Here is a 55181-nt window from a genome sequence, read left to right as displayed (position 1 = left end):
CGCCATCGATTTCGCAGCCTCGGAAGTGCGCATCATCGCGCGGTGGGATGCGAATTTCGTCAAGCTGATCATCGAGGACGACGGCCCGGGGTTTTCTCCGGACGTCGCGAGCCGCATCGGCGCGCCCTATGTGACGACGAAAACAGACCGGCGCGCCAAATCCGAGGAAGGCTCGGGCCTGGGACTTGGCTTGTTCATCGCCAAGACATTGCTGGAGCGGTCCGGCGCGACTGTTTCCTGCGCGAACCTGCCCCCTCCAAAGAGCGGCGCCCGCATATCGATTCTCTGGCAAAGGGCGCAGTTCGAGCGAGGGGCCAAGCTGCCGGCCGCTCCGCCGGAGCGCGCAATCGGCTGACGACGCTGTTGATTTTCGCAGGCTGTCCGGCCGCGCAGCGCTCCTCCATCCGCTTTCTTCGATTTTCTTTCAAAAGTGGAAATTAACTTTAAATGAGGCTAGTGTGACGCCGTTTTGTCGCAGCCTGTATGAGAAGCGTTTTCCTGATCGGCGGCGTCAGCCATTGGACAAGAGACTGGTTGAGATAGGTTGATATGAAAACTGAACCTCCCGTAGCGATCCAGGGCGTAAGCTTGAATGAGGAAGCTCCCGAGCTTGCCGCCATCGGGCAGGATCGCTCCCTTCTTATCGTTGACGACGACAAGCCCTTCCTGGCGCGTCTAACGCGCAGCATGGAGAGCCGCGGCTTTGTTGTGAGGATGGCGGGGTCCGTCGCCGAAGGACTGGAGGCGATTGCCCAAAGCCCGCCTGCCTTCGCGGTGATCGACATGCGGCTTGGCGACGGCAATGGCCTTGACGTCATCGTCGATCTGAAAACGAAGCGTCCGGACGCCCGCGGCATCATCCTGACGGGTTATGGCAATATCGTCACAGCCGTCACGGCGGTGAAATTCGGCGCCTTCGATTATCTGGCCAAGCCAGCAGACGCCGATGAAATCTACCATGCGCTGCTCGCGACCCAGAACGACAAGGTGGAACTGCCTGAAAATCCGATGTCGGCCGATCGCGTTCGTTGGGAGCACATCCAGCGGATCTATGAGCTTTGCGGCCGCAACGTCTCGGAGACGGCGCGCCGCCTCAATATGCATCGCCGGACGCTGCAGCGGATTCTCGCCAAACGCGCCCCGCGCTGAGGCGCCGACGCGGCGGTCACAGTGGCAATGGCGTGCTGCGCCCACTCATGGACGCCTGCGGCTTCGGCTCATCCCCCGGCTGGCTCCGCCAGCGCCTTGGCGGCCGGCCGCAGCATGCGTCGAAGCGATTTATCCTTTCCGGCGCCTCGCAGGAGGGCGCCAACCCGTACAGTGCGGAGCGGTTCGTTTGCCCCGCGGCTGCGCCCGACATCACTGCGTAAGGTCGAAAACTCTCTTTTTGACATGCTTCAGCGGCGCGGGCCATTGCTTCGCGGCGCAAAAAAGGTGTAATGCCGCATCCCCGGCCGACCTGTCGTCACATTGAGACGGATCTTCCAAGCCGCCGGGCCGGTAGCTCAATGGTTAGAGCCGGCCGCTCATAACGGTCTGGTTGCAGGTTCGAGTCCTGCCCGGCCCACCACATGCCTTTCGTTCACCCTTACACCTCTGAATTGGCTTTTTTTTTGATTTGGGCGCGGGAATGGGACGAGGGTGGACCGCCGGGAAAAGGCGTCGCTTTGAGCATGATGCCGAAAAGCGGAAACCGGCTTTCAGGGCGACCCTATGCTCTGACTTCTTGAACAGAAACGGATGTGAGACTTTAGACCTAATCGCGGCGCGATTCCGTCCAAAGTCATCCGGCCTAATGCAGCCGAGATTCGCGCGCTTTTCGCGCCGGAGCTTTGCGGACAGCGCCCTTTGGCTCGGCGGTGTCGCTGAATAATTCCGCGAGCTTTTCCGTCATGGCGCCGCCTAACTCCTCCGCGTCCACAATGGTGACGGCGCGCCGGTAATAGCGCGTCACGTCATGGCCGATGCCGATGGCGATGAGTTCGACCGGCGAGCGCGTCTCGATCGTCTCGATCACATGGCGCAGATGCTTTTCGAGATAGTTGCCAGGGTTGACCGACAGCGTCGAATCATCAACCGGCGCGCCATCTGAAATCATCATCAAAATGCGCCGCTGTTCAGGGCGCTGCATGAGGCGCCGATAGGCCCAGTCGAGCGCCTCGCCGTCGATGTTCTCCTTGAGCAGACCCTCGCGCATCATCAGCCCGAGATGCTTGCGCGCGCGCCGCCACGGCGCGTCGGCCGATTTATAGATGATGTGCCGAAGATCGTTGAGCCGTCCGGGGTTCGCAGGCTTGTTCGCCTGCAGCCAAGCCTCGCGGGATTGGCCGCCTTTCCATGCCCTTGTGGTGAACCCGAGGATTTCGACTTTGACGCCACAGCGCTCGAGAGTGCGCGCAAGGATATCGGCGCAGGTGGCCGCGACCGTGATCGGGCGCCCGCGCATGGACCCCGAATTGTCGATGAGCAGCGTCACCACCGTGTCGCGAAAATCGGTGTCCTTCTCATGCTTGAACGATAGCGGCTGCTGCGGATCGATGACGACGCGAGAGAGGCGCGCGGGGTCGAGCATGCCTTCCTCGAGATCAAATTCCCAGGAGCGGCTCTGCTGAGCCATCAGGCGTCTTTGCAGGCGATTGGCGAGCCGCGACACCACTGAGGAGAGATTTTGCAGCTGCTTGTCGAGGTAGGAGCGAAGCCGTTCCAGCTCTTCGGGGTCGCAAAGGTCCTCGGCGGCGATGATTTCATCGAATTTCCTAGTGAAGGCCTTGTACTCCACGCCGCGCTGGTCGGCGCGTCCTGGCGTCGGCGGGCGGCGTGGATCGGCCGCCTGCTCCGAGTCGGAAAAATCCGCCTCATCTTCGAACTCTCCGGTCGGGGCGTCGGCGGCCTCCGCTTCGCTCTCGTCTATCGCGTCGGCGGAGTCCTCGGATTTCTCCATCTCCCGCGTGTCGCCGCTCTGATCCTCATCGCCTTTTTCGCCTTCGACATCGGCGTCGCCTTCATCGGCCTCGTCCGTGGAGTTTTCATCATCCTCGGGCCGATCATTGAGGCTGCCTTCGTCGAGCATTTCGAGCGAAGTCAAGAGCTTGTGCACCGACTGGCCGAAGGCGCGCTGATCTTCGATCGAGCCGCTCAGCCTATCAAGGTCCGCTCCCGCGCGTTCCTCGATGAAGGGCCGCCAGAGATCGACGATGCGCTGGGCGTTCTTCGGCGGCTTGAGGCCGGTCAGGCGCTCACGCACGATCATGGCGAGGGCATCCTCGATCGGCGCGTCGGCGCGCGTCGCGACGTCGGCGTAGCGCGCGCGCAGAAACCTGTCATCGAGCATGGCGTCGAGATTGGCGGCGACACCCTGCATCCTTCGCGATCCGATCGCTTCGACGCGCGCCTGCTCAACGGCGTCGAACGCGGCCCGCGCCGTTGCGACCTGTGGCGTCAGGCGGCGATGCATGTCGCTGTTGTGGCACGCGAGGCGCAGCGCCATAGAATCAGCGTGGCCGCGAACGATCGCGGCTTCGCGTGCATCCAGTCTCCTTGGCGGATCGGGCAAACGGGCCTTGGCGGCGGAGCCGGTCTGGATCAGGCTCGGGCGTTCGGGCGCATAGACAACCTCGAGAGCCGGATTTTTCGCCATCGCGCGCATGCAGGCGGCGACCGCCCGCTTGAACGGCTCTTGCGGGCTCTCCATTTTGGAAGGCGGTTTCTGGTTCGAGGCGGTCAAGACGGCTCCGGGCGATTCTTCTCGGCTCTCAGGTCATTACGACATTGGTCGCGCTTTCGGGCAGCTCCTTACCAAAGCAGCGCTGGTAGAATTCGGCGACCAGCGCGCGCTCCAGTTCATCGCATTTGTTGAGAAAGGTCAGGCGGAAGGCGAAGCCGACGTCGCTGAAGATTTCGGTGTTTTCCGCCCAGGTGATGACCGTGCGCGGACTCATGACTGTCGAAAGGTCGCCGGCGATGAACGCGTTGCGGGTGAGATCGGCGACGCGGACCATCTTGCCGATCTGATCGCGGCCCTCCTTGGTCTCCTTGAAGCGCTTGACCTTGGCGAGAACGATATCGACTTCCTTGTCGTGCGGCAGATAGTTGAGGGTAGCGACGATCGACCAGCGGTCCATCTGTCCCTGGTTGATCTGCTGCGTGCCGTGATAGAGGCCGGAGGTGTCGCCAAGACCGATCGTATTGGTCGTTGAAAAAAGGCGAAAAGCGGGATGGGGCCGGATCACCCGGCTCTGGTCGAGCAGGGTCAGACGGCCAGATACTTCGAGAACGCGCTGGATGACGAACATAACGTCGGGACGCCCCGCGTCATATTCGTCGAAACAGAGCGCGATGTTGTTTTGCAGCGCCCAGGGCAGAATGCCGTCCCGGAACTCCGTGACCTGCTTGCCGTCCCTGATGACGATGGCGTCCTTGCCGACGAGATCGACGCGCGAGACATGGCTGTCGAGGTTGATGCGCACGCATGGCCAGTTGAGGCGCGCCGCGACCTGCTCGATATGGGTCGATTTGCCGGTGCCGTGATAGCCCGTCACCATCACGCGCCGGTTTTTGGAAAAGCCGGCGAGGATGGCGAGAGTCGTATCACGATCGAACAGATAGTCAGGATCAAGATCCGGCACATGCGGATCGCCGCTGGAATAGGCGGGACACTCCATGTCGGTGTCGATCCCGAAAACCTGGCGGACCGAGATCTTCATGTCGGGAAGGCCGGCGACCGGGGCGCTCTCGTCGATAGTTGCGCTTTGCATTCTCCCTCCGTTCCGATGGGCTCGGTCAAGTTTGGTCAATCGCGGGAATCGCCAGGCGCTTGGCGATCCGGCGCGGCCGGCGTTAAGCGGACCGGACCGTTTTCAGATAATTGTACGCGCGAATGATCTCGCGCAGCTTGTCTTCGTTGGAGCGATCGCCGCTGTTTGCGTCCGGGTGCAGGCGCTTCACCAGATCCTTGTAGCGGGCTTTGATCGCGGCCGCATCCGCCGTGTCGTCGAGGCCCAGCTGGTCGAGGGCTTTCAGGGCCGCCACTCCGTAGCGCGGCTTCGCGGCTTCGACGCGAGCGGCGCGGCGCCCATGCGGCCGGGCCATGCCGAGCGGGTCGGGCGTCCCAGGAATGTCACCGTCTTCGCGAAAGCCTTTTTCGCCTCGATTGGCGCCCATTGTCCATGTCGGCCGATGCCCGACAAGGGCGTCGCGCTGGTACAAGGCGACATCTTCCGCGCTCATCCCATTGAAATAATTGTAAGTCGCATTGTACTCCCGCACATGGTCAATGCAGAAGGAAAAATATTCGCCCTCGCGCAGGCGCCCCATCGGCGCGCGATGTCCGCCGGGCGCGGAGCACCCGGGAAAGTCGCAGCGCGGCTGGTCCGCACGGATGGCCTGTTTGGGTTCACGCTTGACCCTGATGCGATCGAAGATACGAGAATTTAGATCCATGACCTCGGCATTATGAATGTCTTTGGGGTGGCCGCAAGCGCGTCAGCGCGGTAAAAAGATAATCGAGTTCCATTTGTACGAGAAGCCGCTGGATTTTACACGCGGCGCAGGAGATGCGGATGAGCAATCATACAGAAACCGTGGCCCGTCCGACAGGACCATCGGTCGCCGATGCGATGAAGGCGAAACTGGAAGCGGCGTTCGCGCCACTCTCGCTCGAAGTCATTGATGAATCACATAAGCACGCCGGTCATGCCCATGCCGTAACCGCGAAGCCCGGCCGCGCCGACGCCGCGGGCGAGACGCACTTTAAGGTCAAAGTGGTCTCTCAATCGTTCCAGGGCAAGAGCCGCGTCGACCGGCATCGCGCGATTAACGCGGCCTTGGCGCATGAGCTCGACGCCGGCGTCCACGCCCTCGCCATCGACGCCAAAGCGCCCGGCGAATGAGGCCGTCGCCGCGCTTATGCGGCTAAAGGCCACGCCCAGCTGAAATTCTTTTATCCTGACCCGCCGGCGACAACTTATCGCCATCGGCCATGATCGACGCGCTATTTCCGGCGCGCCGTCACCATTGTCGACGCGGAGGAGCTCGGAGGCGCGCCATGACGGAAAACCTCGCGGAATTATTCAGCGGCGGCGCCAAGCCGAAGGGCGCTGTCCGCAAAGCTCCGGCGCGAACCTCATCTGCATTGACGTTGGATCGGAAGCCCCCGCCGGCTGCCCAACCAGGCGGGAAGGCGGGACATCTTCGTCGCAGAACCTGTCTCGCTTCGCTCGATCCGCTCAGGCGATCGTCGGCGCCTCGGCATTGGCGGCGACCTGGCTCAGGCGTTGGCGATAGAGAGCCGCGAAATCGATCGGATCAATGTAAAGGGGCGGAAAACCGCCGCCGCGCACGGCCTCGGCGATGATATGGCGCGCAAATGGAAACAGCAGGCGCGGGCATTCGATCATGACGACCGGATGCATGTCGCTCTGGGGAATATTGACGAGGCGAAACAGACCCGCGTAATCGAGCTCGAATTTGAACAGGACGTCTGACTCGGCCTTGGCGGAGCCTTCGAGCAGAATATTGACCTCGAACTCGGTCTCGGCGACCTGGCGGGCGTTGACGTTGACCTGAATCTGAATATTCGGGGGCTTGTCCTGAGGTCCGAGCGAACGCGGCGCATTCGGATTTTCAAACGAAAAATCCTTTATATACTGCACCAAAGCATTGATCGCCGGGGCCGTGTTCTCGTCGAACGTCGCCCCGCTGCCGTTACCGTTTCCATTAGCCATTGCATTTTTCTCCCGCGGCTGCGGGTAGCACGGAAGCCAAACGGGAACAAGCGCTTCGAAGCGCCGGCGCGTTGCGGCGGCGCCCCTCGCCAATTGACGCGCCCTGCGTCAAAGCCGTCCGAAAACAGGCTCATATGTCCGGCGTCGAGTTTGGTCGCAATTTCTTTACGCGATCTGGTATCCACTTTCGATCAAAATGCTCTAATGAGGGGACAGATAAGCAATTGCGAGCGAGTTCCTTTCCGCTATGTCGTCCGATTCGCCCCGTCTTTTCCTGATTACGCCGAAGATCTCCGACGCGGCCGCTTTCGCCGCGACGTTGGACGCGGCGCTCAAAGCCTGCGACGTCGCTTGCGTGCTGCTGCGCACGGAAGGGCGCGACCTTGGCGAAAACAAGAAAATCGTGCGGGCCCTCGCTCCGCTGGCGCAGGATCGAGACGCAGCCCTGCTCGTCGAAAACGATGCGCAACTCGCGATCCGCTCCGGCGCCGACGGCTGTCACGTCGAGAGCGTTGGCGAGCCGCTGGCGGCGGCCCTCGCGGCGCTGCAGCCGGACCGCATCGTCGGCGCGGGGCGCCTGATGAGCCGCGACGACGCGATGTCGGCGGGAGAGGCCGGCGTCGATTATCTGATGTTCGGCGGTCCAGATGACGCAGAGCCGCACGAAGCCATCCTCGAGCGGGTCCGCTGGTGGGCGGAAATTTTCAACATTCCCTGTGTCGCTTACGCGCATGCTCTGACCGACGTTGGCGAACTCGCCGAGGCCGGCGCCGACTTCATCGCTCTTGGCGAGGCGGTGTTCGAAGATCCGCGCGGCCCCGCCGCCGCGCTGGCGGATGTCGCTGCTACCTTGGCGAAGACGCGTGAAAAAGCGCAATAATCCGGCTCTCAGCCGGTTGATCCTCGTGCTTTGCGCCGGCCTCGCGCAAGCAGCCTATTGTTCGGATGCGAGTCGCGCCGGGGGACGGACGCAGCAGGCCCAAGACGAGACGACAGAGCAGAACAAAGAAGCGGCACCGCAGCCCTCTTCCCCTCCGAAAGCCGACGAGAACACGCCGGATCTTGCCTTCGGCGCCTATCAGCGCGGCTATTACGTGACCGCTTTGGCCGAAGCGATGAAGCGGATCGCGGCCAACCCTGACGACGCGGCCGCAATGACGCTGGTCGGCGAACTTTATGCCCAGGGTCTTGGCGTGCGCCGGGACGCGAAGGAGGCGGTGCGCTGGTACAAGCTCGCCAGTGATCGCGGCGACCGGCAGGCGACCTTTCGCCTCGCGCTCGCGAACCTCGTCGGCGACGGGACGGCAAAGGATCGCGACGAAGCCCAGAAGCTGTTTGAAAAGGCCGCCGCGCAAGATCATCCGGGCGCGCTCTACAATCTCGGCGTCATGGCGATAGAGAACAAGGGCGGCGTCGCGCCGGATTTTACAAAGGCCGCGAAGCTTTTTGAACAGGCGGCCGATCTTGGCGATTCCGACGCCGCCTATGCTTTGGGCCTGCTCTACCGCAATGGAACAGGCGTCGAAAAAAGCGACGAGCGCGCCGCCGAATGGATCGCCCGCTCGGCCAAGGATAATAATGTTCCCGCCGAGATCGAATACGCCATCATGCTGTTCAACGGCGTCGGCGTGCCGAAGGACGAGACCGCGGCCGCGAAGCTGTTTCTGAAGGCGGCGGCGCGCGACAATCCCGTCGCCCAAAATCGCGCCGCCCGCGTCCTTGCGGCGGGCCGAGGCCTGCCCAAAGACATGGTCGAGGCGATGAAGTGGCATATTTTAGCGCGCGCGGCGGGCGTCAAGGACAAATGGCTCGACGGCGAACTCGCCAAGCTCACTCCGAAAGAAAAAGAGGCCGTGCAGGCCGCCGTCCGTCAATATATCGGGCGGTGAGGTCTTAATCCTCGAAGCTGAGGCCGCCGGCTTCCAGCGCGGCCCGCATGTGACCGGGGATCCGCGCCTCGACCCGGACCGGCTCCTTGTTCTTGTAGAGCGGGATTTCAATGGTTCGCGCGTGCAGTTGCAGTTGCGTCGGACCGCGGTTGCCGTAGATAGGGTCGCCGAGGATGGGCCAGCCCTTGGCTGCGCAATGCACGCGCAATTGATGCGTGCGGCCGGTCAAAGGCGTCAGCGCCAGCAGCGTAAGGCCGCTTCCCTCCGAGAGTATGTGCCATTCTGTCTGTGCTGTTTGACCCTTGGGATCGACTTTCATCCACCAGCCGCGGCTTTCGTCCAGGCGGCCGAGCGGCAGGTCGATCAAGCCTTGATCCTCTTCGGGGCGCCCCTCGACGATTGCCCAATAGGTTTTGTCGATCTTGCCTTGCTTGAACAAAAGACCAAGCTTTTCCAGCGCCTTGTGATGCCGCCCGAGGACCAGGCAGCCGGAGGTGTCGCGATCGAGCCGGTGCGCGAGGGCCGGATTGCGCGGCAGGCCAAAGCGCAGATGATGGAATGAGGCTTCGAGATTTTCGCCGCCCTTCGGGCCCTTGTGAACGGCGATGCCGGCCGGCTTGTCGAGCACCAGCATCAGAGCGTCGCGATAGAGCAGCCGCGCGCTCAGTTCGGCTTCCGAAAGAGTGGCTTCTTGCGTCCCGGCGAGACTCACCACCAGCCGCGCCATTTGAACCAGAGGAATGGAACGAGGGCGCTCAAGAAGATGAGGGCGAGGCCCCATGCGTAGCCATAGGTCCATTCCAGCTCCGGCATGTTCTTGAAGTTCATTCCATACATGCTGGCGACGAGGGTCGGTGGAATGCCGACGACGGAAACCACGGTCAAAAGCCGGAAGATGTTGTTCTGCTCGATGTTGGTCAGTCCAAGCGTCGCATCCAACAGAAAATGAATCTTTTCGGTTTGCCGCGTCTCATATTCATTGAGGGAGCTGATGTCGCGGCCAAGACTCTTGATTTTGGCGCGCTGATCGTCGGTCAGATAGGAAGCGGCTTCACTGGTGACAAAGGGCAGCATGCGCGACATGCCGAGCAGCACGTCGCTGATTTTCGAGGTCAGATCGCCATTGCGTCCGATCTGGGTCAAAACCTTGCGCAAATCCTTATTGTCCTGACTTGGGCCGCGTTGCAGACCATTCGCGCCGAATATCATCTGGGACAAGGAGTCGAGATCCGCATTGATCATTTCCAATTCGTCGGCGCTCCGGTCGATGACCGCTTCAAACAGAGTGATGAAGCCGCCAGGGCCGTCCGCGGCGCGCCCGTTCTCGACCGTATCGGCGTAATGCAGATCCTCGCAGGCCTTGATCTGCTTGTAGCGGATGGTCAGCACATAGTCTTTCGCCAGCACGAAACCGAGCGGCGAGGTCTGCGCGGCGCCGTTCGCCAATCGCACGATCGCGGGCATGCTCATGAACAAATGGTCTTTATCGCGATAGAGACGGCTCGACGTCTCGATTTCCTGCAGCTGCTCGATCGTCGGCACTTTGATGTTCAAAATACGCTCGAGGAATGCGACTTCCTTCTCGTCCGGCCGGAAGGCGTCGATCCAGTTCACCTCGATTGGAAGCGCCGCCGCGTCAAGACCGACCTTGATCTCTCCCTTGGCGGTCGTCGAGTGGAAACTCAGCATGGGATCTCGCAGTGAAAGGGGAGCGTCGCATTCTGTTCAACATGCGCATCTTGAGGCAAAGCAGAATGCGCCGCACGCCCGCTTATGCAAGCAGGATGACGGCGATGCGACGGTCACCAACCGCAAGACGCCGGACCCCTTCCACCACCGCGTGCATCAGAACGGATGATATTGGAACATCCAGGTTTCGCTCAAGATTTTTTCCCCCGACCGGAGGAAAAGGCGCATCTCCACCGGCTCAGTTCCGGAGCCGCCCGTGAAATCGAATTGGGCGCGCCAATGACCCGGCGTGTCGTCCGGCACGGCCTCGGTGAAAACATAGGAAAAGGTTCCGCGCGAAGCCCAGAGCACGGGCTCCGGCTTCACGCCGAAAGGAAGATCGGCAAGCGGCGGCCCTGAAAATTCGACCATGAATTTGCGCACGCCTTTGGGGCGCGGCTGGCCGGGCTGGCCGCCGTTGCCGAGACGCGTCGCCACGCAGCGCGCGAGATTGGTCGGAAACGGCTCGTCCGCCTCCCAGTAAAGGCGATAGGACAGCGCCAGCTCCTCGCCCGCGGTCGCCGGCTTTTCCGGCGTCCACATGGCGACGATATTGTCGTGGATTTCATCGTCGGTTGGAATTTCGACGAGCTCGACGGCGCCTTTGCCCCACTGCCCCAGGGGCTCGACCCAAAGGCTCGGCCGGCGGTCATAGTAAACGCCATCCTGATAATGGTCGAAATTGCGGTCGCGCTGAAGCAGGCCGAAGCCGCGCGGATTCTGGTCGCTGAAGGAGGATACGATGATGCGCGGCGGATTGTTGAGAGGGCGCCATATTCTTTCGCCCGTTCCCGTCCAGATGGCGAGGCCGTCGGAATCGTGAACTTCCGGGCGCCAATCCACCCCGGTTTCCTTTTTGGTCTCCGAGAACCAATACATGGAGGTCACTGGCGCTATGCCGAACCTTGCGACGTCGGCGCGCAAAAACAGCGCCTGTTCGATGTCCATGATGACGCCTTTGCCGCGCGTCATCACGAAGCGGCAGGCGCCGGTGATCGACGGCCCATCGAGCAAGGCGTAGACCGTCAGCGAATCCGTCGCATGGGCGCCGTCGATGTAGAATTTCGTAAAGTCGGGAAACTCTTCCGGCTTGCCCGCGACCGCGACGTCGAGCGCGACGGCCCGCGCGGAAAGCCCATATTGCCGCATCGCCCCGATCGCACGGAAATAGGCGGCGCCGAGAAAGGCCACCCAGTCATTCTTGCGCCAGTCGAGCGCGCCGCCCTTCGGCTCCTGAATGCGCAAGCCGGCGAAGCCCGCCCCTTGTGGCAGCTTTTTCGCAATCGAATCGGCTGGCATGGTGAAATAGCTTTGGTCGTAGATGATCTCGCGGGCGCTCGCGCCCTCGACGACATTCATCTCGACCGCTTTTTGAAAGAACATTCCAAGGTGAAAGAAGCTGACCGGAAAGCGCCCTCCGCCCTCGGCATAGAGGGCGTGATCCATGTCGAAGGAGATCTTGCCCCAGGCTTCGTAATTGATCTTGCCGACAATGTCCGGCGCCGGGTGCGGCGGCCCGACATAGGCCTCGCCCGCCATGCGCTTGGCCGTCGCCTTCAGATGATCGAAAGAAAACGGCCGCGCGGGTCCAAGTTTCAGGCCCTCCAGCGCCACAGCCTCGCTGATTCCGGCGGCGCCAAAGCCCATGGCCGCGGCGGCCTTCAACACCGCTCTCCGGTCAAAGGCTTTGGTCATGTCGTCTCCTTAACTTGGCTGCTTTGCGGGTGGGAGCCTTCCGCGCTCGGAAAGCATCTCTTTCGGCGCATGGTCGTGACGCGTATCCATCACGCTGAAGTCCCGGGGATTTCACGGCTCGGGGGTTTTTGTGGAACAGCGGCGTCGGGCCCGGCGGCTCAGCCGCGGTAGGGCTCGTGCTTAATTGCGATACGCATGAAATAATACAGCAAAACGAAACCGCAGAGCGTAAAGCCGACCTCAATGACGCGGCTGACCGTGGGATCGAGCTGCAACAGGCCGCCGATCGCCCATCCGGCGGCCCATGATGCGCCGACCATTTCGGTTCCGACGAGAACGGCGACTGCGATGAGCGTCGAAAGATGAAGCCAGTTGATCGGCTTCTGCGCTGCGGCGCCTTTGGCCAAATCTTTGGGTTGAGCCGGGTTTTGAGCCAAGTCGCATCTTCTCCAGTGCCGCGCCGCGCCCTCGCGTCGAACGCTCGGAAACGCCAAGCATACGCGAAAAGATAGGCAAATTCGTCTCGCCACTATATCATAGTCGCGCCAGGAGCAAGCGGTCGAGCCGGTGCGCCGTCGTCGCGAAAGCGTCATCGAGGCAGACTGCCGGCACGAAAACGGGCCGACGACGTTCTAAAAAGGGGTGGAGCCTGATGAGGCGAGAGGAGCTCGATGCGCCGCCGGCGAGCGCCGCTGACCTGCCCTGGCTTAAGGTTTACCCCGCCGGCGTTCCGGCCGGGATCGAGCAGCCGCGCTATCGGTTGCTTGGCGAAGCCGCGCCGGATCTTTCGGCGCGCTGGGGCGGGCGCAGCGCTTTTACCACCATCATGCCAAACGGCATGTCCGGCTCCTTGAGCTTTGCGGAGGTCGATCGCCTGTCCGGCGCCTTCGCCGCATATCTGCGCGACTGCCTCGGCCTTGCGGCGGGATCGCGCGTCGCCATTCAGACGCCGAACGGACTTGCCTACCCGATTGTCGCCTTCGGCGTGTTCAAGGCCGGCTGCGTTCTCGTCAACATCAATCCGCTCTATACCGCCGCCGAGATGATCCATGTCTTCAAGGACGCCAAACCTTCTGTGATCGTCGTGATCGACATGTTCGCGGAAAAGCTGGCGACGGCGTTGGAGCAAGCGCCTGTTCCTCATGTCATTCTCAGCGAGGCGGCGAGCCTTTTTCCACCGCATGCGCGGCTGATCATCGGTTTTGTCCAGAAACATTTGCGCAGGGAAGTTCCAGAGCCGCGCTTCGCCTCCGTCCCCATCGCGAAGGCCCTTGCGATGGGCGCTCACAAGGTCGCATCGGGGGCCGACCTCGCGGCCTATGCCGCCGGCCTTGAGCCCTCCTCCCCCGCCTGTCTGCAATATACCGGCGGCACGACGGGCGTCAGCAAGGCGGCGATGCTGACGCACCGCAATCTCATCGTCAATGTGGCGCAGTTCCTGGTGTTCGTCGGCGGTGCGATCGCGGAATCCGATCATGTCCTGACGGCCCTTCCGCTCTATCATTCCTTCGCCTTCACCGTGAACATGCTCGGCTTTTTCTTCCGCGGCGCGCATAATGTGCTGATCCCCAATCCGCGCCCGCTGATCAACATGCGGCGCGCCTTCGCCAAACAGCCGATCTCCTTCATCACAGGCGTCAACACGCTCTTTAACGGGCTTCTCAATGAATCCTGGTTTACCGACAATCCGCCGCCTGCCCTGAAGCTGTCGGCCGCTGGCGGCATGGCGCTGCACGAAAGCGTCGCGCGCCGATGGGAGGCGATTACGAAATCGCCCCTGATCGAAGGCTACGGCCTCAGCGAAGCCTCGCCCGTGCTGACGTTCAATCCGCCTTATCGCGTCAAGCCGGGCTCCATCGGCGTGCCTCTGCCGTGGACGGAGATCCAATGCGTCGATGACGCCGGCCGAGAGGCGCATCCGGGCGAACATGGCGAATTGATCGCGCGCGGACCGCAGGTCATGGCCGGCTACTGGAACCAGCCCGAGGAGACGAAGATCGCCCTGCGCGATGGCTGGCTCTACACCGGCGACATCGCCACCATGGACAGCGAGGGCTATTTCACCATCGTCGACCGGCGCAAAGACATGATTCTCGTGTCGGGCTTCAATGTCTACCCGAACGAGGTCGAGGCGGTGTTGTCGCAGCTTCCGGGCGTCAGGGAATGCGCGGTGATCGGCGTCGCCGACGAATGCTCCGGCGAAGCCGTCAAGGCGTTTATCGTCCGCAGCGACGAATCGCTTGACGCGGAAACCGTCCGCGCCTTCTGCAAGACGCAGCTCGCCGCCTATAAGACTCCGAAAATTGTCGCCTTCCGCGATGATCTGCCGAAATCGAATGTCGGCAAGATCCTGCGCAGAAATCTGCGGATGGAGGCGCTCCTAGAGGCCGATCCCCCGAAAGCATAGCCCGCTACCAGCGCAGCAGGCGCGCGCCCAGCGCGGCGCCGAGGCCTGTCAGCAGCGCGATCGCCAATGGATACCAGACCGCTACGAAAAGAGGCGAATCGTCCGGGCAATGCGTCGCGTAGAGGGCGGCGCCGATCGCGCCGGCGAAAAGCCCCGCTCCGGCGCCGGCGAGAGCCGGACGCTCCGGCGCCCCATTGCGCAGCGCGAACAATGTCGCAATGAGCGGCGCAAAGCCAAGAAAGGGAATGCTTTTCAGGCAAACCATCGAATTGGAGCCGACCAGCCTTTGACCCCATTGCGCGGCCGGAACGACGGCCAGTTCGACGCCGACGCCGATCGCAAGCAACGCCGGCGCGACAACGGCCAGCATCAAAGCGCCGTGGACGGCGGCGCCCGGCCGGAACAGGCGCAAGACCAGCAGGCCGGAGAAGGCGACCAGCAAGTCGCAGACGATCAGCTTGAACAAAAATCGCGGCTCGGCGAGCAGCGCCAGAAAATGAGGCCTTGGCCCCAGAACCGCGAGAAACAGGCACACGGCGATCACGACGGCGGGGATCAAAGCAAGCGTCAACGCGCGGCGAGGCGCCGGCGGCGTGACCTGATCTTCGGAAAGCGCGTTGATGAGTTCGCTCGTCTTCATGACTCAACTCTTCGAAACTTCGCAGCCAGCGCCGCCAGTCCGCGATGCAGGGCGACGCGAACGGCGCCGTTGCTCATCGACAGACGGGTGGCGGCTTCATCGATCGAGGCGCCTTCGACCGCGATGCAGCGCACGACATTGCGTTGTCCGGGCGGCAGGCCGTCGAGGTGGCGGCTGACGTCCGAGACGATAGACTCAGAATCATCACGGACGCCCGGCAGGACCTCCGCGAAATCGTCGATCGAAAGCTCGATCCGGCGGCCGCGCCGGCGTAGGGCGTCGATCAGCTTGTGGCGCGCGATGGCGAAAAGCCAGGGGCTGAGCGGCGCGTCCTGATCCCAGGTTTGCCGTTTGAGGTGCACCGCGAGCAGCGTCTCCTGCACGACATCCTCGGCCTCCGCTATCGCCGCCCCCGCGCGCACTACGCCCTTTCGCGCGAAGGCTCGCAACGCCGGAGTCAATTCAAGCAACAGCCGCCGGTACGCCGCCGCGTCGCCCGCGTTGCTCGCGCGCATCAGTCGGGCCCATTCCTTTTCGCGGTCCTCAACGCGCACGCGCGCTCCATCGTTCATACATTCGGCTTCCAGGGCCCCTGCGTTACGCTGTAGCGCGGCTTCACGGTCACTTTTTTGTCAACCGGGAAAGCGCAAAAGCAGCCGTAACGCTGGCCGTCCAGCCTCCGTAATAGACAATGCCGGGCTGAAGCAGCCTGCGCCTATCCTACTTTTCGATAAAGGAAACATTCATGACCGCCAAGGACAAGATGGCCTCCGCCTCCCTCGCCGGCGCTTTTGCGACGGCTCTGACCCTGCTCGCTTCGCAAGCCTCCGCCGGCCCCGCCCCCGCGCAGCCAGGCAAGGACAAATGCTACGGCGTTGCCCTCAAGGGTCAAAACGATTGCGCCGCAGGCGCGGGCACGACCTGCGCCGGCACCTCGAAGGTCGATTACGACGGCGCCCATTGGAAATATGTCGCCAAGGGCACATGCGACACCATCACGACCCCGCATGGCATGGGATCCATGACCCCCTCCAAGTCCTGAAGATCCGCATCGAGGCGCGCGGGATCATCCTCGCGCCTCCCTTTTCATCGACGCCGCAAGGGTTTGCCATGTCCTTTTTTTCGACCTCACGCCTTCCCGCCGCCACCGGCGTTGGTTTCAAGCCTGAGCATTTCGCGGCAATCACGGCGGAACGTCAGCCCATCGGCTTCTTTGAAGTCCATGCGGAAAATTATATGGGCGACGGCGGCGTTCCACACGCGCAACTGCGTTTCCTGCGCGACCACTACGCCCTTTCGCTGCACGGCGTCGGCCTCTCGATCGGATCGACGGAACCGCTCGACCGCGAACATCTTCGCCGCCTCAGACTGCTTTGCGATCGCTACCAGCCAGAGAGCTTCTCCGAGCATCTTGCATGGTCCTCGCACGGCGGCGCCTTCTTCAACGATCTTCTGCCGCTGCCCTATACGGAGGCCACGCTCGCCGCCGTCATCACCCACGTGGATGAAACGCAGTGCGCGCTCGGACGGCAGATTCTTATCGAAAATCCGGCGACCTATGTGCGTTTCGCGGAAAGCACGATCCTAGAGACGACATTTCTCGCCGAACTCGCTCGCGCGACCGGCTGTGGGCTGTTGCTCGACCTCAACAACGTCTTCGTCAGCGCACGCAATCACGGCTCCGGCGCTAACGCCTATCTCAACGATTTCCCTTTGCATCTCGTCCGCGAAATCCACCTCGCTGGATTCTTTGAGACTGTTGACGACGCATCCGCACCGCTTCTCATCGACTCGCATGGATCGCCTGTAGCGAATGAGGTGCGCATGTTGTTTGATATGACGATCGAACGCGCCGGCCCGCTGCCAACTTTGATTGAGTGGGACAATGACGTGCCGCCTTTCGAGGTTCTGCTCGGAGAGGCGCTCGCGGCGCAGGCTCGGCTTGATCTGTTCTCGCGCGACATCGCAACGCGGCCGGCCGCCTGATCAGAGGATGAGCAACATCATGCAACAGTTGCAAAATGCTTTCGCCGCCGCGTTGCGCGATCCCTCGCTGGCGCCTCCGGCCGGGATCGTCTCAGACGTCGCGCCAGCGCCGGCCAAGCGCTTCGCGGTCTACCGCAACAATGTCATGGTCGGCCTCATCAGCGCGCTCGAGACGCGCTTTCCGGCGACGCGGCGCATCGTCGGCGAAGAGTTCTTCAAGGCGAGCGCCCGCGTCTTCGCAGGGGCGCATCCACCACATTCGCCCCTGATGATGACCTATGGCGATGAATTTCCCGATTTCCTCGCGGCGTTCGAACCAGCCGCCAAGGTCCCGTATCTCGCCGACGTCACGCGCATCGAGGCGGCGCGCACGCGCGCCTATCACGCAGCCGACGTCCGCCCGCTTGCGGCGTCAGACCTCGCGGGCGTCTCCGCTGGGGCCATAGGCGAACTGCGTTTCGCGCTGCACCCTTCCCTGGAGATCGTCCGCTCCGCTTTTCCTGTGGTGACGATCTGGGCGATGAACGCGGGCGAAATGGTCTTGGCGCCAGTCGCGCATTGGCGCGGCGAAGATGCGCTCATCCTGCGTCCCGCCTTCGAAGTCGAGGTGCGGCGCTTGCCGCCCGGGGCGGCGGCGTTTCTTCAAAGCCTCAAATCCGGCGAGCCCCTGGGCGAGGCCGCGGCGGTCGCGCGGCAAGATAGTCGCAGTTTCGATCTGGCGATTAACCTCGCCTCGCTCGTCAGCGCCGGCCTCGCCATTCGGACAATCATTTCATAACGAAGGAACGAGCTGATGGACATTTCGCAAAGCTATGGCGCGCCGAACACGGTTCGTCCGATCCGCGCCGCGATCGACCGTTTCGATCGCATTCCGCAATCTTTTGTGTCCCTTTGCGCGCGCATCTTTCCCGCCGCCGTCTTTTGGATGTCGGGCCAGACGAAAGTCGACGGATGGCGTCTGAGCGACAGCGCGATTGATCTCTTTCGCGACGAATACCGGCTTCCGCTGATCGATCCTTCGATAGCGGCGCATATTGCCGCCTTCGCCGAACATTTCTTTCCGGTTCTGCTGGTCCTTGGCCTCGCCAGCCGGTTTGCCGCATTGGCTCTACTCGGCATGACCGCGGTCATTGAAATCTTCGTCTATCCCGACGCCTGGCCGACGCATGGCGTCTGGGCGACCTGCTTTCTCGTGGTCATCGCGCGGGGTCCCGGCGCCCTTTCGCTCGACCATCTGATCGCGCGGCGCTTCGGCTTTTCTGGAAACAAGCGATAAAGCCGGGCTTTTCGTCCCTCCGTCCAAGCCACGCGGAACTTTTTGCCAGCTTGCGCATTCTGGCTTGTAGCGACGCTTCAGGCAGGAGGAAAAAGAATGACGCGCAGTCTCTTGACACTCACCCTCTTTTCGGGGCTTGCCCTCGGCGCCACCACGCTTTACGCGCAAACGCCTTTCCCGATGAGCGCGTCGCCGTCGGAGTATTCAGCGCCCGCGATCGGCGTCGAGCCGACAGCGCCGCTGCGAGAAGGCCGCAGCGCGTTCGTCGCGCAGCGTCCAGGCGAAATCTCCGGCGCATTCGACGATTTTGCGCGCCCGATTGATTACAAGGGCTATTCGTCCGATCAATAAGCGCGGCGGCTCAGGGCTCGAAATCGAGCCCGATATCGAGGATAGGCGCGCTGTGCGTCAGCCAGCCGATTGAAATCAGGTCGACGCCCGAGGCGGCGACAGTTGGCGCTGTCGACGGGGTGATGCGGCCTGACGCTTCCGTCAGCGCGCGGCCATCGACCAGCGCGACGGCCTTTGTCAGCGTTTCGGGGCTCATGTTGTCGAGCAACACCGCGTCGACGCCTTCTTCAAGCGCCTCGACGAGCTGCTCCAACGTATCGACCTCAAGCTCTATCTTCACGAGATGGCCGGCGCCTGCGCGCGCGCGCCGCAACGCTTCCCTGACGCCGCCGGCGATCGCGACATGATTGTCTTTGATCAGGACGGCGTCATCGAGGCCAAAGCGATGATTGCCGCCGCCGCCGGCGCGCACCGCATATTTTTCGAGCGCCCGCAAGCCCGGTGTGGTTTTTCGGGTGCAGACAATCTTGGCGCCGTAACCGCGCACCGCCGCGACCACCGCCGCCGTAGCGGTGGCGACGCCGCTTAGATGACAAAGATAATTCAAAGCGGTGCGCTCGGCTGTGAGAATGCCCCGCGCTGGTCCGGTGACGACCGCGATGCGATCCCCCGCGCCCACCGCCGCGCCATCCTGACGCTCAACGCGGACAAAAATCCGCGCGTCGATCAGTTCGAAAGCAAGCCGCGCAAGGTCGAGCCCGGCGATGACGCCGGGCTGGCGCGCGACCAACACGGTCCGGGCATTCAGCCCCGCGGGGACGATGGCGTCGGAGGTGATGTCCCCGGCCCGGCCGAGATCTTCAAGAAGTGCGGCGCGAACGAGTGGTTCGATGGCAATCTTTGGCAGCGGCGCAAGAGTTGACGCAAGGCTCATCGCAAGTCTCAACCACGTTGGATCGGGCGTTTTTCAAAGAACCGGATAGGCGCTACGCCAAACGGCATTTGCCTCGCCTGGAAATGCTCAATCGACCAGTTCGGGAACAAGCGCCTGCGCCGCGCGCATCGCTTCCTCAAGCTGCAAAGTGGATCTTTGCGGCGTAGCCGCGGGACATGGAAAATCAGTGCGCGCATGAGCGCCTCTGCTTTCATTTCGGCGTAACGCCGCGACCGCGATCATCAATCCGACGATGGCGGCGTCGCTCGCCGCCCGGTGATCCCGCGCCAAAGCAAACAATGTCCCAACGGCCTCGCGTAGTCCCTCGCCGTCGCGCAAAACGCCAACCGCGCGCGTCATGATCTGGCGCACCGGAGCCGGATCGTCGGGGACAATGGGCTGAAGATCGCAGTGAACTTTCCGCCGGCGGACGGGGCTGGTCGAGGCGACGCTTTCTGCGACGAAGCCGCCGCAAACGACCGCCTCGAGCAGCGAATTGCTGGCAAGCCGGTTCGCACCATGGAGGCCCGTGCAGGCCGCCTCGCCGCACGCCCAGAGCCCTTCGACCGAAGTTCGTCCCATAAGATCCACCTTGACGCCGCCCATGTGATAATGCGCCGCCGGACGGATCGGGATCGGCTGCGTCGCTGGGTCGACGCCCGCCGCCTGGCAAAAGCTCGTGATCGCGGGAAAGCGCTGGGCGAAACCGGCGCCGACGGCCTCGCGCGCGTCGAGAAAAACACGATGCCCCGCCGCCAGTTGCGCAAAGACAGCGCGCGCCACGATGTCGCGCGGCGCAAGTTCGGCGCCGGGTTTGCCGGCCATGAAGCGGCGTCCGGTTTCGTCGATCAGGATGGCGCCTTCGCCCCGTACGGTCTCGCTGATGAGCTTCAGCGGAAAAGAGTCGCTGTCGAGCGCCGTTGGGTGGAACTGCACAAATTCGAGGTCGGCCATCACGGCCCCTGCGCGCGCGGCCAGCGCCAGCCCTTGACCGAAAGAACCTGCCGGGTTGGTGCCATATTGGTAGAGGCCGCCAACGCCGCCTGTTGCGATGACGATGTGATTGGAGGCGAACAGAACGGGTCCGGTCTCCGCCTCGGCGACGACGCCGGTGACGGCATTGTCTTCGACGATCAGACGGTGCGCCGAGATCCCCTCGATAACCGTAATCGTTGGCGTGTTGCGGACGCGCTCAACCAGCGCGCGCATGATTTCGCGGCCGCTGCTGTCGCCGCCGGCATGGACGATGCGGCGGCGCGAATGCGCGGCTTCAAGGCCAAGCACAAGACGCCCTTCCGCGTCACGATCGAACGGCGCGCCATAGCGGATCAGTTCCTCGATCGCCGCGGGGGCGGCGCTGAGAATGGAATGCGCGACAGCCGCATCGCACAGCCCGTCGCCGGCTTTGAGCGTATCGGCAAGATGCAAAGCGACGTCATCATCCGGTCCAAGACTCGCCGCGACGCCGCCCTGCGCGAGCACGCTCGACGCTTCAAGGCCCAGCGGCGCCTTGCTCAAGACGATGGCTGGCATCGGCGCCAAGGCAAGGGCCGTCGACAATCCGGCGAGACCGCCGCCGACAATGATGCAAGCGCCCGTGGCGTCCATATCGGTCACCCTAAATCTGTGTTCGGTGTGTTGGTTCGATCACGCCAGCCGGACTTAACTGACGGCCAGCATGCGCTCGACGGCGACGCGCGCGCGGGCGGCGATCGCGGGATCGATGCGCACCTCATGATGCATTGTCTCAAGGGCGCGTCTGATGTTGCCGAGCGTGATCTTCTTCATGTGCGGACAGAGATTGCACGGGCGCACGAACTCGAGCTCGGGATATTGCACGGCGACATTGTCGCTCATCGAACATTCGGTGAGCAGCACCAGCCGCGCCGGACGATGCTGCGCCACATAGGCCTGCATCGCCGCTGTCGAGCCGGAAAAATCGGCTTCCGCCACGACTTCCGGCGGACATTCGGGGTGCGCCAGAACGACGACGCCCGGATAGTCTTCACGCAGTTCGCGCACCTCGGCGGCGGTGAACAGCTCATGCACTTCGCAGTGGCCTGACCAGTTGATGATCTTGACCTTCGTCTGCGCGGCGATATTGCGCGCAAGGAATTCGTCCGGCAGCATGATGACGCGATCGACGCCGAGCGATTCGACAACAGCCTTGGCGTTGCCCGACGTGCAGCAGATATCCGATTCCGCCTTCACCGCCGCCGACGTGTTGACATAAGTCACCACCGGGACGCCGGGATAAGTCCGGCGAAGCCGCCGCACATCCTCAGGCGTGATCGACTCGGCCAACGAGCAGCCGGCTCCCAGATCGGGGATCAGCACCGTCTTGTCCGGATTGAGCAGTTTCGCCGTCTCCGCCATGAAATGGACGCCGGCCAGAACAATCACATCGGCGTCGACATTCATGGCTTCACGCGCGAGGGCGAGGCTGTCGCCGACGATGTCCGAGACGCAGTGAAAGATCTCAGGCGTCTGATAATTATGCGCGAGCACCACCGCGTTGCGGGTGCGCTTCAACGTCATGATGGCGTCAATGTCGGCTGCGTAAATAGGCCATTCGATCGCCGGGATCGCGTGGCTTACCTTGGCGTAGAGATCGCGCGCATGAGGCGCGACGGCCCGGCGCGCGCGCTGAGGCTCCTCGCCGCGATTGTCGACACGCAAAACTTCCGACGGCAGAGCCATGGACTTATACTCCCTCTGAGCATTATTGGTCCATATGCTGGGGATGAGTATAAGATTTGTCAAGCCTTCGCGATCGGCAACTTGGTGCCGACGATGGCGCGCTCCGTGAAAACGGCGCGACGGAAGCAGAAGAGTTTGGCGGGCCGTCCCCCTGTATCCTGGCTGGTTTCCCCGGTTTCTTCGACGAGTTCCTGCTGTTCGATCAGGCGGCGAAAATTTTGTTTGTGCAGCAATCGTCCAGCTAAAGCTTCAACGCAGCGCTGCAACTGCAAGAGCGTAAAAGTCTCGGGCATGAGCTCGAAGACAACGGGGTGATACTTGATCTTTGCGCGGAGCCTTGCGATCCCGGTCGCAAGGATGCGACGATGATCAAGGATCATCGAGCGCCCGCCCTCCGGCGGCGTGATCGGGCTTCCGCGGCGCGCTTCGGCGATGAGCCCGGCCTCGAAGAGAAGCTCGTACCGCTGCAGGACGAGTTCCTCGTTCCAGGCGCGGCCATCGAGGCCAAAGGTGATCGTCGCGCGCTGAAGCCGCTCCTGCCGCAGTTCGGACTCTTCCGCGGAGTCGATCCAGGAGCGCAGGCGCGGCGCCAGCGTCGTTTCGATCATGGCGGGGGCTCCGACGCGATGATCCTCCCAGGGAAAATAGGAATACCAGCTGCCCCAGCTCGCTTCATATTCGCCAGAGGCGGGCTGTTCACGGGTAAGGCCAAGGTAGCTGATCGAGATGATCTGCTGCTCGGCGCCAGCGCGATCCTTGTCCGCGAAAGTGTAAAGCTGCTCGACATAGCCAAGCGGCAGGCGAGTCTGGCGTTCGACCCAGGCGCGAAGGCCAGATTGAAGCGAGCGATGCGCGATCTGAAAAGGACCCGAAGGCAGGGCCCGCTGATCCTGGATCGTCAAAACGCGCGGGTCGCCGCAGGTGACCGCGACGAGCACGGCGATGAGATCGGCGGCGATGCCCTTCCCCTCCGCGACGGGAATCGCGGACGAACTGGCGCGCGCCTGCGCCCCGACGATATCTCGCTCCTGAAACGATGCCATGACTTATGCGCTCTGAACAGGCCCCGATGACGCGCTTATATCTAATCTTTGTCGGGGACGAGCGCCATCCATCGGCGACCCTCGGTCATCCTATGTCGAGATCGATCGCCGAGACGACATGACGCGGCCATCGCCAGGGCGCGACGAAAACAGCGTCGCCGCGCAGGGTCAAAGCGGCGGCGAAAGAGTTGGACGCCAGCCAGACTCTCGCGGCGCGCGAAATGCGGCGGCGTTTTTCGGCGGAAATCGCCGCCCGCGCTTCGTCGAGGGTCGGTCTGACCTTCACTTCGACAAAAGCGATGGTGTCGCCGCGCCTGGCAATAATGTCGATCTCTCCGCCGTGAACGCGATAGCGGCAGGCGAGGATCGCGTAGAATTTGAACCGCAAGGCCGCGATGGCGACGCGCTCGGCCGTCAGCCCCTGCCAAAGCGCGGCGCGCCGATCATCCGCGCTGCGCAAGGATTTTCCTGTCGCGTGTCAAGGATCACTCTCTCACGACGGACGAGCCCGTCAGTTCAATGGCTCTGGCGTAAATTTTCCGGCGCGGCTGGCCTGTCGCGGCCGAAACGATCGCCGCGGCGTCCTTGACCGAAAGCGTCTCCAGCGCCTTCGTCAATTTGGCGTCGATTTCTTCCTGGCTATCGGTCAGCGCCTGCTCCCCCGGCGGCCCGACCAGCACGACGATTTCGCCTTTTGGCGGCGCCTCGGCGGCGAGCGCCGCCGCGAGCTCCGGCAAGGGCGCGCGCCGGACGGTCTCATAATATTTGGTGAGTTCGCGCGCCAACGCCGCATCGCGCGGGCCAAGCACGGCCGCAAGATCGGCGAGCATCTCGGCAACCCGTCGCGGCGACTCGAAAAACACGAGCGTGCCGGGAATGTTCGCAAGCTCGGCGATCCGCTGGCGGCGGGGGCCGGATTTCGGCGGCAAAAATCCTTCGAAAAAGAAGCGATCGGTCGGCAATCCCGCCACCACCAAAGCGGCCAGAACGGCCGACGCGCCCGGCACGGAGATCACTTCGATATTTTGCGCCAAAGCGTCCGACACGAGCTTGAAGCCGGGATCGGAGACGAGCGGCGTGCCGGCGTCCGACACCAGCGCCAGCGCCGCGCCGCTCGCAAGACGGGCCAGAAGATGCGGCCGCATCACCGCGGCGTTGTGCTCATGATAGGCGACAAGAGGCGTCGCTATCCCGTAATGCGCCAGCAGCGTCTTCGTCACGCGGGTATCTTCCGCGATGACCGCATCCGCGGCGGCGAGCGTCGCCAGCGCACGGAACGAGATGTCGCCGAGATTGCCGATCGGCGTCGCAACGACATGCAGGCCTTTGCGGATCGGCTCAGCCTCCGCCCGGAGGCCAAAAGCGGTAAAGGCGGCCGACGAGCCGCCGTCGCTCTCACCGCCGGCCGTGCCTTTCGACTCGCCTCGGCTTTCGTCCAGATCGCGACCGTTCCGGCGCCGCTCACTCGTGCTCATGGTCCGCTCCGCCCTGGTTTCCCGGCCGGTCTCCGGGCCCGCGGGTTGAACGCTCCCGCAGCCCGTTCGATAAATCATCCGCTCGTTCTATTTATAGAACTCGCCGCGCGATTCTGCAAGAAAGAGCGGCGCATGTACGGTTTCTATTGCCCGGGCTTCAATTTTGTGACTGAAACTGCCGGTAAGTTTCACGGTAACACGGTCGCAGCCTTGTGGATTGGCTCAAATGCGCGTAGCGCCGCACGGCCGCGCACGGGATGTGTTGGACGCATGATCTTGGCCGAGGGCTCGACTGTTATTGAAGATCAGGCTGGAAAGCGCCGACGCGGCGTTCGGAGACCGCATCGATGAGAGCTCTTTTCCGTGCAGGCGGCCCGGCGGCGGCGCTGATGAAATCGTTCTGCGCCCTATCATTTGCTTTGTCGCTGACGGCTTGCGGGTCCTCCAATGGCCCATTCGTGCGCCCGCCCGCCGATTCGATCGCGGGTGGACAAAAGAACAACCCCTCGGCCGCAGGAGCGCCCGCCGAGCATATCGGCTCGGGTCCGGTCAAGGTCGCCCTGGTGCTGCCGCTGACGCAGGCTTCCGGCGCTCCCAGCGTCGTCGGCGCGTCTTTGCGCAACGCCGCCGAAATGGCTCTGACCGAGGCGGGGAGCAATGATCTCACCTTGATCGTCAAGGACGATCATTCGACGCCGGATGGCGCGCGCATCGCGGCGCAAGAGGCGTTGGCCGAAGGCGCCGATTTGATCATCGGCCCGCTCTTCGCCCCAAGCGTGCGCGAAGTCGGCCGCCTCGCGCACGGGGCCGACAAATCAGTGATCGCCTTTTCGACCGACGCATCGACCGGCGGCAAGGGCGTCTATCTATTGTCTTTCCTTGTCGAATCCTATGTCAACCGGATCATCGATTTCGCCGCGTCCAAGGGCAAAAAATCGATGGCTGCTCTGATCCCAGAGAATGACTACGGCCGCGTCGCCGAAGCCGCCTTCCAGCAGGCGGCCGCACGCGATAATATTCGCGTCATGACGATCGAGCATTATCAGCCACAGACGCTGGCGGCCGGCGCGCAGAAAATCGCCGCGCTCGGCGATCAGATCGACGCGCTTTTCATTCCCGAACAAGCCGACGCCATGCCGGCCGTCTCCACGGCTCTGACGACGGCTGGCCTCAGCGCCAAAAAAGTGCAGATTCTCGGAACGGGACTGTGGAATGACGCCCGGGTTCTGAAACTTCCCGCCCTGCAAGGCGCCTGGTTCTCCGCCCCTGAAAACGGCGGCTACAACGCATTTTCGGCGCGCTACCACGCCAAATATGGCTCCGATCCGACACGGATCGCAACGCTCAGCTATGACGCGGTGTCACTCGCCGCAGCGCTCGCGCATACACAAGGCTCGCAACGCTATTCGGAAAATGTGCTGACCAACCGCTCAGGCTTCAACGGCGCCGATGGCGTCTTCCGCTTTCTTCCCGACGGCGCCAATGAGCGCGGCCTGTCGGTGCTTGAGATCAACGATGGAATCGCGACGCCGATCAGCCCGGCGCCGCATTCCTTCGCGGGAGCTTCGTGAGGCGGCGATCCAATACGGTCGCCCCGCGCCTTAATGCATGAGGAACATCAGGGCGAAAGAGATGATGACGAGCGCCAGACCCGCGAACAGGACGTAATGAACTGGCGCCCTGTTGGTGCCCTGCCGCGCCTCCGTCTTGTTCCTCACAATGGGAGTCTCGGCGTCCCTCGCGTAGGTATGCTGATCCATCGCAAAGCTCCTCTGATGGTTCCGGCGATCCGGCGAATACGCTTACGCCGCCGCCTGATTGATGGATTGCCGCGCGAGTTGCGTCAGCAGTTCGTCCGTTTTCTTTTCCTCGGCTAGCGTCTCGCTCAAAAGTCGGCTCGCCTCTTTCATGCCAAGCTGGTTGGCCCAGGCGATAAGCGCGCCATAACGCGCGATTTCGTAATGTTCGACGGTCTGCGCCGACGCCACAATGCCAGCGTCGCAAACGCTCGAATCGTCGATTTCCTCCATCGTCTCTTTGGCCTCGGCAAGAATTCCGTCCATCGCTTCGCACCGAACCGACCGCGCCGCAGCGCCGCAGCTCTCGAAAATCTTTTCGATTCGTTCGATCTGTTGCTCGGTTTCCTCGCGGTGCTTTTCAAACGCTTTCTTCAGCTCCGGCGCGGCGGCTCCCTTGGCCATTTTCGGCAGCGATTTATAGATCTGCTTTTCAGCGTAGTAGATATCCTTGAGCGTATGCAGAAAGAGATCGTTCATCGACTTTACGGCCATGCTTCATTCTCCCATATCGATCGGCGCGGCGAAGGCGCTGTGAGCCAAAGGAAGTCTTGAGAGCGGATAAGGTTCATTTCAACGGCGCCGCGCCGGCACTTTTTTCCCTTCGGCGACGGCTCGCGAGCGCGCGCTCGCCGGAAGTCGTGTCGCGCCGCCCGATATCCAGCCGGGTCTTGCGGGTCCCGCCCGCGCTCGAACAAGCGCCGGAACCCGCCTTCGCGGAGCGCGTTCGCGGTCGAACATCCTTCTTCCCCCTTCGCTAAAAGGAGAGTTTTTTGACCCATCGCGTGGATCTCGAAGCCCAGCAAATTCCCAAACCTCCGGCTCCTCCGCAGCCAGCGCCGGCCCCAGACATTTCGCCCGGCAATTTTCCACCGCCCCCAGGTCCTGATATCCCGGCCCCCGACCCACCGCCCCTGCCGGTCGAAAATCCCGGCGATACGCCACTGCCGCCAGTGATTGATCCGGATGCGCCGGACCCGGCTGATCCGCGCACAGTGCCGACGCGCGCGCTCATGTGAATGGCCCGCAACGAGCGTCATCGTTCTCAGCGTCAAGTATAGCTAAGGAACCAATACAACAGCGTGTGAGTTGATTTTCAACTTGCTCAGCCGCGATCCTGCAAAAGGAGCGTCTCATGTCTCTTACGACAATCCTTCTCATAATCCTTGTTTTGATACTCCTCGGCGCCCTCCCCTCGTGGCCGTACAGCCGCAGTTGGGGTTATGGCCCTTCCGGGATTGTTGGAGTTCTTCTGGTCGTGCTCGTCATTGTGTTGCTGACACGTGGCGGCATTTAGCGCAGACTTGGGGCGTGCTGATTTGGTCCTGAGCCGCATTCTTGAAGGCGCCTTGGGTCGCTGGATAAAATGGGAAGCCGTAGTCAACCCTCGCTTGAGCAGCCCGCGTCTGTCACACATTCGGAGTTAATATGACTGACACCAAAATCCTTGAAGAAGCATCGCAAAATCTGAGCGCCGATCTCGCCGCCTTGCGCGACGACATCACAAAGCTTACGGCGTCGGTGACAAAATTGGTCAAAGCCGAGGCTTCGGCTACCTCCGATTCGGTCTATGGCGCTGTCGACGCCGCGCGACAAAAGCTGTCCGACAGCGCGTCCGACGCCAAGCATCGGCTCGCTGGCGCAAGCTCGGATCTCGAAGCCACCATCGAGCGCAATCCCCTGATCGCGGTTCTCATCGCTCTGGCAACAGGTCTGATTATCGGATTGCTGAGCCGCGCACGCAAATGAACCCCTTGATCAAGCGGCTGGCGCATGAGGCGGTCGCTCCGCTGGAGGAGATGCTTGCGCGGCTGATCCGGACGGCCGCCCTCATCGCCATGGCGACGGGCTGCGCCATCGCAGCCTCGGTGTTTTTGACGGTTGATCTCTTTCTCTATCTACAAGGATTATGGGGCTCGCTGGCGGCCGCCTCGTGCGTCGCGGCGCTCTATCTCGTCGGCGCTATCATATTTCTCGTGCTGGCGCTGCGGCGTCCTTCGCCCGCTCCATCCGCAACTGCGCCTTCCGCGACCGTCGCGAGCGCCACCCCTGTCGTGGCTGCGGCGTCCGTCGGAGCCCAAGCGGCGCCGCCATCCCCGCCCAATGCGGCATTCGCCGCTAACATCGACGCCGCCGTGGCTCCGGTGCTGGGCGTATTGCGCGAGGCCGGACTTGAAAAGGAGGTTATCGCCATCGAGGCGGGCGCCGAAGTCGTCAAGCAATTGAACCCATTTTCACTTGTCGCTTTCGCCGTCGGCGCCGGCGTGTTCCTCGGACGAACGCTCGGCACGAAACGAACGCTGTTTTGAACATCGAGGATTGAAAGAAAAAGGATCGATTCGGCTTGCGCCGAATCGATCCTGGAGCTTTCCGCAGCGCGCTTAAACGAGCGCGCTTTTTGATTCTGGTTCGTCCTTGCGATGCGATTTGCGATCGAAAAACAGCGCCTGGCTGATAACGGCTTTGAGGCTGTCGACGCCGAACGGCTTGGTGATGAGGAAGGCCGGCTCCGGCGGCGCGCCGGTCAGGAATCTCTCGGGATAAGCAGTAATGAAAATCACCGGCACTGAGAAGGACCCGAGGATTTCATTGACCGCCTCAAGGCCAGAACTGCCGTCGGCGAGTTGAATGTCCGCGAGGATCAGTCCGGGACGTTCCTTATTGACGGCCTCGACCGCTTCGCGGTGAGTCCGCGCCACGGCGATGACCCTGTGGCCCTGCTCCTCGACCAAAGTCTGCAAGTCGAGCGCGATGAAAGGCTCATCCTCGATGATCACGACGTCGGTGCGAATCTGATTGGCGATCTCCTTGCCGGCGGCGTCGATCAAAGCAGCGGCTTCGTCGATCGAACAGACGAGGGTCGCCGCGACTTCGGCGGTGTTAAATCCTTCGAGCGAACTCAGGAGGAATGCAATGCGCGGGCGTAATGTAATGGCCTCCAGATTGCGATGAGCGCCGACCTCGTCTCCGGAGAAGCCGATGTCGTCGACGTGGTCATTAACGGAGACGGAGCTCCACACCTTCAGGAAAAGCCTGTACAGCGCAGTGCGGACGTCGAGCTCTTTCTCAAATGCCGAGGGATCCGCAACAATTGCCTCGAGAGTCGCAAGCACATAAGCATCTCCGCCAGCTTGTGATCCCGTCAGAGCGCGAGAAAATCTGCGCAGATAAGGGATATGCGAGGAGATAGCCTGAGATATCGACATCAATTAAGCCCCTATGGACATCTGCGCCGCTTGAAGCGGCTTCTTCACAAAAATCCCAAGTCTCAGAAAAGGTTCCCCGATCCCGGAACTTTGTGCGGCGCGAAGCGTTCGAACACCGGGGCTTGGCAGGTTAACAGGATTTGCGGCTTCGGAATTGATTTAGCAAGACATCAGACAAAAATACGGCCATGAAGATTGCATCGTAATCGCCGAATGTCGGCAATATAAAGGCCGCGTGAGGGGAAATGATGAGCAACGGTGAAAACCGCAGCAAAGGTGACCCGGTGACGAAAATAACGAAGTCGCGCGCAGGAATCATGAAGGGGGCGGCAATTCGTGAGAATGACGACTCCGAATCGGAAGATGATATGTTCAGATTCAACCATTGTGCAGAAGGAAATGTCGTTTCCGCGCCACGGTCGAGAAAGCCTTCCGCCAAACCGGACATCGCTGATCAGATCGGGCTCGGATTGCGCAGCGTTTATAATGACGTCCTGTCGCAGCCGGTCCCTGACCGGTTTTTCGATCTTTTAAAGCAGCTCGAGCGCGCTCCCGGCGCACAGTTGAAGAAGGATGCTCCGTGACAGTTGAGGAGAAGGACCTTCTCGAAGACGACGATGCGGCGGATGCTCCCGTCGATCATGTAGCGAGCGCTCAAATGACGGCCGACATTCTCGCCGTCATTCCCAATTTGCGCGCCTTCGCAGTGTCCTTATGCGGCAATCTCGATCGCGCGGACGACCTTGTGCAGGAAACGCTCGTCAAGGCCTGGAGCAAGCTCGGCTCTTTCGTCGAGGGCACCAACCTGCGGGCCTGGCTCTTCACCATCCTGCGCAACATCTATTATTCCGAATATCGCAAGCGGCGCAGGGAAGTCGCTGATTCGGACGGCGCGATTGCCGGAAAGCTCGCGACAGCGCCGGCGCAGAACAGCCACATGGACATGCTGGACTTCCGTGAGGCCTTGCAACAGCTTCCGACGGACCAGCGCGAAGCCTTGATACTTATCGGCGGCTCCGGCCTCTCCTATGAAGAAGCCGCGGGCGTGTGCGGCTGCGCCGTTGGCACGATGAAGAGCCGCGTCAACAGAGCCCGCAGCCGGCTCGCTGATCTTCTGTCGATCAGCTCCAGTAGCGAGTTCGGAGATGACGGTGATTGGCAGGCGGTCGATCCCATTCTCGTCGGCCAGCGTTATTCGCGCGGCGGCGGCGATTGAAATGCCTCGCAGCCGGCTCGGCGAACCGGCTGCGCCGACGATCTCTCGCCTCATGGGCTGAGCCCAACCTCGGCGCGATTTGTGAAAGATTCGCTTTGATGCTGACAGCCTCGGCGCGGCGACATGCGGCGAACCCTCGCCGAGCATGATGGCTGACATCGTCGAGAGCCAATTCATGATATGTATCTGAATTTCGTGGAAGATTGCGTGAAGCCAACGCGACTATGTTTCCCTCTGCCACGCACTCGCGAGTGACAGAAAAACGCCGAAAAGACGATTGGGGGGAAACATGCCTAAGCTTGCAACGTTATGGCTGTCTGCGCGCGCATGCGCAGCGAGAGCAAGATCTTCTGCGAAAACTGGAATGGCGCTGGGGTTGGTGGTCGCCGCGGGGGCGCTGATGGCGCCGATGCAGGCTGACGCAAAGAACCCGCTACGCGTCGACACTAAGGAAGGCCCCGTTCGCGGCTTTCTCAAGAACGGCATAGCCGAATTCCTTGGCATTCCCTACGCCGAACCGCCGGTCGGCGATCTACGCTGGATGCCGCCGAAAAAGCACGCACACTGGTCCAATGTTTTGAAGGCCACCGCCTTTGGACCGCAGTGCGCCCAGATTGTCACGCTCGGCTTGTTCGCCGGGCCGCCGAACAACAATGAGGACTGCCTGTATCTCAACGTTTACTCGCCGAACGTCGATCCCGCTGCGAGAGAAAAGCTTCCGGTGATTGTCTGGATCCACGGCGGCGGCAATGTTGACGGCGCGAGCGACGGCTATGACGGCTCGAAGCTCGCGGCGGATGGCCACACGGTCGTCGTCACCATCAACTACCGGCTCAGCTTGCTTGGCTGGATCGCGCATCCGGCGTTGGACGCTGAGGGCCATCCCTTCGGCAATTACGGCCTGTTGGACCAGCAGATGGCGCTCAAATGGGTGAGGCGCAACATCGCCGAATTCGGCGGCGATAAAAACAATGTCACGCTCGGCGGCCAGTCTGCGGGCTCCCTCGACACGCAAGCCAATATGGTGTCGCCACTCGCCGCGGGGCTGTTCCATCGGGCGATCTGGGAAAGCGGCGTCCAGGAGCCGGCGCCATTGGCGTTCGCCGAAGCGCATGGAACAGCCTTCGCCGTCGCGGCCGGCTGCGGGTCGGGGGCGGACGCCGCCACCGCCAAATGTTTGCGCAGTCTAACTGCGGCGCAGATCATGAACCTGAGCGTCAGCGGACCTTACAGCACGACTAACGGCGTGATAGCGGACGGCCAGATCTTGCCAGCGAACGGGATTAGGGCCGCCTTCAAGAATGGTCAATTCAACCATGTGCCCGTCATCAGCGGCTCAACGCACGACGAAGGCAACTTCGGCTTGGCGATCACGGAATATGGCGAGAATCCTCGAGTGCCATTTACGGAGGCGGACTTCGTAAATCTGGTCAAGAGCACCTATACCGGCAACTCCGGGCCCGCTGGCTCGCCTCCGCCCTATCCGGTCGGCGTCGTCGACAAGGTTCTCGCTCACTATCCCCTTTACGCTTACCCGACGCCACAATTGGCGATGGATGCGGTCTCGACGCAAGGGAGTGTGTTCTTCCCTTGCACAACGCGGCAAATCCTTAAATCAATCGCCAATCAAGTGCCTGTCTACGCCTATGAGTTTGATGACCAAACAGCTCCGTTCTACTTCCCCAAGATGCCAGGCTTCCAGCCACTCGCGTATCACACCTCCGACATTCAATATCTATTTCCTCTGTGGCACGGCGGCGCGGACGGCATTCCTCATCCTCTGAACAAGATGCAGCAGGCCCTCTCGGATCAGCTTGTCACAGCCTGGACGAACTTTGCCTGGACCGGGAATCCGAACGGACAAGGAAACAGCCCGTGGCCGCGTTATCGGCTCCAGCCCAATAAAGCTTATTATCTTTCGGAGAACATCCCAGTCCTCTCGACCATGTCGGACGCCGAATACGCAGCCGCCAACAAGTGCGATTTCTGGGACACCATACTGAAGTAGCGCCGTGAGCCTGGGCAACCATGTCGTAAGAGAGCGTTAAAGCCTGCTGCGACCGGACTTCACAATATCGACTACAGCCTTGGACGGCGACGTCCGACCGAGGCTGTAGTCAAAACGACGTTCAAGCGACTCTCACTCCCAAATCCGTGGCTATGGGACAGGCCAGAGCTCCACCTCCTAGTATGGGCTTTCGATGGCTGTCAGGTCCACCAGGGGTCAAGTCTCGCTTCAGTTTGGCAGCCAGCCGGCAAAGACGGCGACCAAAAGGAAAATTCCGATCAGCGCGCGATAGGCGACGAAGGGCCACGCCGAAAACCGCTCGAGGATGCGCAGGAGCCCCCAGATTGCGCCGAAGGCGGAGATCGAGGCGATGACCAGTCCAAATGCCAGGATCGACCAGCCATGCGCGTCGAGATGGGCTTTGTGAAGCGCCCAAAGTTCATGGAGACCCGCGGCGGCGATCGCTGGAATGCCAAGCAGGAATGAAAAGCGCGCCGCCTCGTCCCGTTTGAAATCCCGGAACAGAGCGGCCGTCAGGGTCGAGCCGGAGCGCGAGACGCCGGGGATAAGCGCTCCGACCTGCGCGACGCCGACGACAAGGGCGTCGGTGAGCGTCGCGTGCTCGACGGTCCGCTTTGGTCTCGAGTAGAGCTCGGCAAGCGCCAGCAGCACCGCCATGACGACGCATGACAAGCCGATGACAGTAAGACTGCGCAATGGAGAGCCGCAGGCGTTTAGGATCGGCGCCAGCAAGACGCCGGCAATGACGATCGGGATCGTCGCCAGAATGATCCAGGCGGCAAAGCGAAAATTCCAGTCGGAGAAATCGCGCCGCAGAGCGGCCTCGACCGAACCGAAGACGAGACCACGAACATCGCTCCAGAAATAGCTGATCACGGCGGCGAGCGCCGCGATCTGCATCGCCGCGGAAAACGCCGAGCCCGGATCCCGCCAGCCCAAAAGCGCCGGAACGATTCGCATATGGGCCGTCGAGGAGATCGGTAAAAGCTCGGTGATGCCTTGAACGACGCCAAGAACGCCGACCTTGGCGTATCCAAGGGCGACGAAGCCAGTATCGAGCCCTTCAGTGCAGGCAGATGCCATCTTTGGTATCCCCGAGGTTTGCGTGGCGCGATCGAACGCGGATCACGTCCGCTTCCGTTTTTCCAGTTTCCGCGAAGAAGATCAATGCAGAGCTAATGGCGGCGGCGGCTTTGCGGCAAAACGGAGAATTTTAGCAAAAACGGCATCGAGGCTGGCTCAAAGGCGCAAGTTGCGGCAAAACTGGTCAGGCCGCGCTTTGCCTTGAGGATCATGGCGAAAGCGGGAAACGCTCCGGCGCATGGGTAGACAGTTTGATGCGCAAAATCTCCATTCGGCGGCGCAGAAATCCGGCGATCAACCCGTCATGGCGCCCCCATCTGGGACGTTTGGCCGCGGCCCTGCTGACGCTGAGCTTTTCGCCGGCGCATTGCGGCGTCCGGCTGCTCAGTCCAGGCGACGCGATGCTCCCGCTCAACGCTTTTCCGCAGATGATGGAAGCCTCGCCCGACGCCGGCAAAGCGCCGAAGCTTGATCGCATCCGGGTCGCTCTCTCCGCCGGCGACGCCAGCCTGCTCGCGGGGCTGAAGCCGCAGGCGGCGCCTTTCGACATTGTCGCGGCGTCGGAGGGCCCAGACCTCATTTTTGATCCGGGCTCGCGCGAGGCGATCTCGAAAGGCGAGATCATCGCCTATGACGTCGGCGCGGATGATTTGCCCGACGTGATCGATCGAATGGCTCTCGCAGACGGCCTTGCAAAGCTCGCGGCGGCGCGGCCGCAATCGATCCGGCTCTCCCCCAGCGGGACAGTCCGGCGCAAGGGCGACAAAGTCGAAGTCGAACTCGGCGATATGCTCCGCCGGGCGCTCGTTCTTTTCACCGTCAGCGGCGATGGCGTCGTGCAGGCGCTGTACCCGATTGGCGCTGATGCGCGCGTCATTACAACGCCGACATTCGCCTGGACCTTTCAGGTGCGCGAGCCGTTCGGAACCGACCTCATCGTCGCCATCACAGCCCCGCAGGCGCTGGACGCGCTCGATCGCGGGGTCGAGGAGCTCAGTCATTACCGCAGCGCGGGCGAAGTCCTGAAGATGATCGCCCTCACCGCGCCGCCCGACGCGCGCATCGGCGTCGCAGCGCTGCTCAGCGAACCCTAATCATCAAAGCGTTCAGGCTGCTTCTCCGGCTGTTTCTCGCCGGCCCGCATCAAGGCGGCGTTCAATTCGCCGCCGAAGATGAATATTGCGGCGATCATATACAGAAAGACCAGCGCGATCATCACCGAGGCGAGGCCGGCGTAGGTCGTCACATAATTGCGCGCGAATTCCGCGAGATAGGAGCCAAAGATCGCTCCGACGACGACCCAGAGGCCAAAGGTAAACACGATGCCGGGTATGATATCGAGCAGCTTGCGGCGTCCGGCCGGCAGAAATTTGTGCACGATGACAAGCGCCAGCAGCAAGACAAGCGTCGCGATGCCGAAGCGGCTCAGAGTGACAAACCTGTCGAGCGGCTCGATATGGGGCGCAAAACGCAGCGCGATGTTCCAGGTCAGAGGGGCGAAAACGACGAGCAGCGTCAGCGTCAGCAGCGCAACGGCGCCGACCAGCACGTAAGCGATGGATTCGAGGCGCAAGACATACCAGGGCCGCATCTCCTTGACGTCATAGGCGCGGTTCAATCCGATCCGCAGCGCCTCGACGCCGCTCGATGAAAAATAGATCGACAGAACGACGCCAAGCGTCAACAAGCCGCCGCGCGCCTGTGTCAACACATTGTGAACTTCGCTCGCAAGGGGCTTTGCGACCTGGTCGGGCCAGGTTTGAAAAAGAATCTGCACCGCTTCGCTGGCGAGGCTTTCGGAGCCGAGGAAGCCGGCGAGCGCGGTGACGAAAATCAGAAACGGGAACATCGACGTCAGGATCGACAGAGCGATATGGCTCGAGATCGCCCAGCCGTCATCCTGCAGGAAGCGCGTGATGGCGTCATAGACAATATTAAAAGCTGATCGCATTTTGCTGAAAGTCCCGCCGCCTCGAAGCGATCATGAGCCAAAAAGCCGCAAGCGCGCCACGCCGACATTCATCTCAAAGAGGCGCGCCGCAAAGGAAGCCGCGTTTTCCCTGCGGTCTTCCGCAGCGGAGCGCGAGGGGCCTTTGCAACATGCCCTCTGCTCTTGAACAGCATGTGTCAAATGTTCTAGATTCGTTCCCAGTATTGGCGCGAATCGGTCAGCACCCTTCATGGACCGCCTTGTCTTGACGCTCAATGGCGCGCCGATCGCGGTCTCGCATTTGCTGCTGGCCGCGGCGGCGCTTGCGCTTGGTCTACTCGTTTTCATGGCGGCAAGCGCCAGCCGGGCGGCGCATCAGCGCAGGCTCGAGGCTGCGAGCGCGGCGGAGCGTCAGCGCGAGATGGAGCGCGTCATGGCGATCCTCGCGCGGCAGAATGCGGAGCTGTCAGGCCGCGTGCGCAGCGTCGCCGAAACGCTCGGATCGCGCCAGTCGGACCTTGCGCGATTCGTCGCCGAGCGCCTCGACGCGGTCGGCGCGCGCGTCGGCGCCGGGGTTGAAGCATCCGGCAAAACCGCTGGCGAGCAGCTGGCGAAACTGAACGAGCGGCTGGCGGTCATCGACGCCGCGCAGGCGCGGCTGACGGGACTGACGCAGGAAGTCGTCGGCCTCAAGGACATCCTCGCCAACAAACAGGCGCGCGGCGCCTTCGGACAAGGCCGTCTCGAGACGATCGTCAAAGACGCCTTGCCTCAGTCGGCTTACGCCTTCCAGCACACACTCTCCAATCGAATGCGCCCTGATTGCGTCATCCGGCTGCCGGGCGATTCGCGCCTGATGGTAATCGACGCGAAATTCCCGCTCGAGGCATTCACCGCGCTCAAGGCGGCGGTCGACGCGGAAGCGCGCAAATATGCGGCGGCGCGGGTGCGCGCGGACGTCGGAAAACATATCAAGGATATCGCCGAGCGCTATTTCCTGCCTGACGAAACCCAGGACATCGCGCTTTTGTTCGTGCCGGCGGAATCACTTTATGCCGACATCAACGAGCATTTCGACGACATCGTTCAAAAGGCCCACCGCAACCGCATCATCATCGTCTCGCCCTCGCTCCTGATGATGGCGGTGCAGGTCATGCAGGCGATCGTGCGCGACGAGAGAGTGCGCGAACAGACGCATATCATTCAGGCGGAGGTGCGCCGTCTCGTCGACGACGTCGCAAAGCTGCGCGCCCGCGCGACAAAGCTCGGCGCACATTTTCAGAACGCGCAGGAGGATGTGGCGGGGCTTCTCGCCGCCGCCGACAGGATCGCCAAATGCGGCGAGCGCATCGATCAGATGGACTTTGCCGAGGCGGCGGACATCACTGGCGTCGAAAAGCTCAAAGCCGCCGAATAACGCATGGCCGCCAAGCTTGAAAGCCTGGCGAACCGCATCCTGGACCGGGCATGCTCCGGGTTACTTCGCCTTGGGCTGCCAGAAGCCGAGCGTCGCGCCCGTCGGATCTGTGATGATTGCGAGCGAGCCCGCGTCCATGACCTCCATCACCTCATGGCAGATCGTCGCGCCGAGCGATTTCGCCTTGGCCGTCGCCGCCACAACGTCATCGACCAGCACATAGGGCATCCAGGCTGACGGCATTCCGGGCGTTGGCGCTTGCATCATGCCGCCGCCCGTGCCCTCGCCGACCTTGATCATCGTATAGGTCATTCCGGGTCCGATTTCCTGATCCGTCAGCTCCCAATCGAACAGGCCCTGATAGAAAGTCTTGGCTTTATCAATATCGGTCGTCGTCAGTTCGATGTGCACGAAAGGATTGGCCATGTTTCCTCCTTGACGTTATCGATCCCGGGTTCTTGTCGCGTCCTGGTCTCTTCTCCACGCGCCGCGCCTCTGGAGGAGGCTTCGGCATAAAGAAAGCACCGGGCAAACGCGAACCGAAGCAAAAAGTCACAGGAAAGGTTTTTTATGCCCGGAGCCGAAGCCGCATGACGTCGATAAAGCCCAGGCGGCCGCACGATCAAAGCGCGGCGGTTTATTACGTAATTCTGATCACCGCGACATTTCTGATGGCCTCGAGCTTCATCGCCGGCAAAATCCTGCTCGCGGACGGCGTTCCGGCTTTTCTCCTTGTCGGCTGGCGCTTCGTGCTCGCGGCGCTGGCCGCGGCGGTGGTTTTGCGCAGCCGCGCGGATCATTTTTTCGCCGCTCTCTTTCCGTCCCGGTTTGGCTTTTCCGATTGGGCCACCGTCGCCGCGATCGGCATTCTGCAGACGGCGCTCGCCATGGGTCTTTTGTTCTGGGCGATGGAGACGATTTCCCCGCCAAGCGCCGCGATCCTGCTGTTCACAAATCCTTTATGGGTCGCACTGATCGGCCATGCCGCTCTCGATGAAAAACTGTCCCGCCTGAAAGTAATGGGACTGGCTCTGGGGATCGCCGGCGTCGGCTTTGCGCTGGGCGGCGCGTTCAGCCTCAACGCTGACGCCATCGGAGGCGAATTGCTGGCTCTCCTCGCCGCGCTTTCATGGACGGCGTCGACAATCGTCAACAGGCGCGCGCGGCTGCCCATCGATACATGGGCGCTGACTTTCTGGCAGATGCTGGCCGGGGCGCTGGCGTTGCTGTGCGTCGCTTATGCGCGCGGCGAACATTGGCCGGCGCATCTATCCGTCGCGGCCTTGGGCTGGTTTTTCTGGCTCGCCATCCCCGGATCAACGGTCTCGTTCGGGCTCTGGTTTCTGGCTTTGAAGCGCGGCGGCGCGACGCGTTCGAGCTCCTACCTTTTTCTCGCGCCGCTGTTCACGGTCATTCTCTCAACGCTCGTGCTACGCACCACCATCACCGCCCCGCAGGCGCTCGGCGGCGCGCTAGTCGGCCTCAGCCTCTGGCTCGTCAATCGGACGCCGCGCAAAGAGGAGAAAGAACTTAGCGCGGCGCGCGGCTAAACAAAATCGCATTCCGCTCTTTAAGCCTCTCGTTTTGACGCACAACTTTGATCCGAAAATTCCGCAACTTTTCGGAGTCATGCTTTTGAGCAGAACGCGTTCATGGGGAATCGCATTCCGCTCTTTAAGCCTCTTTTTTGACGCCCGACTCTGATCCGAAAAGTCTGCAACTTTTCGGCGTCGTGCTTAAAAATCCGTGCGCGCGCGGATCGCCGCGGCGAGCGTGCCTTCATCGAGATAGTCGAGCTCGCCGCCGACCGGAACGCCATGCGCGAGGCGCGTCGTCTTGACATTGAAATGCGCCAGCAGGTCGGTGATGTAATGCGCGGTCGTCTGCCCGTCCACCGTGGCGTTGACGGCAAGAATCACCTCGCGGATTTCGCCCCGCGCCACACGTTCGGCAAGGCTCGCGAGGTTCAAATCCTTTGGTCCGACCCCATCGAGCGGCGACAAGGTTCCGCCAAGCACATGATAGCACGCGCGCAAGGCCGCGGCTCGCTCCAGCGCCCAGAGATCGGCGACCGTCTCGACGACGACCAGCGTCGCGGGATCGCGCCGCTCATCCCGGCAGATCGTGCAGGGATCTAGCGTATCGACATTGCCGCACACCGAGCAGGTGACGATTTTTTCCCGCGCCACCTGCATCGCCTCCGTAAGCGGCCCAAACAGCTCCTCGCGTTTGCGGATCAGATGCAGCGCGGCGCGGCGCGCGGAGCGCGGCCCCAGCCCCGGCAAGCGCGCGAGCAACTGGATCAGCCGCTCGATTTCAGGCCCCGAAACGCGTTCTCCCACTACGGCGCCGCCCCTAAAAAGGCAGTTTCATGCCAGGCGGCAGAGACAGTCCGGCGGTCATGCCCTGCATCTTCTCTTCCATCAGACGCTCGGCCTTTTTGCGCGCGTCCTCATGCGCGGTGATAATGAGGTCTTCGAGGATCTGTTTCTCCTCCGCTTTCATCAGCTGGTCATCGATGGCGACGTTCCTCAGCTGTCCCTTGGCGCTGAGCGTGACGCGGACCATGCCTCCGCCCGATTGTCCTTCAACCTCGAGACGCTCCATCTCGGCCTGCATTTCCTGGATTTTCTCCTGCATGGCCTGGGCCTGCTTCATCAATCCCAACATGTCGCGCATTATTGAACCTCTTTCTTGATCGGCGGCTGATGGATGCTTTGAAAGGTCGCTGGTCACTGATCGGCCTCGATCGCGTCGTCATCCACGAATCCGATGTCTTCGTCATCGGATTTCGCGGCCTGCGGTACAGCCGCCGGCGCCGCCTCCTCCGCCGCGCGAACGGCGACGATCTCGGCGCCGGGAAACACTTCAAGCGCGCGGCGCACGAAAGGATCGGCGCGCACGCCATTCATTGCCTCCTGCGCCCTGGCGTCCGCCACCTCTCTCAGGCTTGGCGCACCGGCTTCGTTTGAGACAGCGACCATCCAGCGCCGTCCCGTCCATTCCTGCAATCGGCGCATCAACGTCTGCGCCAGCTGCGGCGAAGCGCCGGGCGCCGTCGAAAATTCGATGGAGCCATCCTCGAAACGCACCAGCCGCACATCTCGTTCGAGCGCGAGCTTCAATTGGATGTCGCGATGTTGCGCGGCGAGCGCGACGATCTCTTCGAACCGCTCGAGCCGTGGCGCTGGATCGGCCGTCTCCCGCTGCGGCGCGAGCGCCCTCGCCGCGCCGGACGATCGAACGGCGCCCGCGGCAAGATCCCGCACCGGCCGCGCCTGAGCCGAGCCTGGCGCGGCCGCCGGCGGCGCGGCGGCTCCTGAGCTTCCCCCGCTCTTGCCGGCATCGCTCTTGCCGGCGTCCCCCGGCGCCGAAAAATTATGGGTCAGTGACGCCAGCTTGCGCAAAGCCTCGTCCGGAGTCGGCAGATCCGCCGCATAAGCGAGGCGCACCAGAACCATATCCGCGGCGGCGAGCGGGCGAGCGGAGTCCTTGACTTCCTGCAAACCTTTCGAGAGCAATTGCCACACTCTCGACAAAACCGACATCGGCAGATTCTCGGCGAAGCTCATGCCGCGACTGCGTTCGTCGGGAGTGATGGCGGCGTCATTGACCGCCTCCGGCGCGAGCTTCAGCCGCGTGACGAGATGCACGAATTCGGCAAGTTCGATAAGGATGGCCGCAGGATCCGCGCCGCTGTCGTAAAGCTCTTTCAGCCCGCCAAGAGCCTGCGCCATCTGCCCTTGCATCAGGCTTTGAAAGAGATCGATGATCCGGCCGCGATCGGCAAGGCCGAGCATGGCGCGCAACGTTTCGGCGGCGATCAGCCCCTGCCCCAGCCCCTGCCGTTGCCCCGCGGCCGGTCCATGCGCGATCGCCTGATCAAGCAGCGAGAGCGCATCCCGCGCCGAGCCTTCCGCCGCGCGCGCGATCAGGGCGAGAGCCTCGTCTTCGATGGCGACGCCTTCCTTGGCGCAGATGCCGCCGAGATATTTGATGAGCACGCCGGCCTCGATCCGGCGCAGGTCGAATCTCTGGCAGCGCGAGCGCACCGTCACCGGCACTTTCTCGATTTCGGTTGTCGCAAACAGGAATTTGACGTGGTCCGGCGGCTCTTCCAGCGTTTTCAAAAGGCCGTTGAAGGCCTGCTTCGAGAGCATATGCACTTCGTCGATGATGTAGACTTTTGTCCGCGCCATGACCGGGCGGTAGCGCGCCCCTTCGATGATCTCGCGCACGTCGTCGATGCCGGTGTGGGAGGCGGCGTCCATCTCGATGACGTCGACATGGCGCGATTCGATGATCGCCTGACAATGGACGCCGAACTCCGGCATATCGATCGTCGGGCGCGTCACCGCCGCGCGGCCCTCCCGCGCGGGCAGCTCATAATTGAAGGCGCGCGCCAGAATGCGCGCCGTCGTCGTCTTGCCGACGCCGCGAACCCCCGTCAGAATATAGGCCTGATGAATGCGATCGAGGTCAAAGGCGTTGGAGAGCGTCCTGACCATGGCCTCCTGGCCGATCAGATCCTCAAAACCCGCCGGGCGATATTTTCGGGCAAGAACGCGATAGGGAGCGGCGCTTTGCGTCGGGGCGTCTAACGGCAAGGCCGCCGGAGTCGAAGACCCCTCGCTCATCGCCGCATCGCTTTGGCCGTTCGCACCGTCGATGCGATCGTCTTGCATCGCCAAGACCCGTTCAAGAGCAGACCCGTTCAAGAGGCATAGACGGCCTGAACGAAGTCAGCCGTTGGACGCTTTGCGTTCGGCGCGGCGGCGGCCTCGGTCGCTGCGGCGCATTTTACAAGGTGGGAGGCTGGACAGAGACCCGCCCGGTCTCGTTAGGGCTGCTTCCTTCCGGACCTGACCCGGTTGGCGAGTGGTGCGTCCACCGCCAACCTCCCGCCCCCTATTTGGACCGCCGCCGCAAATTTCGCAACCTTTTTGGATAGGAGACAAATATTCGTCTGCGCTGATTCGCGCAGGATTTGGCGACGGGGGCGGAAAGGCTTAAGTTCTCCCGCAGATGGCCCCGGCCTCACGCCAGACCCTTCCGGTTCAGTCGCATCGGATCCTGGTCCAGTTCTTTGTTTTCTCGCTATTTCTGCAGGCGACCCGGCATAGCCCTCGCTTGAAAATGCTCCAGTCGAGGACGACCCATGCACGGCAGCGCGACCAATCCACCTCACGTCAAGGACCGCTCGGCGTCCGCGGGATTTGCCCTCAATCCGCTGAACCGTATGTCGATGCGCCGCCAAGACGCCGCATTTCTCGAACAGATGAGCCGTTCGGAGACTGCGCGCACGCTGGTTTTTTCCGAGGACCTGCCGATCGTGAAGCGCGGCCCCGGCGGGTTCGATCCCTTTTTTACCCTCGCCGAGGCGGCGGAGCTTGGCAAAATCCAGGAAACCGCCTTCCTTGGCTGCGACGAGGAGCTGGCGCTGTTCGCCAGCCTCATTGAGCGGTCGGAGGACGCCCCGGCCGGCGAGAAGATCGCCTTCATCGACATTCGCCTGATCGCGACGCAGGGCCTCCTGCCGGCCGAGGTCGTCGGTCCGCTCGGCGAAGCCAAGAGCCTTTTGTCATGGCACGTGCGGCACCGTTTCTGCTCGAACTGCGGCGCGCCGACGAGATCCCTCGCCGGCGGCTGGCGCCGTGGATGCGACCGTTGCGGCGCGCAGCATTTCCCGCGCACTGATCCCGCCGTCATCATGCTGATCGTCGATGGCGAGGACTGCCTCCTCGGCCGACAGGCGGCTTTCGCGCCAAAGATGTATTCCTGCCTCGCCGGATTCATGGAATCGGGCGAGACGATCGAGGACGCCGTGCGCCGGGAAGTGGCCGAAGAGGCGGGAATCGCCGTGGGCCGGGTTGATTATCTCGCCTCTCAGCCTTGGCCCTTTCCAAGCTCGCTGATGATCGGCTGCATCGGCGAGGCCCTAGGCCGCGATCTTTCCCTTGACGATAAAGAGCTCGAGGACGCGCGATGGTTCCGCCGCGACGAGGTGCGCCGGATGCTCGAACGGACGCATCCTTCCGGCCTCACCTGCCCCTCCAAAGTCGCTATCGCGAACCTTCTGCTGACGGCCTGGGCCTATGACGACATCCCCTTCGAGATCAGGGGAGCGGCAAGCCTTTGAGCGAAAAGCCTTTGAGCCGCAAGGCCCTGACCTTGTTTTCCGGCGGCCAGGATTCGACTACATGTCTTGCTTATGCGCTCGAGCGCTATGACCATGTCGAGACGATCGGTTTCGACTACAATCAGAGACATCGCATCGAACTGAGCCAGCGCGCCGTCATCCGCGACGCATTAACGCGCGAATTTCCGGCCTGGCGCGAAAAACTCGGCGAGGATCACCTCGTCAGCATCGCGGCGCTCGCTGAAATCTCGACCACCGCGATGACGCATGACGTCGCCATCGTCATGGACGAGCGCGGCCTGCCGAATACTTTCGTGCCCGGCCGCAATCTCATGTTTCTCACCTTTGCCGGAGCGCTCGCCTATCGGCGCGGCCTGACCCGCATCGTCGCGGGCATGTGCGAAACGGATTTTTCGGGCTATCCGGATTGCCGCGACGATAGCGTCAAGGCGATGCAGCTCGCTCTCAATCTCGGCATGGACGCACGATTCAACGTGGAAACGCCGTTGATGTGGCTCGATAAGGCAGACACCTGGCGCCTCGCGGAGCGTCTTGGCGGCAAGCCGCTGATCGCAATTATTCTGGAGGACACCCACACCTGTTATCTTGGAGAGCGCGGCGTCCGGCACGATTGGGGCTATGGTTGCGGCCATTGCCCTGCCTGCGAGCTGCGGGCCAAGGGCTGGCGCGAATACGCGTCAGGCTGAGCGGGATGCTGTGTGAAGGCTTCGACGGCCTCGCTCACTGATCACGCCCATAGTGCTTATCGCGATATTCATGCTCGGCCAGGGCCTCAAGCGTATCGCCGAGGCAGCTCAGTATCATCGCCCATTCATTCGGCGCCAATCTTCCCTCTCACTTTACCGGGAAGACTCAAACAAGCGGTGAAGGATTGCGATGAACGACTTCTTCCGTGACATTGCTATATTTGAAGATAATTGGCGTAAGCGGCCAGCTCTCGACGGCGCCGTCCCTCATGCTTGGCTGCAAACGCCTCTTCCATCGGCGTTGCTTTTCTGTATAAGGAGACGACGCGATCCTCGCGCATCCAGATAGCGCCACCATGCTGGACGACATCCCGGCACGGCTGCGCTTTTGGTCAATCCCCTCCATAAAGCCAGCGGCGCTAAAGGCGAGCGCGGGCCGTGGTCATTTTGAAAGGTCTACACGATGTCGATCACGCCGGAGCGCAAACAGACGCTCGTCAAAGAATATGCATTGAAGGCTGGCGATACAGGTTCGCCCGAAGTTCAGGTCGCGATCCTGACCGAGCGGATCGTCAATTTGACCGAGCATTTCAAAACCCACGTCAAAGACAATCATTCGCGCCGTGGTCTCTTGAAGCTCGTCTCGCAACGGCGACAGTTGCTGGACTACGTCAAGGCTCACGACGAGCCGAGATACAAATCGCTGATTGAACGTCTCGGCATCCGGCGTTAAAGCATGATCGGTCGAAGCGCAGGAGCGTTTCGGCCAGGACCGCGCCTTCGCGCTTAGCTGACAGGCGAAGGCCTTGGCGGCGCGGAGCGGCTGGAGCGGCGCCCCTGTTACAGAGCGCCGAAATGCCCGGGCCGTGGTGGAAGAGCCTCGGCGGGGCGACCTTGAGCGCGGCGGCGGCGGAAAAAGGATGTTCTAGATCATCTCCTTTGGACCGCCGCTTCGATCGTCGCCACAGCGGCTAGGCTTTGAACAGAACATGCATTGAAACAGGATGTTAGAAAGCATATCCGGATCTATATCGTAGCCATTATGCTTTGAAGCGGACGGGCGGCATGGGGCCGTTCGCCGGCGTTTGGCGAAGACAAACGCGCCATGGCAGGATCGCCAGGCGCTGTCCTTGGGGCATTTTCAGCGCCCCTCCGACAGCCTCTTGCCGTCTTGCTCTGGCTAGTCTTCGCCTTTCAAATCAAGAAAGACGAACAAATGTTTGATATTCATCGGGAAGAATTGGATTGGGCCGGGCGGAAGCTAGTGCTTGAAACGGGCAAGATCGCGCGTCAGGCAGACGGAGCAGTGCTCGCCACCTATGGCGAAACCACGGTTCTCGCCACCGTGGTTTCGGCCAAATCGCCGAAGCCCGGCATCGATTTTTTCCCGCTCACCGTCAATTATCAGGAAAAGGCCTTTGCCGCCGGACGCATCCCGGGCGGCTATTTCAAGCGGGAGGGCCGCCCGTCCGAAAAAGAGACGCTGGTCTCGCGCCTGATCGATCGCCCGATCCGCCCTCTTTTTCCGGATGGTTATCGCAACGATACGCAGGTTGTCGTGACCGTGCTTTCGCACGATCTCGAAAATGATCCGGATATCTTGTCGATGGTTGCGACTTCGGCCGCGCTGACGCTGTCCGGCGTTCCGTTCATGGGTCCGGTCGGCGCGGCACGCGTCGGCTACATCAATGGCGCGTTGAAGCTCAACCCGACCATCGACGAACTGAAAGAATCAGCTCTCGACCTTGTCGTCGCCGGCACGGGCGACGCCGTTTTGATGGTCGAATCGGAAGCAAAAGAACTCTCCGAAGCGCTCATGCTCGAGGCCGTCATGACCGGCCATCGTGGCTTCCAGCCGGTGATCGACGCGATCATCCGGCTCGCGGAAAAAGCCGCCAAGGAGCCGCGCGATCTTGTCATCACAGATAAAAGCGAGATCGAGGCGGCGGTGCGCCAGATCGCCGAGGAGGAGCTGCGCGAAGCCTATAAGATCACGGCCAAGCAGGATCGCTACAAGGCCGTCGACGCGGTGAAGGCGAAAGTCGCCGGCGAATTGTTTCCGGATGGCTCCGAGCCGCGCTTCTCGAAAGAACTCGTCAACGAAGTCTTCCACGATCTGCAAGCCAAGGTGGTGCGCTGGAACATCCTCGATGCCGGCATAAGGATCGACGGACGAGATGTGAGGACGGTGCGTCCGATCCTCGCCGAAGTCGGCATTTTGCCGCGCGCCCACGGTTCGGCCTTGTTCACGCGCGGCGAGACGCAGGCTCTCGTGGTCGCGACTCTTGGCACCGGCGAGGACGAGCAGTTCGTCGACAGCCTGGAAGGCACCTATAAGGAGCGCTTCCTGCTGCATTACAACTTCCCTCCCTATTCGGTCGGCGAGACCGGACGCATGGGATCGCCGGGACGTCGCGAGATCGGTCATGGCAAGCTCGCCTGGCGCGCGATCCGCCCGATGCTGCCGACCGCCGCGGAGTTTCCCTACACGATCCGTATCGTCTCGGAGATCACCGAATCGAACGGATCCTCCTCGATGGCGACCGTCTGCGGCTCGTCGCTGGCGCTGATGGACGCCGGCGTTCCTCTGAAACGGCCGACCGCCGGCATCGCCATGGGGCTGATCCTTGAAGGCGAGCGCTTCGCAGTGCTCTCCGACATTCTCGGCGACGAGGATCATCTCGGCGACATGGACTTCAAGGTCGCCGGCACCGAAGAGGGCGTCACTTCGCTGCAAATGGACATCAAGATCACAGGCATCAACGAGGAGATCATGCGGGTCGCCCTCGACCAGGCGAAGGCCGGGCGGCTGCACATTCTCGGCGAAATGTCCAAGGCGCTAACAGGCGCGCGCGCCGAACTCGGCGAGTTTGCCCCGCGCATCGAAACCCTGAAGATTCCGACCGACAAGATCCGCGAGGTGATCGGCACCGGCGGCAAGGTGATCCGCGAGATCGTCGAAAAGACCGGCGCCAAGATCAATATTGAGGATGACGGCACGGTTAAGGTCGCCTCATCCGACGCCAATTCGATTCGCGCGGCGATCAACTGGATCAAATCCATCGCCAACGATCCGGAAATCGGCCAGATCTATGAAGGCACCGTCGTCAAGGTTGTCGATTTCGGCGCGTTCGTAAACTTCTTCGGCTCAAAGGATGGCCTTGTTCATATTTCGCAGCTCGCCAAAGGGCGCGTCGCGAAATCCTCCGATGTCGTGAAGGAAGGCGAAAAGGTCAAGGTGAAGCTGCTCGGCTTCGATGACCGCGGCAAGGTTCGCCTCTCGATGCGTCTCGTCGACCAGGAAACCGGCGAAGATCTCGAAGGCAAGGAGAAGGCCGAACAGCAGGAGGCCGCGGGCCAATAGGCTGCCTCTCCGGAAAGTCTGCAACTTTTCGGCGTCATGTTCTGGCTGACACATAGAGGGCGCTCTTTGGAGCGCCCTTTTTATGTGTTGAGCCCGCGCCCAAATCGCAGCGAGCGGCCCAATGTCCGTGCTCCAGCTTAATCCCGCGCCATTGCGATCCGCAAAAGACGTTCTTTGACGCAATCGAGGCCACCCAGCATGCCATAGCTCGCGACGGCGCCGGCATAGGAGTAGGAGACCACTTTGTCCTTGTGCACGTAAGCGCCGGCCAACCCCAAGATTTCGCCGGAGCGGGCGGCTTCGAGCAGACGCTCCAATTCTTCGATGACCGTGGCGTTGGGCTCGCTGGACGGCGGCGTAAATTGACCGCGAAGGCTGATGACATTTTCCGACATTTTTGATGGCCGCTGAGAATGACCGCCTGCGTATCGAGGCAAGCTTTATTAAGCAATATCGATGCCATTGCGCGGGCGAAAAAAAGCGCGGCCGATGGCCACGCTTTCAAGCTTCAGTTCGTTCAGGCGCTTCAGCCTTGCGTCAGCTTGGAGGATCCCGCTGAGAAGGCCCGCTGGAGCCATCATGAACGCGCTGGGCCGACCCCTCCGAGGCGCTCTTCACCCGCAGGTTGTTTTGAACACGCAAGACGCCCACCACGCGCTCAGCGACCATCTCGGCGCGCCTGCGCTGATCCCGATTTTCGGCAGTTCCGGTCAGCGTGACTTCCAAATTCGTGAAGGCGACCTCGATTTCAGACGCATCGACATACGCATCCTCGCTGAGACGGTCGGAAACATCCTCGCGGCATCTACGGGATCGCGATGCTTCCGCTCGTCACTCGGACGTTCGGCCGGCCATTCCGGCGGCAAAGCTTGCTCACCGTTGCCCCAACAGACGCGCGGAATGGCGCGGTCATAAGCCCATAAGCGCAAACGACAGCGGCCACGCGTATTGTGGCTGATCTTCGCCGTTCACGCAATCGCGGCGCGGCATGGCGACTCGAGAAGCCGCCGATGGGCATGCCGCAAAGCAACGATGGCGGCGTCAAGTTCTTTCCTTTGCCGCTCGAGATAACCGATCTGTGCGACGATCTGCTCGGGCGGCAGCGCAAGCTCCAGATCGACTTCCTCGGAGGGCTGATCGACGCGCTCATCCGCATCGAGACGGGAAAGCGCGCCGCCTTGAGAGCGAAGCATCTCGCCGATTTCAGCCAGCGTAAAGCCGAGCCGCTTCCCTTTGAGAATCATCTTGAGATTGCGTTTCTCATGCGCGCCGTAGAGGCGGGTCGCGCCCTCCCGCTTCGGGTGAAGAAGATCACGATCCTCATAAAAGCGCAAAGCGCGGATGCTGACGCCAAAATCACGGGCCATTTCGCGGATTGTGCTGAAGCCCTCCGGCACGCCCCTTGCCCGCGCCGCAGCCGGCTGGTCCGACGCATCTTCGTCGTCGTGAACGTCATCGTCGGACCGATACTGATTGCCGCGCGAAGGATTTGTATCCATGGCTTACACCCTCGATGTCTGTTAACTGAGCTTTGAGGAAAGTTGCAAAATTTTAGTTGTAAACACAACCAAAGATTGTATATACTCCACTTACAACCGCTTCGGACATTCACTGTGACGAGACGGTCTTGCGCCAAGCTTGAGGGAGGAGAATGTGGGCAATATTAACGCAACGTTTACCTGAGACTTCGAAAGTGAGAGAGGCTCCGCCAGCGCATACGGGCGACTGCAACCTGCCGCCCCGGTTCAATCCGAACTCCTACGGCGCAAGTTTGAAACGTCAGCGATGCAACCGGACGACATGATGAGCAGGGCGAACGCCGAGGGCGTTAACGGCGCCGGTGGACAACGCGCAGCCGCCCCTGGCGTCCAGCCGCTGTCGCCGATGGAGGATTGGTTGCAAAGGGCGTTGGCCGATCTTTCCTCTCGCGGGGCGGACGATGATGCGCCGATCGATTTAAGCCAAAGCCTTGCCGCTATGGCCGCGATTCTCAATGAGATCGTTCAATCGAGGCCAATTCCGGCCGCATCGGAACAGGGCGCAGGCGCCGCCGAAACTGGCGTCCGCAAGACTCGACGCGCGGCCGACGCGCTATCGCCCGACAGCCACGCAAGCGCCGATCGCAAACACGAATTGCGCACTCTATCGGCTGGCGCCGAGGGCAGAAACGCGGAGGTCTTTGCCTCAACGGATAGCGATGGCGGAGAGAGCCTGACTGAACTGACGCGCCGGCTTGACGAGATCGAGCAGCGCCTTCGCGCCGGCGGCGGCCATGACGACGATCAGTCTTTGACAGGCGCCTTGACAGAAATCGAAGCGCGGCTCCGGAAAGCCGCCGCCCGTCGCGCCGAACTCGCCAAATCAAGCCCCTCGCCTGATCAGCAGACCTTGGGAAAAATGGACGCGCCGCACCCGCTTGCGCCAGCGGGCAGCGCGGCGGCGGGTGAAAACCCGGTCCCCGCAAGCTCGGCCGCCGGGCCGCGCCGCATCGCAGAAACGGCAGCGCTTTCACCGGTTGAAAGGCTCCCCGATCTCGAGGCTAGCATTCGCGATTTGACCGCCCTTATGAGAGCCTTGGGCGAGCGGCGCGCTGGCGCTGATTTGCGGGCCGCCCGCCGAGGCGGCTGGCCCGGCGAACAATTCAATCGGCCTTTGCAGGAGCCCCCTCGGTCGCGCGAGCAGGCCGCCGCCCCTGTCGCCGGTCCGCGCCCGGACGGCGCGGTTTCGACGCCAATGCCTCGCCCCGCCGCAACGAGGCGCGCTGCGGCGGACGATGCCGCTGCCTCGCATTCGGCCATCAAAATGATTGAAGCGGAGCTTCGCGCGTTGACGCGAAAGGTCGAGGAGGCCATTGCTCGAAGCTGCGATTCAGGCCCCTACGACACATTGACGGAGCGCGTAGCGGCGGCCGAGAAGCACCTGACCGAAAAGCTCGAGAGCGGACTGGCGGCGGCGGCGAGCGAGACCGACAGCCTCAAAGATATTGTCCAATCGCTCGCAGGCAAGATAGAAGCGGCGCGGCAGCCTGGGGCCAGCGATCTTTCGATCCAATCGCTCGATCGTGAAATCAGCGCCATCGCCGAGCGTCTCGACGGGGCCGATAAGGGCTTGTCCTCCCTGGCCCGTCTCGAGCAATCGATCAGCCGCCTTTTCGAGCAGATGGAAGAGATTCGCGAGATCGCGTCGAACGCCGCGGCCCGGGACGCCGACCGCGAGGGCGCTCTGCCGGCGGACCTCGATCGGCGGACGGAGGGCGGCGGTCACGACAGGCGGCTGACGCGCGAAATCGCCGATTTGCGGGCCACTCGCGACGAAGCCGACAAACGCATACATCTTGCTCTCAACGCGGTTCAGGAGACTGTTGGAAAGGTCGCCGATCGGCTCGCCGTAATGGAGGCTGATCTCGGGGAGATGCGCCCGGCGGCCGACCGGCTGCTGCCGCTGCTGACGCCCCGCGCCGAGCGCCGCCCGAGAGGCGATCAGGAAGGCGATTTTTTCTCGACTGAAACTCTACAGCGGCGGCCCCTCTCCGGCGCGCCCGGCCCCGTTCTCGTCAGCACGAAGGAGAGCGTCCCCCACAGCCTCTTCAGCCGCGACGCCGCTCAGGCCGCCGACGGAACAGCGGTCAATGGCCAAAAGGACGTAGAGCCTGCCGATCTCCTGATCGAGCCTGGAAGCGGATCGCCGCGCAGACGGGAAGCGCCGGAGCATCGAGCGTCCGGCGAGCCGCCGCAGCCGGAGCGAGAAGCCGGCGGTGGCGGACGCGCAGATTTCATCGCGGCGGCGCGGCGCGCGGCTCAGGCAGCGCAATTCGAAGCGGACGGCTCTCTCAAGGGGCAAGCTCCGGCTGGCGACCATGCCGGCGCGAGTGGCGGTTTTTTCAGCGCTCATCGGCGGCCGATCCTTCTGGCGATCGCCGCCCTGTGCCTTGCCCTCGGCGCCTATACGGTCGCGCGAAACGGCAGCCTCAAAAGCCTCGATCCGGCAAGCTTTCTAAATGCGATCGGCAAAGGGGCCGCGAGCAGCGCCCTCCGGCCTCAGCGCGGCGGCAATCTCGCTGGAGGACCAACGCTCGCAGCGCCTGGCGCGACGTCCGCCGCCGTGAAATCAGCCAAAGCGGCGCCGCCAAGCGCCGCCGCGGTGAAGCGCGAGCCGATTGCACCGCAGAATAATGTCAAGGCGAACGCGGCTCTGCGCGATTCGCGCCTCTTCGATCCGGCCCCCCTCAATGTTCTGTCGCCGCTGCGGCAAGCTCCCCCGCCGGCTGAAAATCCGCCCTTGAGCCACGGCGCGCCCTTCATGCACGCCATAGCTGGAAGCGATCCGATCATTGTCGGCGCGATCGCCGGACACGCTGGCGTGATCCATTCCGCGCCTGCACCCATCGCGGCGGCTCCGCAGCCGCTGGCCGGCGCTCCGACGGTCATCGCAAGCTTGCCCGGAATGCCGCTGGAGCAGCTGCGCGCCAAGGCAGACGCCGGCGACGCGCCAGCTCAATTCGAACTTGGCGTCCGTTTTGCCGACGGGCGCGCCGGCTCGCAGGATATGGCGCTGGCGGCGCAATATTACGCCAAAGCCGCGGATCAGGGTCTGGCGCTTGCGCAATATCGCCTCGCGGTGCTGAGTGAAAAAGGCGTCGGCGGCGGACGCGATCTCGCGCGGGCGCAAAGCCTTTATCTCGCGGCTGCCGAGCAAGGCAACGCCCGGGCGATGCATAATCTCGGGGTTCTCGCCGCGGAGGGCGTCGATGGCGAACCGGATTATGCAAACGCTGCGGCATGGTTCGAAAAAGCCGCCGCCTTCGGCATTCGCGACAGTCAGTTCAACCTTGCCGTTCTTTTGGCGCGAGGCTCAAGCCTCTCGCACGACGCCGCCCGCTCCTACACCTGGTTTTCGATCGCGGCGGCGACAGGCGATCAGGAGGCCGCCCGTAAACGCGACGAGATGGCGCTGAAACTTTCTCCGACCGATCTCGCCGCCGCGACGGCCGCGGCCAGCACTTTCCGGCCGCGGCGGCTCGATCCCGCGGTCAATGAAATCAGCGTTTCTGGAAATCCGGCTATCGCCTCGGCGCCAGCAGCGCTCCCGACGCAAAGGAAGGCGTCGAATCTTTAGCGTTTTGAGGGACCGGAGGACGGCCCGCGCGCCAAGACGCCAAACGCCCATTGGTCACGCGAAGTAACTTTGGGCGCGCGAAGTAAGATACATGGAATCGATGATGTTCCTTTTTCTCTTGCGCCGGCCGACAGTCGCGCCGCCGCCTTGCGGTCAGTCCGGCAGGCAAAGCCGATGGGGAACCCGGTAGACGGCGCTCCTCCCCATCACATGAGCGAGAATCGCAAAAGAGCGCGCGGGGCCGCCGAACAGCGGATCAAAGGCCGAATCATGCAGATTGAGGCCGCCGGCGAAGGCGCCGAAAGCCGGCAGCACGCAACGCGCGCCATCGCTGACGAAACTGCGGCGCCGGACCGAGCCGCCGCGCCCCGCGACCCTGGCGACGGGATGAAGATGCCCCGCGATTTCGCCGATCGCGCCCGCTGCTGGCTCATGCCGGAACGTCATGCGCCCGACGGCGAGTTCGTTTCGCGCCTCGCCGGACAAACCGCGCGGCAATTCGCGGTCATGATTTCCTGCGATCCAGATCCAGTCTCGGCCCTGCTGCAAGCCGCCGACGCCGCTCCGGTCCGCGTCGCTCATGCGATCGCCGGCTGCGCCGTCATGAAAAGAATCGCCGAGCGCGACCACGCATCGCGGCTCGTAATAGGCGATCAGCTGCGCAAGCGAGACAAGAGTCGCGGCGGTGTCGTAAGGCGGCAGAAAAACGCCCTTCGCTGCGAAAGCCGAACCCTTTTCGAAATGCAGGTCGGCGACGACGAGCAGGCGTTCCTCGCGCCAGAAAAGCGCTCCGAGGGGGTCGGCGACAAAATCAACGTCGAGGATCGAGAGCACAGCCTCCACTCGCAAATGTCTTCGGGCGGCGTGCCGCATCGTCAGAAAGAGCTCCTGTTCCGGCCTTTCCAGCGGCTCGAAAGCGCCGCCGCCTAAGGCTTCCCGCGACCTTTCCTCACCGGCGCAGCCTTGGCAAGATTTTCCTCAGCGGCAGGAGTTTCGGCGAGAACCTCGTCCACAAGGGTCTGCGCAGCCTCGGCGAGAACGACGTCCTGGGCTTCCCCATAGACTGTCTCGCGCCCGATCTCGAGCAGGACCGGCACAGCGAGCGGCGAGACGCGAGACAGCGCCTTGTGAATGATCTTGCCGCGCACGCGGGTCAGCATATGCGTCAGCCGGTCGAGATCGAGGAGCCCCGTCGCGGCGTCCGCGCGCGCAGCTCGCAGCAGAAGATGCTGCGGCTCATGCCGGCGCAGCACATCGTAGATGAGGTCGGTCGATATCTTGACCTGACGGCCGGTCTTGCGCCGATCAATAAAATTGCGCTCGATGAGCCCCGAAATGATCGCGCAATTGCGAAACGTGCGCTTCATCAGCGCCGATTCTTCCAGCCACTCCTCAAGGTCGTCGCCGAGCATGTCCTCGCTCAATAAATCCTCGAGCCGCACCGACCCTTTCTCGAACAGCGCGCCGAGATTGCTCACGGACCAGATGCAAAGCGCATAATCATTGGCGACGAAACCCTGCGGCTTCAGCCCGGCGCGCTCCATGCGCCGCGTCACCAGCATGGCGAGCGTCGTATGGGCGAGCCGCCCTTCGAACGGATAGAGCGCGAGATAAAAGCGTCCTCCCCGCGGAAAGGACTCAACGAGAAGCTCGTCCGGCGGCGGCAAAGCGGATCGCTGGCGCTGCAGGTCGAGCCAATCGGCGACCTGATCCGGCAAGGCGCTCCAGCCCGCGGGGTTGGATAAGATGCCCCGCACGCGCATGGCGAGATAGGTCGAGAGCGGGAATTTTCCGCCGGCGTAAGAGGGGATTTTTGGCGTCTCGGCGTTCGCGCGCGAAACCAGGGCCTCGTTTTCTACGACGCCCTGCAGCGCCAAAATCTCGCCGCCGAATAGAAACGTATCCTTCGGCGCCAGCATTTCGATGAAGGATTCCTCGATCTCGCCGAGCACCCGCCCTCCCCGGCGCAGCGGACCCGTATAAGACGCCGCCGGCCTAGCGCCGCCGGGAACGAGCCGCACTTTCAAAAGATCAGCCTCGATGATGGTCCCGACGTTCAGCCGGTAGGTCTGGGCGACGCGTCCATTGGCGATGCGCCACCGTCCATCGGGCGTCTGCTTGATCCTGGCGAATCGCTCATAGGTTTTCAGCGCATAGCCGCCGGTCGCGACGAAGGCGAGCGCGGACTCGAAATTTTCGCGCGTGAGCGCCGCATAAGGCGCCGCGGACCGCGCCTCGGCGAAAAGGGCCGTGGCGTCAAAGGGCGCGGCGCAAGCCATGCCGAGGATGTGCTGGCAAAGAACGTCGAGGGCGCCCGAGCGCGCCAGCGCCGTATCCTGCGCGCCCTCCCGCGCGGCGTCGACGGCGGCGCGGCACTCCAGCACTTCGAAGCG

The 55181-nt window shown here is 62.4% G+C and carries 58 protein-coding genes, 1 tRNA gene, 1 other RNA gene and 1 pseudogene (2 of these 61 running past the window's edge); 30 read left to right on the top strand and 31 right to left on the bottom strand.

The window, feature by feature from the left end:
- From SIN04_RS04285 to SIN04_RS04275, 3 genes are all read left to right on the top strand, one after another.
- On the top strand, positions 1 to 355 hold the final stretch of the coding sequence (locus SIN04_RS04285; protein ID WP_134486435.1) for an ActS/PrrB/RegB family redox-sensitive histidine kinase. 986 nt of this gene lie to the left of the window's left edge; the window shows 355 of its 1341 coding nt (coding positions 987-1341); its start codon lies off the left edge, out of view; its stop codon occupies positions 353 to 355.
- 194 nt (positions 356 to 549) lie between these two features.
- Complete coding sequence (locus SIN04_RS04280) at positions 550 to 1149, top strand: ActR/PrrA/RegA family redox response regulator transcription factor (RefSeq protein ID WP_134486433.1); 600 nt, start codon at positions 550 to 552, stop codon at positions 1147 to 1149.
- Between the two features lie 345 nt (positions 1150 to 1494).
- Positions 1495 to 1570, top strand: a tRNA-Ile gene (locus SIN04_RS04275).
- Positions 1571 to 1792: 222 nt separating this feature from the next.
- Here SIN04_RS04275 and cobT read toward each other — a convergent pair.
- From cobT to SIN04_RS04260, 3 genes are all read right to left on the bottom strand, one after another.
- On the bottom strand, positions 1793 to 3724 hold the full coding sequence (gene cobT, locus SIN04_RS04270; protein WP_341264237.1) for a cobaltochelatase subunit CobT: 1932 nt from the start codon (positions 3722 to 3724) through the stop codon (positions 1793 to 1795).
- Positions 3725 to 3752: 28 nt separating this feature from the next.
- A complete protein-coding gene (gene cobS / locus SIN04_RS04265) occupies positions 3753 to 4754 on the bottom strand; it encodes a cobaltochelatase subunit CobS (protein WP_134486429.1) in 1002 nt (333 codons plus the stop codon).
- 82 nt (positions 4755 to 4836) lie between these two features.
- Entirely contained in the window at positions 4837 to 5439 is a 603-nt protein-coding gene (locus tag SIN04_RS04260) for a J domain-containing protein (protein ID WP_134486427.1), read from the bottom strand.
- A gap of 119 nt (positions 5440 to 5558) precedes the next feature.
- On the opposite strand from SIN04_RS04260, the gene SIN04_RS04255 reads away from it, so the two are divergent.
- Positions 5559 to 5888, top strand: a complete 330-nt coding sequence (locus SIN04_RS04255; RefSeq protein ID WP_134486425.1) for a BolA family protein — start codon at positions 5559 to 5561, stop codon at positions 5886 to 5888.
- Between the two features lie 76 nt (positions 5889 to 5964).
- Positions 5965 to 6073, top strand: a pseudogene (locus SIN04_RS20220) (cobaltochelatase CobT-related protein); the annotation flags it as partial.
- A 151-nt stretch (positions 6074 to 6224) separates the two neighbouring features.
- On the opposite strand, the gene secB reads toward SIN04_RS20220, so the two are convergent.
- The gene (gene secB, locus SIN04_RS04250; protein WP_134486423.1) at positions 6225 to 6722 is read right to left on the bottom strand and encodes a protein-export chaperone SecB; all 498 of its coding nucleotides are present in this window, start codon (positions 6720 to 6722) and stop codon (positions 6225 to 6227) included.
- Between the two features lie 247 nt (positions 6723 to 6969).
- Between secB and SIN04_RS04245 the strand changes: the two genes are divergently transcribed.
- Positions 6970 to 7602 (top strand): thiamine phosphate synthase, encoded by a 633-nt coding sequence (locus SIN04_RS04245; RefSeq protein ID WP_134486421.1) that lies wholly within the window; start codon positions 6970 to 6972, stop codon positions 7600 to 7602.
- Positions 7586 to 8611: a tetratricopeptide repeat protein gene (locus tag SIN04_RS04240; RefSeq protein WP_244605664.1), complete on the top strand. Its 1026-nt coding sequence runs from the start codon at positions 7586 to 7588 to the stop codon at positions 8609 to 8611. The genes SIN04_RS04245 and SIN04_RS04240 overlap by 17 nt, the downstream gene beginning before the upstream one ends.
- A 4-nt stretch (positions 8612 to 8615) precedes the next feature.
- On the opposite strand, the gene SIN04_RS04235 is transcribed toward SIN04_RS04240, so the two are convergent.
- The gene (locus tag SIN04_RS04235; protein ID WP_341264451.1) at positions 8616 to 9245 is read right to left on the bottom strand and encodes an RNA pseudouridine synthase; all 630 of its coding nucleotides are present in this window, start codon (positions 9243 to 9245) and stop codon (positions 8616 to 8618) included.
- A gap of 74 nt (positions 9246 to 9319) precedes the next feature.
- On the bottom strand, positions 9320 to 10300 hold the full coding sequence (locus tag SIN04_RS04230) for a magnesium transporter CorA family protein (RefSeq protein WP_134486415.1): 981 nt from the start codon (positions 10298 to 10300) through the stop codon (positions 9320 to 9322).
- Between SIN04_RS04230 and SIN04_RS04225 the strand changes: the two genes are divergently transcribed.
- The gene (locus SIN04_RS04225; protein ID WP_166795841.1) at positions 10299 to 10469 is read left to right on the top strand and encodes a hypothetical protein; all 171 of its coding nucleotides are present in this window, start codon (positions 10299 to 10301) and stop codon (positions 10467 to 10469) included. The two genes, SIN04_RS04230 and SIN04_RS04225, sit on opposite strands and share 2 nt — an antisense overlap.
- On the opposite strand, the gene SIN04_RS04220 is transcribed toward SIN04_RS04225, so the two are convergent.
- Together SIN04_RS04220 and SIN04_RS04215 are read right to left on the bottom strand one after the other, a co-directional pair.
- Positions 10457 to 12034, bottom strand: coding sequence for a glucan biosynthesis protein (locus tag SIN04_RS04220; RefSeq protein ID WP_134486413.1), 1578 nt, complete (start codon positions 12032 to 12034; stop codon positions 10457 to 10459). The genes SIN04_RS04225 and SIN04_RS04220 overlap by 13 nt on opposite strands.
- Before the next feature lie 158 nt (positions 12035 to 12192).
- Entirely contained in the window at positions 12193 to 12471 is a 279-nt protein-coding gene (locus tag SIN04_RS04215; protein WP_244605663.1) for a hypothetical protein, read from the bottom strand.
- Positions 12472 to 12686: 215 nt separating this feature from the next.
- Between SIN04_RS04215 and SIN04_RS04210 the strand changes: the two genes are divergently transcribed.
- Entirely contained in the window at positions 12687 to 14441 is a 1755-nt protein-coding gene (locus SIN04_RS04210; RefSeq protein ID WP_134486411.1) for an AMP-binding protein, read from the top strand.
- Between the two features lie 4 nt (positions 14442 to 14445).
- Here SIN04_RS04210 and SIN04_RS04205 read toward each other — a convergent pair whose 3' ends face one another.
- Entirely contained in the window at positions 14446 to 15081 is a 636-nt protein-coding gene (locus SIN04_RS04205) for an NrsF family protein (protein WP_134486409.1), read from the bottom strand.
- Positions 15078 to 15653: a sigma-70 family RNA polymerase sigma factor gene (locus SIN04_RS04200; RefSeq protein WP_134486407.1), complete on the bottom strand. Its 576-nt coding sequence runs from the start codon at positions 15651 to 15653 to the stop codon at positions 15078 to 15080. Before SIN04_RS04200 ends, SIN04_RS04205 begins: the two co-directional genes overlap by 4 nt.
- A gap of 173 nt (positions 15654 to 15826) precedes the next feature.
- Here SIN04_RS04200 and SIN04_RS04195 point away from each other — a divergent pair, with 173 nt between their 5' ends.
- From SIN04_RS04195 to SIN04_RS04175, 5 genes are all read left to right on the top strand, one after another.
- Positions 15827 to 16123, top strand: a complete 297-nt coding sequence (locus SIN04_RS04195) for a DUF2282 domain-containing protein (RefSeq protein ID WP_134486405.1) — start codon at positions 15827 to 15829, stop codon at positions 16121 to 16123.
- Between the two features lie 68 nt (positions 16124 to 16191).
- Positions 16192 to 17067 (top strand): DUF692 domain-containing protein, encoded by an 876-nt coding sequence (locus SIN04_RS04190; protein ID WP_134486403.1) that lies wholly within the window; start codon positions 16192 to 16194, stop codon positions 17065 to 17067.
- Positions 17068 to 17086: 19 nt separating this feature from the next.
- Complete coding sequence (locus tag SIN04_RS04185) at positions 17087 to 17845, top strand: DNA-binding domain-containing protein (protein ID WP_244605662.1); 759 nt, start codon at positions 17087 to 17089, stop codon at positions 17843 to 17845.
- A gap of 15 nt (positions 17846 to 17860) precedes the next feature.
- Positions 17861 to 18343 carry a DoxX family protein gene (locus tag SIN04_RS04180; protein ID WP_134486399.1) on the top strand — a complete coding sequence of 161 codons (483 nt, stop codon included), beginning with the start codon at positions 17861 to 17863 and terminating at the stop codon, positions 18341 to 18343.
- A gap of 96 nt (positions 18344 to 18439) precedes the next feature.
- Entirely contained in the window at positions 18440 to 18694 is a 255-nt protein-coding gene (locus SIN04_RS04175; RefSeq protein WP_134486397.1) for a hypothetical protein, read from the top strand.
- Between the two features lie 10 nt (positions 18695 to 18704).
- Here SIN04_RS04175 and nadC read toward each other — a convergent pair whose 3' ends face one another.
- From nadC to rsmI, 6 genes are all read right to left on the bottom strand, one after another.
- Complete coding sequence (nadC, locus tag SIN04_RS04170; RefSeq protein WP_134486395.1) at positions 18705 to 19568, bottom strand: carboxylating nicotinate-nucleotide diphosphorylase; 864 nt, start codon at positions 19566 to 19568, stop codon at positions 18705 to 18707.
- Between the two features lie 87 nt (positions 19569 to 19655).
- Entirely contained in the window at positions 19656 to 21176 is a 1521-nt protein-coding gene (locus SIN04_RS04165; RefSeq protein WP_134492255.1) for an L-aspartate oxidase, read from the bottom strand.
- A gap of 54 nt (positions 21177 to 21230) precedes the next feature.
- Positions 21231 to 22268: a quinolinate synthase NadA gene (gene nadA / locus SIN04_RS04160; RefSeq protein WP_134486393.1), complete on the bottom strand. Its 1038-nt coding sequence runs from the start codon at positions 22266 to 22268 to the stop codon at positions 21231 to 21233.
- Between the two features lie 59 nt (positions 22269 to 22327).
- A complete protein-coding gene (locus tag SIN04_RS04155; protein WP_166795840.1) occupies positions 22328 to 23311 on the bottom strand; it encodes an NUDIX hydrolase in 984 nt (327 codons plus the stop codon).
- 85 nt (positions 23312 to 23396) lie between these two features.
- Positions 23397 to 23771: a YraN family protein gene (locus SIN04_RS04150; protein WP_134486391.1), complete on the bottom strand. Its 375-nt coding sequence runs from the start codon at positions 23769 to 23771 to the stop codon at positions 23397 to 23399.
- A gap of 25 nt (positions 23772 to 23796) precedes the next feature.
- On the bottom strand, positions 23797 to 24786 hold the full coding sequence (gene rsmI, locus SIN04_RS04145) for a 16S rRNA (cytidine(1402)-2'-O)-methyltransferase (RefSeq protein ID WP_341264236.1): 990 nt from the start codon (positions 24784 to 24786) through the stop codon (positions 23797 to 23799).
- A gap of 347 nt (positions 24787 to 25133) precedes the next feature.
- On the opposite strand from rsmI, the gene SIN04_RS04140 reads away from it, so the two are divergent.
- Positions 25134 to 26357: a penicillin-binding protein activator gene (locus tag SIN04_RS04140; RefSeq protein WP_341264235.1), complete on the top strand. Its 1224-nt coding sequence runs from the start codon at positions 25134 to 25136 to the stop codon at positions 26355 to 26357.
- Positions 26358 to 26387: 30 nt separating this feature from the next.
- On the opposite strand, the gene SIN04_RS04135 is transcribed toward SIN04_RS04140, so the two are convergent.
- Positions 26388 to 26546 (bottom strand): hypothetical protein, encoded by a 159-nt coding sequence (locus SIN04_RS04135; RefSeq protein WP_341264234.1) that lies wholly within the window; start codon positions 26544 to 26546, stop codon positions 26388 to 26390.
- A gap of 42 nt (positions 26547 to 26588) precedes the next feature.
- The gene (locus tag SIN04_RS04130) at positions 26589 to 27077 is read right to left on the bottom strand and encodes a ferritin-like domain-containing protein (RefSeq protein WP_134486389.1); all 489 of its coding nucleotides are present in this window, start codon (positions 27075 to 27077) and stop codon (positions 26589 to 26591) included.
- A gap of 278 nt (positions 27078 to 27355) precedes the next feature.
- Between SIN04_RS04130 and SIN04_RS04125 the strand changes: the two genes are divergently transcribed.
- From SIN04_RS04125 to SIN04_RS04110, 4 genes are all read left to right on the top strand, one after another.
- Complete coding sequence (locus SIN04_RS04125) at positions 27356 to 27601, top strand: hypothetical protein (protein WP_341264233.1); 246 nt, start codon at positions 27356 to 27358, stop codon at positions 27599 to 27601.
- A 116-nt stretch (positions 27602 to 27717) separates the two neighbouring features.
- Positions 27718 to 27879 (top strand): DUF3309 family protein, encoded by a 162-nt coding sequence (locus SIN04_RS04120; protein WP_134486387.1) that lies wholly within the window; start codon positions 27718 to 27720, stop codon positions 27877 to 27879.
- A gap of 131 nt (positions 27880 to 28010) precedes the next feature.
- Complete coding sequence (locus tag SIN04_RS04115; RefSeq protein ID WP_134486385.1) at positions 28011 to 28331, top strand: DUF883 family protein; 321 nt, start codon at positions 28011 to 28013, stop codon at positions 28329 to 28331.
- On the top strand, positions 28328 to 28891 hold the full coding sequence (locus SIN04_RS04110) for a hypothetical protein (RefSeq protein ID WP_134486383.1): 564 nt from the start codon (positions 28328 to 28330) through the stop codon (positions 28889 to 28891). Before SIN04_RS04115 ends, SIN04_RS04110 begins: the two co-directional genes overlap by 4 nt.
- Before the next feature lie 72 nt (positions 28892 to 28963).
- Here the strand turns inward: SIN04_RS04110 and SIN04_RS04105 are convergent, their stop codons facing one another.
- The gene (locus SIN04_RS04105) at positions 28964 to 29788 is read right to left on the bottom strand and encodes a response regulator (protein ID WP_134486381.1); all 825 of its coding nucleotides are present in this window, start codon (positions 29786 to 29788) and stop codon (positions 28964 to 28966) included.
- A 245-nt stretch (positions 29789 to 30033) separates the two neighbouring features.
- Here SIN04_RS04105 and SIN04_RS04100 point away from each other — a divergent pair, with 245 nt between their 5' ends.
- The 3 genes from SIN04_RS04100 (at position 30034) to SIN04_RS04090 (ending at position 33012) form a co-directional block, all read left to right on the top strand.
- Positions 30034 to 30372, top strand: a complete 339-nt coding sequence (locus SIN04_RS04100) for a NepR family anti-sigma factor (protein ID WP_341264232.1) — start codon at positions 30034 to 30036, stop codon at positions 30370 to 30372.
- A 74-nt stretch (positions 30373 to 30446) separates the two neighbouring features.
- Entirely contained in the window at positions 30447 to 31004 is a 558-nt protein-coding gene (locus tag SIN04_RS04095; protein ID WP_134492249.1) for a sigma-70 family RNA polymerase sigma factor, read from the top strand.
- A 364-nt stretch (positions 31005 to 31368) separates the two neighbouring features.
- On the top strand, positions 31369 to 33012 hold the full coding sequence (locus SIN04_RS04090) for a carboxylesterase/lipase family protein (protein ID WP_244605660.1): 1644 nt from the start codon (positions 31369 to 31371) through the stop codon (positions 33010 to 33012).
- Between the two features lie 228 nt (positions 33013 to 33240).
- Here SIN04_RS04090 and SIN04_RS04085 read toward each other — a convergent pair whose 3' ends face one another.
- Positions 33241 to 34116, bottom strand: coding sequence for an undecaprenyl-diphosphate phosphatase (locus tag SIN04_RS04085; RefSeq protein ID WP_134486375.1), 876 nt, complete (start codon positions 34114 to 34116; stop codon positions 33241 to 33243).
- Between the two features lie 254 nt (positions 34117 to 34370).
- On the opposite strand from SIN04_RS04085, the gene SIN04_RS04080 reads away from it, so the two are divergent.
- Entirely contained in the window at positions 34371 to 35210 is an 840-nt protein-coding gene (locus tag SIN04_RS04080) for a hypothetical protein (protein ID WP_134486373.1), read from the top strand.
- On the opposite strand, the gene SIN04_RS04075 is transcribed toward SIN04_RS04080, so the two are convergent.
- Positions 35207 to 36067 carry a YihY/virulence factor BrkB family protein gene (locus tag SIN04_RS04075; RefSeq protein WP_134486371.1) on the bottom strand — a complete coding sequence of 287 codons (861 nt, stop codon included), beginning with the start codon at positions 36065 to 36067 and terminating at the stop codon, positions 35207 to 35209. The genes SIN04_RS04080 and SIN04_RS04075 overlap by 4 nt on opposite strands.
- 229 nt (positions 36068 to 36296) lie before the next feature.
- On the opposite strand from SIN04_RS04075, the gene SIN04_RS04070 reads away from it, so the two are divergent.
- Positions 36297 to 37463: a DNA recombination protein RmuC gene (locus SIN04_RS04070; RefSeq protein ID WP_134486369.1), complete on the top strand. Its 1167-nt coding sequence runs from the start codon at positions 36297 to 36299 to the stop codon at positions 37461 to 37463.
- 60 nt (positions 37464 to 37523) lie between these two features.
- Here the strand turns inward: SIN04_RS04070 and SIN04_RS04065 are convergent, their stop codons facing one another.
- Entirely contained in the window at positions 37524 to 37889 is a 366-nt protein-coding gene (locus SIN04_RS04065) for a VOC family protein (RefSeq protein ID WP_134486367.1), read from the bottom strand.
- 164 nt (positions 37890 to 38053) lie between these two features.
- On the opposite strand from SIN04_RS04065, the gene SIN04_RS04060 reads away from it, so the two are divergent.
- Positions 38054 to 39013, top strand: coding sequence for a DMT family transporter (locus tag SIN04_RS04060; protein WP_134486365.1), 960 nt, complete (start codon positions 38054 to 38056; stop codon positions 39011 to 39013).
- Positions 39014 to 39199: 186 nt separating this feature from the next.
- Here the strand turns inward: SIN04_RS04060 and recR are convergent, their stop codons facing one another.
- The 4 genes from recR to ffs all read right to left on the bottom strand — a co-directional run bounded on the left by recR (position 39200) and on the right by ffs (position 42366).
- On the bottom strand, positions 39200 to 39805 hold the full coding sequence (recR, locus tag SIN04_RS04055; protein WP_134486363.1) for a recombination mediator RecR: 606 nt from the start codon (positions 39803 to 39805) through the stop codon (positions 39200 to 39202).
- 13 nt (positions 39806 to 39818) lie between these two features.
- On the bottom strand, positions 39819 to 40142 hold the full coding sequence (locus SIN04_RS04050) for a YbaB/EbfC family nucleoid-associated protein (protein ID WP_134486361.1): 324 nt from the start codon (positions 40140 to 40142) through the stop codon (positions 39819 to 39821).
- A gap of 53 nt (positions 40143 to 40195) precedes the next feature.
- The gene (locus SIN04_RS04045; RefSeq protein ID WP_134486359.1) at positions 40196 to 42148 is read right to left on the bottom strand and encodes a DNA polymerase III subunit gamma/tau; all 1953 of its coding nucleotides are present in this window, start codon (positions 42146 to 42148) and stop codon (positions 40196 to 40198) included.
- 121 nt (positions 42149 to 42269) lie between these two features.
- An RNA gene (ffs, locus tag SIN04_RS04040) (signal recognition particle sRNA small type) lies at positions 42270 to 42366 on the bottom strand.
- Positions 42367 to 42621: 255 nt separating this feature from the next.
- Between ffs and nudC the strand changes: the two genes are divergently transcribed.
- From nudC to pnp, 4 genes are all read left to right on the top strand, one after another.
- Positions 42622 to 43602 (top strand): NAD(+) diphosphatase, encoded by a 981-nt coding sequence (gene nudC, locus SIN04_RS04035; RefSeq protein WP_134486357.1) that lies wholly within the window; start codon positions 42622 to 42624, stop codon positions 43600 to 43602.
- Positions 43599 to 44309: a 7-cyano-7-deazaguanine synthase QueC gene (gene queC, locus SIN04_RS04030; RefSeq protein ID WP_134486355.1), complete on the top strand. Its 711-nt coding sequence runs from the start codon at positions 43599 to 43601 to the stop codon at positions 44307 to 44309. Before nudC ends, queC begins: the two co-directional genes overlap by 4 nt.
- Positions 44310 to 44772: 463 nt before the next feature.
- The gene (rpsO, locus tag SIN04_RS04025) at positions 44773 to 45042 is read left to right on the top strand and encodes a 30S ribosomal protein S15 (RefSeq protein ID WP_134486353.1); all 270 of its coding nucleotides are present in this window, start codon (positions 44773 to 44775) and stop codon (positions 45040 to 45042) included.
- A gap of 483 nt (positions 45043 to 45525) precedes the next feature.
- Positions 45526 to 47673, top strand: coding sequence for a polyribonucleotide nucleotidyltransferase (pnp, locus tag SIN04_RS04020; protein ID WP_134486351.1), 2148 nt, complete (start codon positions 45526 to 45528; stop codon positions 47671 to 47673).
- Positions 47674 to 47810: 137 nt separating this feature from the next.
- Here pnp and SIN04_RS04015 read toward each other — a convergent pair whose 3' ends face one another.
- The 3 genes from SIN04_RS04015 to SIN04_RS04010 form a co-directional block, all read right to left on the bottom strand.
- Positions 47811 to 48068 (bottom strand): hypothetical protein, encoded by a 258-nt coding sequence (locus SIN04_RS04015; RefSeq protein ID WP_134486349.1) that lies wholly within the window; start codon positions 48066 to 48068, stop codon positions 47811 to 47813.
- A 142-nt stretch (positions 48069 to 48210) separates the two neighbouring features.
- Positions 48211 to 48420, bottom strand: a complete 210-nt coding sequence (locus SIN04_RS20215; protein ID WP_423136042.1) for a BON domain-containing protein — start codon at positions 48418 to 48420, stop codon at positions 48211 to 48213.
- 221 nt (positions 48421 to 48641) lie between these two features.
- A complete protein-coding gene (locus SIN04_RS04010) occupies positions 48642 to 49172 on the bottom strand; it encodes a MerR family transcriptional regulator (protein WP_134486348.1) in 531 nt (176 codons plus the stop codon).
- Between the two features lie 286 nt (positions 49173 to 49458).
- Between SIN04_RS04010 and SIN04_RS04005 the strand changes: the two genes are divergently transcribed.
- Positions 49459 to 52788 carry a hypothetical protein gene (locus SIN04_RS04005; protein ID WP_341264231.1) on the top strand — a complete coding sequence of 1110 codons (3330 nt, stop codon included), beginning with the start codon at positions 49459 to 49461 and terminating at the stop codon, positions 52786 to 52788.
- A 153-nt stretch (positions 52789 to 52941) separates the two neighbouring features.
- Here SIN04_RS04005 and pdeM read toward each other — a convergent pair whose 3' ends face one another.
- Positions 52942 to 53661 carry a ligase-associated DNA damage response endonuclease PdeM gene (pdeM, locus tag SIN04_RS04000; protein WP_134486342.1) on the bottom strand — a complete coding sequence of 240 codons (720 nt, stop codon included), beginning with the start codon at positions 53659 to 53661 and terminating at the stop codon, positions 52942 to 52944.
- Positions 53662 to 53714: 53 nt separating this feature from the next.
- Positions 53715 to 55181 carry the 3' portion of a ligase-associated DNA damage response DEXH box helicase gene (locus tag SIN04_RS03995; protein ID WP_423136041.1) on the bottom strand. The gene runs 1152 nt beyond the window's last position, so the window shows 1467 of its 2619 coding nt (coding positions 1153-2619); the start codon falls outside the window, past its right edge; the stop codon is at positions 53715 to 53717.

The sequence above is a fragment of the Methylocella tundrae genome (genome assembly GCF_038024855.1).
Taxonomy (GTDB): domain Bacteria; phylum Pseudomonadota; class Alphaproteobacteria; order Rhizobiales; family Beijerinckiaceae; genus Methylocapsa; species Methylocapsa tundrae.
The sequence above is the reverse complement of the archived record's forward strand: the minus strand, read 5'-3'. Positions and strand labels throughout refer to the sequence as shown.

Coding starts and splice junctions, on each gene's coding strand:
- SIN04_RS04280 (WP_134486433.1), top strand. CDS start 550: ATGAAAACTGAACCTCCCGTAGCGATCCAGGGCGTAAGCTTGAATGAG.
- cobS (WP_134486429.1), bottom strand. CDS start 4,754: ATGCAAAGCGCAACTATCGACGAGAGCGCCCCGGTCGCCGGCCTTCCC.
- SIN04_RS04260 (WP_134486427.1), bottom strand. CDS start 5,439: ATGGATCTAAATTCTCGTATCTTCGATCGCATCAGGGTCAAGCGTGAA.
- SIN04_RS04255 (WP_134486425.1), top strand. CDS start 5,559: ATGAGCAATCATACAGAAACCGTGGCCCGTCCGACAGGACCATCGGTC.
- secB (WP_134486423.1), bottom strand. CDS start 6,722: ATGGCTAATGGAAACGGTAACGGCAGCGGGGCGACGTTCGACGAGAAC.
- SIN04_RS04245 (WP_134486421.1), top strand. CDS start 6,970: ATGTCGTCCGATTCGCCCCGTCTTTTCCTGATTACGCCGAAGATCTCC.
- SIN04_RS04235 (WP_341264451.1), bottom strand. CDS start 9,245: ATGCTGGTGCTCGACAAGCCGGCCGGCATCGCCGTTCACAAGGGCCCG.
- SIN04_RS04225 (WP_166795841.1), top strand. CDS start 10,299: ATGGGATCTCGCAGTGAAAGGGGAGCGTCGCATTCTGTTCAACATGCG.
- SIN04_RS04230 (WP_134486415.1), bottom strand. CDS start 10,300: ATGCTGAGTTTCCACTCGACGACCGCCAAGGGAGAGATCAAGGTCGGT.
- SIN04_RS04220 (WP_134486413.1), bottom strand. CDS start 12,034: ATGACCAAAGCCTTTGACCGGAGAGCGGTGTTGAAGGCCGCCGCGGCC.
- SIN04_RS04210 (WP_134486411.1), top strand. CDS start 12,687: ATGAGGCGAGAGGAGCTCGATGCGCCGCCGGCGAGCGCCGCTGACCTG.
- SIN04_RS04205 (WP_134486409.1), bottom strand. CDS start 15,081: ATGAAGACGAGCGAACTCATCAACGCGCTTTCCGAAGATCAGGTCACG.
- SIN04_RS04200 (WP_134486407.1), bottom strand. CDS start 15,653: ATGAACGATGGAGCGCGCGTGCGCGTTGAGGACCGCGAAAAGGAATGG.
- SIN04_RS04195 (WP_134486405.1), top strand. CDS start 15,827: ATGACCGCCAAGGACAAGATGGCCTCCGCCTCCCTCGCCGGCGCTTTT.
- SIN04_RS04190 (WP_134486403.1), top strand. CDS start 16,192: ATGTCCTTTTTTTCGACCTCACGCCTTCCCGCCGCCACCGGCGTTGGT.
- SIN04_RS04185 (WP_244605662.1), top strand. CDS start 17,087: ATGCAACAGTTGCAAAATGCTTTCGCCGCCGCGTTGCGCGATCCCTCG.
- SIN04_RS04180 (WP_134486399.1), top strand. CDS start 17,861: ATGGACATTTCGCAAAGCTATGGCGCGCCGAACACGGTTCGTCCGATC.
- SIN04_RS04175 (WP_134486397.1), top strand. CDS start 18,440: ATGACGCGCAGTCTCTTGACACTCACCCTCTTTTCGGGGCTTGCCCTC.
- nadC (WP_134486395.1), bottom strand. CDS start 19,568: ATGAGCCTTGCGTCAACTCTTGCGCCGCTGCCAAAGATTGCCATCGAA.
- SIN04_RS04165 (WP_134492255.1), bottom strand. CDS start 21,176: ATGGACGCCACGGGCGCTTGCATCATTGTCGGCGGCGGTCTCGCCGGA.
- nadA (WP_134486393.1), bottom strand. CDS start 22,268: ATGGCTCTGCCGTCGGAAGTTTTGCGTGTCGACAATCGCGGCGAGGAG.
- SIN04_RS04155 (WP_166795840.1), bottom strand. CDS start 23,311: ATGGCATCGTTTCAGGAGCGAGATATCGTCGGGGCGCAGGCGCGCGCC.
- rsmI (WP_341264236.1), bottom strand. CDS start 24,786: ATGAGCACGAGTGAGCGGCGCCGGAACGGTCGCGATCTGGACGAAAGC.
- SIN04_RS04140 (WP_341264235.1), top strand. CDS start 25,134: ATGAGAGCTCTTTTCCGTGCAGGCGGCCCGGCGGCGGCGCTGATGAAA.
- SIN04_RS04135 (WP_341264234.1), bottom strand. CDS start 26,546: ATGGATCAGCATACCTACGCGAGGGACGCCGAGACTCCCATTGTGAGG.
- SIN04_RS04130 (WP_134486389.1), bottom strand. CDS start 27,077: ATGGCCGTAAAGTCGATGAACGATCTCTTTCTGCATACGCTCAAGGAT.
- SIN04_RS04120 (WP_134486387.1), top strand. CDS start 27,718: ATGTCTCTTACGACAATCCTTCTCATAATCCTTGTTTTGATACTCCTC.
- SIN04_RS04115 (WP_134486385.1), top strand. CDS start 28,011: ATGACTGACACCAAAATCCTTGAAGAAGCATCGCAAAATCTGAGCGCC.
- SIN04_RS04110 (WP_134486383.1), top strand. CDS start 28,328: ATGAACCCCTTGATCAAGCGGCTGGCGCATGAGGCGGTCGCTCCGCTG.
- SIN04_RS04105 (WP_134486381.1), bottom strand. CDS start 29,788: ATGTCGATATCTCAGGCTATCTCCTCGCATATCCCTTATCTGCGCAGA.
- SIN04_RS04100 (WP_341264232.1), top strand. CDS start 30,034: ATGATGAGCAACGGTGAAAACCGCAGCAAAGGTGACCCGGTGACGAAA.
- SIN04_RS04095 (WP_134492249.1), top strand. CDS start 30,447: ATGACGGCCGACATTCTCGCCGTCATTCCCAATTTGCGCGCCTTCGCA.
- SIN04_RS04090 (WP_244605660.1), top strand. CDS start 31,369: ATGGCGCTGGGGTTGGTGGTCGCCGCGGGGGCGCTGATGGCGCCGATG.
- SIN04_RS04085 (WP_134486375.1), bottom strand. CDS start 34,116: ATGGCATCTGCCTGCACTGAAGGGCTCGATACTGGCTTCGTCGCCCTT.
- SIN04_RS04080 (WP_134486373.1), top strand. CDS start 34,371: ATGCGCAAAATCTCCATTCGGCGGCGCAGAAATCCGGCGATCAACCCG.
- SIN04_RS04075 (WP_134486371.1), bottom strand. CDS start 36,067: ATGCGATCAGCTTTTAATATTGTCTATGACGCCATCACGCGCTTCCTG.
- SIN04_RS04070 (WP_134486369.1), top strand. CDS start 36,297: ATGGACCGCCTTGTCTTGACGCTCAATGGCGCGCCGATCGCGGTCTCG.
- SIN04_RS04065 (WP_134486367.1), bottom strand. CDS start 37,889: ATGGCCAATCCTTTCGTGCACATCGAACTGACGACGACCGATATTGAT.
- SIN04_RS04060 (WP_134486365.1), top strand. CDS start 38,054: ATGACGTCGATAAAGCCCAGGCGGCCGCACGATCAAAGCGCGGCGGTT.
- SIN04_RS04050 (WP_134486361.1), bottom strand. CDS start 40,142: ATGCGCGACATGTTGGGATTGATGAAGCAGGCCCAGGCCATGCAGGAG.
- SIN04_RS04045 (WP_134486359.1), bottom strand. CDS start 42,148: ATGCAAGACGATCGCATCGACGGTGCGAACGGCCAAAGCGATGCGGCG.
- nudC (WP_134486357.1), top strand. CDS start 42,622: ATGCACGGCAGCGCGACCAATCCACCTCACGTCAAGGACCGCTCGGCG.
- rpsO (WP_134486353.1), top strand. CDS start 44,773: ATGTCGATCACGCCGGAGCGCAAACAGACGCTCGTCAAAGAATATGCA.
- pnp (WP_134486351.1), top strand. CDS start 45,526: ATGTTTGATATTCATCGGGAAGAATTGGATTGGGCCGGGCGGAAGCTA.
- SIN04_RS04015 (WP_134486349.1), bottom strand. CDS start 48,068: ATGTCGGAAAATGTCATCAGCCTTCGCGGTCAATTTACGCCGCCGTCC.
- SIN04_RS04010 (WP_134486348.1), bottom strand. CDS start 49,172: ATGGATACAAATCCTTCGCGCGGCAATCAGTATCGGTCCGACGATGAC.
- SIN04_RS04005 (WP_341264231.1), top strand. CDS start 49,459: ATGCAACCGGACGACATGATGAGCAGGGCGAACGCCGAGGGCGTTAAC.
- pdeM (WP_134486342.1), bottom strand. CDS start 53,661: ATGCGGCACGCCGCCCGAAGACATTTGCGAGTGGAGGCTGTGCTCTCG.